The sequence below is a fragment of the Vreelandella sp. V005 genome, from assembly GCF_052645115.1.
This window is the reverse complement of the sequence record NZ_JBQXYA010000001.1, coordinates 804,107-861,568: the sequence shown is the minus strand read 5'-3', so window position 1 is coordinate 861,568 and position 57,462 is coordinate 804,107. Positions and strand designations below refer to the sequence as shown.

Sequence of the window (57,462 nt, the reverse complement as noted above, 5' to 3'; positions counted from 1 at the left end):
TTTTCCGGGTTTAATAGCTTATTCGCCTTTGCTGTACAGATTGGCCGTTGGTGACGCATCTTTCGAGCTATGGATGCTGCTACTAATTCCACTTTTTTTTATTCTTAATTTAGTGCTCTTTCTCATAATGTTGCGGCTAGGTTGGACTGGGGCAATAGTTTGGCGAGAGATAAAAGAGGAGAAGAGCTTTTACGGGTTAGCTTATGTTCTGCTCTTCATGGTTGGTCCCTTGCTTTTCTTATTCTACTACGGGCGTTAAGAGCCAGGTGGCATGATGGTGCCGTGACTGCCAACAGATCGCGAGTTTTTACAGGTAGTTCATGACTGCTATCTGGATAAATTCGGTCAGTTCGAACGTTATAATCCAAACAATGGGAGGTAGTCGAAGATATACGTACCCATCGACTACGCAGCTATTTATTTGAGCAAAATCCATGAATCTACTCTTCCTAGGCACCTCCGCCGGTGTGCCCACTAAAACAAGAAACGTCTCCGGCGTCGCTTTGCGTGAGAGCAAAGGAAAGAGCTGGTACCTAATCGATTGCGGCGAGGGCACCCAACATCAGGTCTTACACACAAAGCTGTCATTCCATTCATTGAAAGCCATCTTGATTACCCACGTGCACGGCGACCACTGCTATGGGCTGCCGGGCATTTTGGCCAGTGCGGCCATGGGCGGGCGCACAGCGCCGCTGACTATTGTGGCGCCGGCGGGTATCCAAACTTGGCTGGAAGCCACGTGTGCGGTAACGCAGCTCAGCTTGCCCTTTGCTCTGGAGTTTATCTGCTCCGATGACCTGCCCAGCGTTGAGTTTGAGAACATGACGGTGGCGACGTTTGAGCTTTCCCATCGGGCTCCGTGCTATGCCTATGCGTTCACTGAGCGCAACGTGGATGCAGCCCTAGACGTAGATAAATTAGATCAGCAAGGGATTCCCAGAGGGCCATTGTGGGGGCAGTTGAAGCAGGGAAGGGATGTGGCGTTTGAAGGCAAGCAGCTGCTCAGCCAGGATTATCTGCTGTTCAAACACGCCCCCAGAAAGGTGGTGATTGCCGGAGACAACGACCAGCCCGAGCTGTTGGCGCAGGCATGCGCCGGGGCGCAGGTGTTGGTGCACGAAGCCACCTACACCGAAGAGATGGCCGAGAAGGCCGGTGAGGTAGGGCATAGCTACGCCAAGCTTGTCGCCGTGTTTGCCGAATCGGTACAGCTTCCCAACCTGGTGCTGACGCACTTCAGCCCTCGTTACCAGCTCAACCCCAATGCGACGCCCTCCATCGAAGATATCCGCAAAGAGGCCGAGAACGTCTATTCAGGCTCGCTTTATTTGGCGCAGGATTTTAGCGAATACACCCTGGATAAAGCGGGCCACTTTGCTGAACTGGCGGTCGAATAAATACTTTCACCCCGCTGCTCCTTGAGTGCTTGCCACGTAGGTCATTCGCGCAGCTCAGTCGCGACAATAGCCTTCGCCTGTTGCGACTACCAGGCAGTCTTCCTTTTCCAATAGCCACTTCATACCGGTAGCTTCGCCGTCGCCCGCGCGAAGCAACTGTGGGCCGTCCTCGCGGTTGAAGCGAATGCCCTCGGCGGTGGCCTGTCCTTCGAAGGTGCCGATTTGGTCGGCATCTAGGCCGTAGCGCATGTGAAGGAGATAATGGCCCGGGCCTGCAGGCTTGTCCTTGCTGATTTCCAGGAATAACCCTTCTACGCCAGTCCATCGGCCGACCCATTGGTCGGTTATCTGATGGTGGGGCTGGTTTTGCTCGGTTGATGTACCTGAGTCCGGCGTGCCTGATGCGGCGGTGTTGCTGTTTTGGGCGCAACCGCTGATAAGTAATAGGGTGCTTAACGCTAACGCTGTTTTTGCCATACCTGTCTCCTAATCACTACTGCCGTTACTCACAATATACACGTACCATGCTTTCTTTAGTTTGATCGAATTTTGGGATATGTCGAAGGAGTAAATAAAATGCAAAAGGTAAGAATTGACCTGGTGTCCGATGTAGCCTGCCCTTGGTGCGCGATTGGCTACCGGCGCTTGGAGCAAGCGTTAAAGACACTCGATGGCGAGATCGACGTTGAGCTGGTCTGGCAGCCTTTTGAGCTGAACCGGGATATGTCGCCCGAGGGCGAGCCGATCCTGGAGCATTTGTGCCGCAAGTACGGCAAGGACGCGGCCAGCATGGAGCAGTCCCAACGCGAGATCATGGCCGCCGCCGAAGAGCTTGGGCTGAATTTCAGTGGTGCCCTGGAGCGCCGGGCGAACAATACTTTCGCTGCCCACCGCGTGCTTGCGTGGGCCGGAACGCAACACCAAGAGACAGCCCTGCAGTTGGCACTCTTCGAGGCCTACTTCGGTGAGGCGAAAAACCCCGCCGATCCAGAGGTTCTGCGGGAAAAGGCCATTGAGGTTGGGCTGGACGGTGATACCGCCGAGGCCATCGCCCGCTCCGATCAGTACGCGGATGAAGTGCGCACGGCCGAGCAGCGCTTTATGGACGCAGGTGTGAGCGCGGTACCAGGTTTCATTCTTGATGGACGTTACCTGATTTCTGGCGCCCAGCCCGCTGAAGTGCTTGTCGATGCGCTTCGTCAGCTGGCCGAGGAAAACGCTAGCCGCTAGTTCTACAGGCGCCTACCTGAAATGAGGTTAGTGCTAGTTGTTCATCACCCAGCCTCGCAACGGGTGCACAATCTTCGCTTCATGCCGGTTTTATAACCGGTGATGGCAGGCGCTATAAATATTTATAGCGCCTGAGGGTGCCAAACTGTAAACGTTTTTTCCTAAAATAGATAAAATCAAAAGTTGCTTAACATGCCAATTAAGTCTCGGTTAAATTGCTGATTAGTGACCACGCCCTGCTCTAAATCAAAGTTGTCGAAAAAGCTAGGTAAGGAAAGCGCACCTATAACGGTTGCTGAAAAATAGGGTGCTGACGCTTGTGCGGAAGCTAAGACACTTTGTGCCCCACCTTGGCCAGGGGAGGTAGATAGCATAAGTACGGGTTTATTTTGAAATACTTTCATATCTATTCGTGATATCCAGTCAAATAGATTTTTATAGGCTGACGTATAAGATCCGTTGTGTTCCGCGAATGACATGACAATGACATCTGCCTCACCGATAGCGTTGTAAAAAGCATGTGCCAATTGAGGGATGCCAGACTCCTTTTCTCTGTCTTCGCTAAATATTGGCATTTCAAAGTCGTTAAGGTCGATTAACGAAATGTCTGCATCGTTGATTTGTTGTGCTGCATAAAATGCCAGCTTTTTGTTGATGGAGCTTTTGCTGTTGCTCGCGCCGAAGGCAAGTACTTTCATTTTAAAATCCTCTGGGTTGATTTTTTAAAGGGCTTTGGTTTGGTTTTAGTTACGCATTTTTAATTAAATGTCATCTCTGGCGATAATTTTGAGTTAGCTTTGGCGTCGGGCTATTCTGAAACCTCAACTTAGGTTGAGGTCAAGAGGAGGGTGAAAAATAATCTTATAGACATTTTATGTGAGCTTGAAGAGCTTCCGAATCATGCCCGTGTCACTCTTGTTGGTTGGGAAAATTGGGTTCTAGGTGGCGAGGTGATCTAAACAGGAAGATAAGGCAGTTAATTGAACTGAGAGGTATGATGACAGACTGTATCGGGTGTGGTTGCCTTTCTCTTGAAAGGTGCGGGCTTCTTAACCTTTACGATAAATTAGGCGAAAAAGGAGCGGGTCCCGAAGCACGACTGAATAAAATGTGCGTCTCGCATACCGAGTTTAATCAGGGCAGTCAATATAGGCGCTATGACTTGTTACGTGTTGCCAACGTCAGCTGGGAGCTTGGATATCGCTAACATCTCTGGGCCTTCGTTACGTCAGTCGATATTGTTTTTTGATTGGCCGCCGCCTTTATCCGATATATTGCTAGTGGCAATGTACCGGAGGCAGACATGGTTGATTTCACACTTCTGTTGATAGTGGCGGGTACGTTCTTGATTGCGGGAAGCGTTAAGGGCGTCATTGGTCTTGGCCTCCCACCGGTTAGCCTAGCGCTGCTTACCGTCGCGCTGGATCTGCCAACCGCCATGGCGTTGATGCTTATTCCCTCATTTGTCACCAACGTTTGGCAGTCAATGGTAGGTGGAAACGCAAGGGCCATCTTGGCTCGCATTTGGCCATTTCTGGCGATGGCGGCCCTTACTGTCTGGATTGGTACAGCCGCACTGACGCGCGTCAATCTCACGTATCTAACGGCGCTCCTGGGCAGTTTGCTGATTATTTACGCTGTCGTGAACCTGGCCGGGATCAAGATGGTTGTACCCAGCCGCCATGAGGTTTGGGCAGGGCCGTTAATCGGCTCTGCGAATGGGGTGCTTACCGGGATGACGGGGTCATTTGCTGTTCCGGGCGTGATGTTTCTTCAGGCTATTGGCCTTCCGAAAAACATGCTGATTCAAGCGATGGGCATGCTATTTATGGTATCCACGGTGGCTCTCGCGGCGGCGCTGCAACAGGCCAATTTTTTGACACTTCAAACTGGCGTAATGTCGGCAGTAGCGGTGCTGCCCGCGCTCGCTGGTATGGTGGTTGGCCAGCGAATTAGAGAGCGTTTATCCGAGCAGGTGTTCCGTAAGGTATTCTTTATGTCACTTTTGTTTCTGGGTGCTTACATTATTATTAATACGCTTCAGAAGCTTTAAGTGCCTTTCAAAAGCAATAGTGGGCGTTAAGACGACATCAGAATCGGGCGCTGGCTCTAACCTAAAGCCAGCGCTGAAGATCAATTAATTCAGAAACGCCCGCAACGTATCACTCGCCTGGTCAATGGATAGCACGCCATCCAAGTGGCCTCGATTACCTTCCAGGGTTTCTAGCGTCACGTCGGTGCCATCAGCTTCCATCAGCTCGGGGTTGCGGCGCACGCCTTGGGGCGCGAAGACGAGGTCGTTTTCGCTATACACCATCAGGGTCGGTGCTTCGATAGGGTAAGTCTCACTTCAAAACTTTGCTTTTATTCCGAGCTTAAATTTTTATTGGTGCTTGATGCGCAACACGCTACAATATTCTTATGATTAAATCATTCCGTCACAAAGGACTGAAACGGTTCTACGCTAATGGCAGCACTGCTGGCATACAGGCAGGTCACGCTAAGAAGTTGCGTCTGCAGCTTGCTGCTCTGGATACGGCTATTTCAGTGGAAGACATGGATATCCCCGGCTTTCGGTTGCATCCGTTGAAGGGGAAAGACAAAGAGCGATGGTCGATTTGGATCAATGGAAATTGGCGCATGACGTTCGAATTCCGGGACGGCAACGCTTACATTCTTGATTATGAGGATTATCATTAATGACGATGCATAACCCACCGCATCCCGGCGAATTTATTCGGGAGGTTTACCTAGCGCCCTTTGGCATCAGCTCCCGCCAGCTTGCTTCCAGTTTGGGTGTTTCACCCTCTACGCTTTCAAGGTTGCTGAAAGGGGGTAGCGGTATTAGCCCCGAAATGTCTTTGCGTTTGTCGAAGGTTCTTGGACGTAGCCCGGAGAGCTGGCTGGCAATGCAGGATACGTATGACTTATGGATGGCTCGCAGCACAATTAATTTGGACGATCTTCACCCTTTGGATTTTGAAGCCGCCTAAATAGCGCTGGCTTTAGTCTAAAAGCCAGCGCTCCCCCTCTTACTGTAAAAACTCACGCAAAGTATCACTCGCCTGGTCAATGGATAGCACACCATCCAAGTGGCCTCGATTACCTTCCAGGGTTTCCAGCGTCACGTCGGTTCCGTCTGCTTCAATCAGTTCGGCGGTGCGGCGCACGCCTTGGGGCGCGAAGACGAGGTCGTTTTCGCTGTAGAGCATCAAAGTGGGCGCTTCGATAGCGGCAAGCCCTTCTTCTAACGAGTCGCCATGGCCTGCCATAAAGGTTTGGTTGGCACGCACCAGATAGAGCAGATGATTGGCATCGGAGGTGGCAGCACGGGCAGCGGCGACGTCATCCAGTGTTTTCTCAATTGCGTAGCGGGCGTTGATATCCTGCGCGGGATCGCGCGCTTCGTCGGCCCAGTCACGATTAAACGTCTCGTTGGCCCACTGCCAGTGGTTGGCGTTGAGCGTCACCAGCTTCAGCGCTTCTTTTAGCCCGTCGGTGGGTGGTTCGCCGTCGTAGTAATCGCCTTCATTCCAGTTGGCATCCAACCGAATCGGCGCGGCCCAGGCGCTCAATGTTGCCAGTAGCCATGGGTCGGCAACGCCGCCACCAATCACTGAGATTAATCGCTCGACGCGATCAGGGTAGGCGCTGGCCCACTCGATGGCCTGTAGCGCGCCCATCGAGGCACCCATCACCGCATGCAGCGATTCAATGCCTTGGCTCTCCAGTAGCTCGCGCTGTACCTCGACAAAATCACGGATGGTGACGACCGGGAAGTCCATACCCCAGGGTTCGCCGGTATCGGGGTTGATGGACGCGGGCCCGGTGGTGGTGACGTTGGGGTCATTGGCGCCTAGATTGACTAGCGTATCCGAAGAGATGATGTAGTACTCATCGGTATCGAGTGGCTTGCCGGGCCCAATGATCGCATCCCAGTAGCCGGTCGCCTGCCCATCTGCCTCATAGCGGCCTGCCGCATGGCTGGTGCCAGAGAAGAAGTGGGTAATCAGAATGACGTTATCGCGGGCGTCGTTAAGCTCGCCGTAGGCTTCCCAGCCCACCGTGACGTTGGGAATCGTATCACCGCCCTGAGTCGTGAAGCTGTCCATTTCAAAGGTCTGTTTCTCAACGACGCCATCCCAGGCCCAAAGGGGAGAAGCCAGAAAAAGGCCAAACGCGGAACATAGCGTTGCCGTAAGCAGCGAGTGTTGTGTAGATGCCATCGGGTTACCTTTAACGAGAGTTTATTGTGATTGTTATAGGCCACCGGTAGTGGCCACCCTCTCAGCGTAGTCGACCTTAGCGCATTTTGAACGGATTCAACCCATTAGCTTGTTGCATCATCATGCGTTTGGCGAACGGGAAGCGCTCGGCAACTTGCAGGCTTAGATCGCCTAGCTGGCGCAGTGGTTTGGCACCGGTAAACAGATGATGAAAACTGTCGGTGGCGGCAATCATCGCTTGGTTGGCCACGCGGCGCTGGCACTCAAAGCGCAGTAGGTTGACGTAGTCACCGGGGTCGCGGCCTTGAATGATGATCTTGGCCAGGGTGTCGGCGTCGTGCAGGCCGATATTCAAGCCCTGGCCTGCCAACGGATGCACCACGTGGGCGGCATCACCAATCAGCGCTAAGCGCTTGCCGATATAGCGCTGGGCGTGTTGGCGCTTGATGGGAAAGCTGGCTCGCGCGACGATGCGGATAAGATTACCCAGGCGTTTGGGGAAGGCCATTTCGATGGCGGCTTTCAGTGTATCGTCGTCCAGCTGCTCGCGGGCTTTGGTGGTCTCGTCTCTGTCGTACCAAACCAAGGAGGCGTTGTGGCCGGGCAGCGGCAGCATGGCCAAGGGGCCGGTGGGGGTAAAGACCTGCCAGCTAACGTCCTGCTGGGGCAGTTCGGTTTCCACATTAATGATCATCGCCCGCTGATGATAGTCATAGTTCGTCACGCTAATGCCGGCCAGCGAACGTAGCGTAGAGCCAGCACCATCGGCGCCGACAATCAGGCTAGCACTTAAGGTTTTACCGTTATCGAGTTCCAGTAGGCGGTTGTTCGTCGCCGACACGGTATTTAACGGTGCGCACTGGGTATAACAAGTAACGCTGGGCAGCTGTTCTATGCGCTGCCATAGCGCATACTGTAGCGTGCGGTTCTCGATAAAAATGCCGAAGTCTTTCATGCCGCTATCTGCAGCGGAAAACAGCGAGTGGCCGGTGCCGTCCTGGTTGGAGACATCGATATGGCGAAACGGGCAGCAGCGCTCTTCCGGCAGGGTGGTGCCGCTTGCCTTGATAAATGCCAGCGAGCGCGCATTGAGTGATGAGATGCGCAGGTCATAATCGCCGCTGGGCGGAGTCGGGGCATCGCCCTGTTCTACTAGCCCGACAGAAAAGCCGGTATGGCCCAAGCGCGCCGCCAGTGCCGCGCCGACCATGCCGCCGCCGACAATGATGACATCATGGTCGTGCTGCCCAGAACGTTGCTCAGACTGTTGCATTATATGCTCCTTAAAATGAGGTGCTTTTGCGCATTGCGCAGGCGTTGCTTGTCATACAGTATCGTTGAGTTTGAGCAATATTGCCTAGAGGTGAACGATTGACGCAGGCCGTGGAAATAGCCAATAGCATGACCCAGGCGGGTGAAGAGCTGGGAGCGTTTATTCAGCAGCACCCCAAGCTATGGGTGATTACCGGTGCGGGCGTAAGTACCGACAGTGGCATTCCGGACTATCGCGATGCGGATGGCCAGTGGAAGCGGCCGCCGCCGGTGCAGCATGGCGACTTTATGAGCTCTCATCACGTTCGCCAGCGCTACTGGGCGCGCGCGCTGATTGGGTTTAGCGCCATGCGCGAAGCCCAGGCCAGCGGGGCGCACCGGGCGCTGGCCGCGCTGGAGTCGCAGGGCTATATCCAGCAGTTGGTCACTCAAAACGTTGACCGTTTGCATCAGCGGGCTGGTTCCCGGCGGGTGATCGACCTGCATGGCCGAGCGGACATGGTGAAGTGCATGGTGTGCGACTACCAAATGATGCGTCACGCCATGCATGCCGAGATGGCGCTAATGAATCCTAGCTTTGCAGGTTTGCAGGCGGGCCACGCTCCGGATGGCGATGCCGATTTAGAGACTGACTTCAGCAGCTTCCGCATTTTCGATTGCCCACGCTGCAGCGGTATCTTAAAGCCTGACGTGGTGTTCTACGGTGACGTGGTGCCCGCAGAGCGAAGGTTGGCAGCCCAGGTAGCGCTGGCCAAGGCCGACGCGGTGTTGGCCGTGGGCACCTCGTTGATGGTGTTTTCCGGCTACCGTTTCTGCCGCGCCGCCCATGAGCGGGGCATGCCGCTGGCGTCGCTCTCGCTCGGCGTTACTAGGGCGGATGCGCTATTGACCCACCAGTGGCGCGCGCCGTTAACACCGGTGCTTGAACACGCCGTTCGCTGTTTGCAGCCCTCTTAAAGACCGCTATTAGCGCGCTTTCGATACCCACGGATTATCTTCCAACCAGAGCCGCCACGGGGCATCGCGGTGCTGGGGTTGGGCGTAGTCGATGCCAACACGTGGGCCGCTCACTATCGAAGCGTCGTGCGCGGCGGCACTAATCCACAGCTTGTCACCCTGGGTCATATCATGGCCATACAGCGCTTTATCGATCGTTAAGGCGCGTGTAAGTTTCCCCGGGCCATTGCTGAGCTGCTTGCCTAGAGCTTGACGGGTAGCGCGCATGGCGGCTTCGTTGGCTATGGGTTCCACGGCACGAATCAACACCGCGCAGGGCGAGTCTTCCGGCTCGGTCACCACGTTCAATAGCCAGTGCATGCCGTAAACCAGATAGACATAGGCGTGGCCGGCAGGGCCGAACATCGCTTCGGTGCGCGGCGAGCGGCGTCGGTGGGCATGGCAGGCGGTATCTTCAGCACCGCAGTAGGCCTCGGTTTCGACGATTCTTGCCGCCATCTGCTCGCCGTTATGTTCACGCACCAGCCTACAGCCCAGTAAGTCTCTCGCCACTTCGAGCGTGTCGCGATTATAAAAGTCGCGGGGGAGGGGCGTTAGCGCGCTGCTTTTAACATTAGGCAAAGTTGGGCACGGTTTTAACATCATCGCCTCGGCGTTTACTTGAGTAGAGTGCTAGGGTATTAGCTAACCACAGCCAATTGAAGCGGAGTGTATCGTGCTGTCATTTGAACATCTTTATGCCACCTTGCCTGAACCCCTCTGGGTCGCTACCCAGGCAACGCCCGTGGCCAGCCCGGAGCTGATCGCATTTAATGCCCCGCTTGCCAGTGAACTGGGAGCGAACGACGTGCAAGAGGCTGCGACGCTTGCTCAGTGGTTTAGCGGCAACCAGCCCATGCCGGGCTCTCAGCCGGGCGCACTAGGTTACGCAGGCCACCAGTTCGGCAACTTTGTGCCGCAATTGGGCGATGGCCGCGCGTTGCTGCTGGGTGAGGTGATCGACCAACACGGCGTGCGCCGCGATGTGCAGCTAAAAGGCAGCGGCCGCACGCCGTTTTCTCGCGGGGGCGATGGCCGCTCACCGCTAGGCCCTGTGCTGCGTGAGTACCTGGTCAGTGAGTTCATGGCGGCGATGGGGATTCCCACCACCCGTGCGCTGGCAGCGGTGACTAGCGGCGAGCGTGTGGTGCGGCAAATGGCCGAGCCCGGCGCTGTCTTTACCCGTGTGGCGAGCAGCCATATTCGCGTGGGCACCTTTCAATTTGCCGCCGCGCAGCGGGATGAAGACTTACTCAAAGCGCTGGCGGACCATGTGATTGCGCGCCACTACCCGGAAGCCGCCAACGCAGAAGACCCTTATATGGCGCTGTTGGAAGCGGTGGTGGCCCGCCAAGCGGTGCTGATCGCCCGCTGGATGAGCGTCGGCTTTATCCATGGCGTGATGAATACCGATAACTGCAGCATTGCCGGTGAAACCATCGATTACGGTCCCTGCGCCTTTATGGAGCAGTTCGATCCGCAGAAAGTGTACAGCTCCATCGATCAAGGCCGCCGCTACGCCTTTGCCAACCAGCCAGCGATTGCCCAGTGGAACCTGGCGCGCTTTGCTGAAACGCTGCTGCCGTTAATGCGTGAAGAGGGCGACGCGCTGGTGCAGCAAGCAACGGACGTCATTCGCCGCTTTGAAGCACGGTTCAGCGCCGAACAGCTTCGCCTGCATGCCGATAAACTCGGCTTGGCGGCGGAAAGCCCCCAAGCCGCACCGTTGATGGAAGGACTGGAAAGCCAGATGCATCAGGGGCGAATGGATATGACCGCCACCTTTGATGCGCTCACTCACTACGCACTTTCGCCGAGTGACGAGCACCGTGAGGCGCTGCTGGCGCTGACGACTCAGCCCAACGAGTTGTCCGCGTGGCTGGAGACTTGGCAGGCCGAGCAAGTCGCCAGCCAAGACAGCCAGCGCTCCGCTGTCATGCGCAGCGCCAACCCGGTAATCATTCCCCGCAACCACCGCGTTCAAGAGGCCATTGATGCCGCTTACGAGGGTGATTTTGCGCCTTTTCATGCCCTACTGACGGTGGTCACACAGCCCTTCGATGAATCCGTTGAAGCGCGCCGTTTAGCAGCGCCCGCCACGAAAAATGAACAGGTACTGAGAACGTTCTGCGGCACCTGAGGCTGTGATAAACTGTGGTTTTTTACAGGTAGAAGGGTAGCCGGTGCGCAAAATCATTCACTGCGACTGTGACTGCTTTTATGCAGCAGTGGAAATGCGCGATAACCCCGCGCTGCGGGATATCCCGATTGCCATTGGTGGCAGCGTCGAGCAGCGTGGGGTGGTGGCGACCTGTAACTATCCCGCCCGTGAGTTTGGCATTCACTCGGCCATGCCGATGTCGCAAGCGCTCAAGCGCTGCCCGCATCTCACCGTGATCCGCGGTGAGATGGCCAAATATAAAGAGGTCGCCCGCCAAGTCTTCGCCATTTACCGCGATGTGACTGAACTGATCGAACCGCTCTCGCTGGATGAGGCCTTTCTGGATGTCTCGGAGGTCACGCTGCACCACGGCAGCGCGACGCTCATGGCTGAAGCGATCCGCGAACGGGTCAGCCGCGAAGTAGGGATCACCGTTTCAGCAGGCGTAGCGCCCAATAAGTTTCTGGCCAAGATCGCCAGTGATTGGAACAAACCCGACGGCCTATGTGTGATTACGCCGGATAAGGTTGATAGCTTCGTGCAGCAGCTACCGGTCAAAAAAATTCATGGCGTCGGCCCTCGCACGGCCGAGAAACTGGCGGGGCTGGATATCCACACCTGCGCTGACCTGCGTATCCGCACGCTTACCGATCTAGTGGAACACTTTGGCCGCTTTGGGCGGCGGCTGCACGAGCTGAGTTGGGGGCGGGACGAGCGCCCGGTAAAGACCCATCGAGAGCGTAAATCGGTCAGCACCGAGCAGACCTACGCCCAGGATTTGCCTAACCTCGACGCCTGTCGCCGTGAGCTACCGGCGCTGATCGAAGATCTGGAGCGCCGTTACGCACGGCTTGATCCGCCACTGGCGGTGCGCGGGCTGATCGTCAAAGTGAAATTCAGCGACTTTACCCAAACCACCGTTGAACACGCCGACCCAGCGCCTAACCTGGAGCAGTTCGAGACGCTACTTAACGTTGGCTGGGCCAGAGGCGAGCGCCCTGTGCGCCTGCTGGGCGTGGGCTATCGGCTGGCGGAAAACAGCCAAGAGCATCAGCTGTCGCTGTTTTAATTAGCCTGTTAATCCTTTTATGAATTGACGCTCCTTCAGGTCCGCGTTAAAACAGACGTATGATAGCCTGATTTATTTATCTCACGTTTGATTGCCCACGAGCCCGCCATGCCTGCTAATGCTGCCCAACGCCCCCGTTTAGTGTTTGCCCATGCCAATGGTTTTCCAGGGTTAAGCTACCGCAGCCTGCTCAATCCGCTGGCAGAGATGTTTGACCTGCACCCGCTGGATCGACTGGGTCATCATCCGGATTACCCGGTGAATCACAACTGGGGCAACCTGGTAGATGAGTTGCTGAGTTATTTGCCTCAAAGCGATACGCCGCTTTTAGGCGTGGGGCATTCGCTGGGGGGCACGTTGATGGCCATGGCCGCCGATAAACAGCCCGAGCGCTTCTGCGGCGTGATCATGCTGGACCCGCCGTTGATGCTGGGAACGGATGCGTGGGCGATGAAAGCTGCCAAGCGGTTCGGATTTGTGGACCGGGTAACGCCCGCAGGAAAAACCTTGGGGCGGCGCTCCGTGTGGCCAAGCCGCGAGGCGATGGCCAACTCGCTGGGCCGCCGGGGCTTGTTTCGCCGCTTTACCCCAGAAGCACTCAACGACTACATTGAAGCAGGAACACGCTTATTGGATGACGGCAGGGCGGAGCTGACGTTTGACCCGCGTATCGAAGTGGAAATTTTCCGCCATCTGCCGGATCACCTTTCGCGCCTGCCGCAGCGGCTGGGCGTGCCGATTGAGCTGGTGGCCGGTAACGAGTCGCACCTGCTGACGGCGTCTCGTATCAAACGCTTGAGGCGCAAGGGGTTATCGGTGAGCGAGGTTCCCGGCACGCATATGTTCCCGATGGAGCATCCGGATGAAACGCGTGCCTCCATACTGGCTGCCTGGCAGCGTATCGCCAGCGCCAGCCAGTCTTCTCATACAGCGTAAGGAGGCGTTATGTATCTTTCCGTACAGCTTAGCTATTACCCGCTGGCCGATGACTTCAAGCCGGTAGTCAAAGAGGTGGTAAAACGACTGGAAGCGACGGGGCTGGAAGTGCACACGAACCGCATGAGTACCCAGGTATTTGGCGAGTTCGATGAGGTAATGGCAGCATTAAGCGATGTGATGAAGTGGTCGTTCGATACCCATGGCAAGGCCGTTTTTACAGCGAACTTCCTAGAAGGCGACCGGCGACCGCGTTAATTCGCCATCTTGGCCATGCGGGGCTGAATCAATTCGTAGCACTCACTAAAACGCCGCCCAATTGGGCGGCGTCTGTTTGTGCAGCGTCAATGCCTAGGTCAACGATTCCAGGCAGGACTCAATGATATCCAGGCCTTCGTTGAGCACGTCATCTTGAATGGTGACGGGCATCAGAAAGCGGATAGTGTTGCCGTACATGCCGCAGGACAGCAGGATCAAGCCCTCTTCACGGGCTTTCTTGCACAGCGCGGCTGCCAGTTCTGGGTTAGGCGTGTGATCGGCTTTGCTCGAGACCAGCTCGAACGCGGCCATCGAGCCCATGTTGCGCACGTGATCGATACAATCAAACTTGCCCGCCCACTCATTGAAGCGCTTCGCCAGCTTGTCGCCCAGGGCTTGGCTCTTCTCGAGAATGTTCTCTTCTTCAAACACTTCCATAACCGCTAATGCAGCCGCACAGGCGGTGGGGCTGCCGGTGTAAGTGCCGCCCAAGGAGTTAGGGCCTGAGGCGTCCATCACCTTGTCAGTGCCCACAATCGCGGAGATGGGCATGCCGTCGGCCATGCTCTTGGCCATGGTCATGATGTCCGGCTCAACGCCGCTGTGTTCGATGGCAAACATTTTCCCGGTACGGCCAAAGCCTGACTGCACTTCGTCGATGATCATCAGGATGCCGTGCTCATCGCAGATTTCGCGGATCTTGGTCAGGAAGCTGGTAGAGGCAGGGTAGAAACCGCCTTCACCCAGTACCGGTTCCAGTACGATGGCGGCGGTGTCTTTGGGGTTGGCATCGGTTTTTAGCGTCATCTTCAGGCCGCGGATGGCTTCATCTTCGCTCACGCCGTGGTAAGGCACGGGGTAAGGGGCGCGGAAAACCGTGCCGGGCATTGGGCCGAAGTCGCTCTGGTAAGGCGCTACCTTGCCGTTCATCGCCATGGTGAAGAAGGTACGGCCGTGGTAGCCGCCATCAAAGCAGATCACGTTGGAACGACCGGTTGCGGCGCGCGCGATCTTGACCGCGTTCTCCAGCGCTTCGGCACCCGAGTTCGCCAACATCACCTTGGCATGGCCGCGCACTGGCACGACATGGCTGAGCTTCTCGGCGACTTTCACGTAGCCTTCGTAGGGCATGACCGTCTGGCAGGTGTGCATGAGCTTATCAAGCTGGGCTTTTACCGCTGCGACCACTTTCGGGTGACGATGACCTACGTTGAGTACGCCAATACCGCCCGCAAAATCGATAAAGCGGTTGCCATCAGCGTCCCAGATTTCAGCGTTTTCAGCACGGTCGGCGAACGCAGTCGCGGGGCTGGCAGCGCCCGCAGCGACATATTTGTGTTTCAGCTCGTTCAGTTCGGCATTGCTGCTCATGGCTTACTTCCTATTGATGAGGGATGATCTTTCAGCATAGCGCGTGTCTATCAACATAGTTCGTGTCTATCAACATAGTGCGTGTCTGTCAGCATCGTATGTATCTATCAGCATAGTGCTTAATAGCGTTGCTTACATGGATGACGATGCAATGACAACACGATTACGCCCGGCCTGTTTAGCTTGATACATAGCTTTGTCGGCACGATCAAGTAACCGTGTGCCGGAAGGTTCAATGTAACAGGCAATCCCGAATGAGAGGGTCACCATCAATTGGTGCTCAGTAAAGGGAGTTTGCGCCACGCTTTCGCGGACGCGTTCCATTGCCTGTTGGGCCTCTTCGGCGTTAACGCCAGGCATAATGATCAAAAACTCTTCGCCACCGAGACGCACATGCAGGTCGGTACCACGCAGTACGTCGCTAACCAAGGCCGTCATTTGCTGAAGCACCGCATCGCCAGTGCCGTGCCCATAGGTATCGTTGATCGCTTTGAAGTCGTCCAGATCATAAATCGCGATGCTAAAGATGGTGCCGTATCGCTCACAGCGTTTTATTTCTTCATCCAGGCGTTGCAGCCCCGCACGGCGATTAAACAGCTCCGTTAGTTCATCGTGGTAGGCAAGGTGATCCAGGCGCTCATTGGCTTGCTTCAAGCGCACTTCCAGCTGTTTGCGCTGGTTATATCGATAATAAAGGTGACTTTCCGCGACTGACCATCTTCACCTTCGATACGTGCCGCTTCGGCAATAATCGTGCGCAGTTCACCGTTTTTCGTCACTACATCCCACTCTTGGCGCAGCTCGAACGTTTCGTTGCCCTGCATGAAATCGTCGTGAAGGGCCGAAAGCCGGGCACGGTAAACATCGGGCACTACCAGGGTAAAGTGCAGGCCCAAGAGCTCTTCTTGGCGGTAGCCGTAAAAATCACAGTAAGCCGGATTGACCATCTCGAAGTGGCCAGTGGGGTTGGTGATGCAGATCCCTATAGGGGCGGCTTTGATAACGTTTTCGGTATTGCGCTTTGAACGGTTAAAAAGTCGGTAAAGCTGATCAGGACTAACTTCTTTCATTCACCGCTCCTAGCCCTGCTTGTGCTTCGGTTTTCAACTCGGCGAGCAGTAGGTCAATGTCATCGCCGAGCGAATTCACTGCGGGCCTGGCAAAATAGAAACCCTGCTGGCGGACAATGCCGGCACGCGCCAGCCAAAGCACTTCGGCGCGGGTTTCTACGCCTTCGGCAATCAGCGTCGTGTTGAGTTCGTGGGCGAGTAGGATAATGGCGTTAAGAATGGCTTGACGACGTAAATCACTGTCACAATTCATGACCAGTTCACGATCGATTTTGAGCTTGTCAGGCGTTAAATCGGTAAGCAAGTCTAAATTAGCGTAGCCATTGCCAAAGTCATCCAGCGCGGTTTTAAAGCCCATCGACCGGTAGGCATCGATAATATTGCACAGGTGTTGGCGGTCGCGGACGCGCTCGGTCTCAGTGATTTCAAAAATCAGCCTGCTCGCTGGCCAACCAACTCGCCTGGAAACATCTAACGTTGCCTGAATACAGGCTTCGGGTTCATAAACGGCGTTGGGCAGAAAGTTAATCGAAAGGTCTGTTTGCATGCCCAGGGCGCTGGCCATTTCGATCGCTTTCACGCGGCAGGCTTGATCGAAGCGATAGAGCAAATCATCAGTGACTTGCGAAATGACACTCCAGGCGGATTCGCCTTGCACACCACGTACCAAGGCTTCGTAAGCGACGATTTGAGCCAGTGAAAGATCCACAATCGGCTGAAAGGCCATGGTGAACTTAAAAGGCAACTCACCTTCACAGCGTTTACAGCTGCCATTAACGCGTGCGCATTGGCTCATTACAGCTCCTGAAAGATCAATCGTGGCTAGCGCAAAACATGCAAAAAAATCTACCTATACGCTATATAGGCGCGGGGTGCGATAGTTATTTTAACCATTATCACACTTTCCGTATAGGTTTTGTATAGCAATTGTGCGCGTACTCACTCTTTGCTAATCAGGCACTATGCCCAGGTGGACAAAAAAGTGTGTAAAAAAGTGGGTATAAAAAAAGCGCCTAGTAAGGCGCTTAAGTAGAGGAAGGTGCCCACGCTATGTATTTCTAAATTAGGTACGGCTAGATAATGCCTGCTTGGCGTAAAGCCTTGCGCTGTTCAAGGGTAATGCCAAGCTCTTCCATCACGCTTTCAGTATGTTGGCCCAGATGGGGCGGCGCGGTGGTGGCACTCAGTGGGGCGCCGTTAAAGCGGATCGGGTTGGCCACTAAATTGACACTGCCCGCTTGGTCGTGGGGCAGGGTTTGTTTAAGCCCGCGGGCTTTGACATGGGGATCCTCGAAAACGCGATCAAGCGTATTGATGGGCCCGCTGGGTACGCCCACGGCTTCAAAGGCGGCCAGCCATTCATCGGTGGTGCGTTGGGCCAGCGCCGCTTCCAACTGCGGTACCAGCAGTTCACGGTGGTTCACCCTGGCGCCGTTAGTAGCAAAGCGGGGATCTTCCGCTAGGCCGGGTAACGAAAGTACGGCACAGAAACGCTTGAACTGCTCGTCGTTGCCGACCGCCATGATCATATGGCCATCCTGGGTGGCGAACGCTTGGTAAGGCACGATATTAGGGTGAGCGTTACCCAGCCGCTGGGGCACATTGCCTGAGGTCAGGTAGTTCAACGCCTGATTGGCGAGCACCCCCACCTGAACATCCATCAGCGCCATATCGATATGGCAGCCTTCGCCGCTATCGCGACGCTGATACAACGCGGCCAGTACCGCATTGGCCGCATACAGCCCGGTAAAAATATCGGTAAACGCGACACCGCTTTTTACCGGGCCACCGCCAGGTTCACTATCCGGCTTGCCGGTCAGGCTCATGATGCCGCCCATGGCCTGGATCATAAAGTCGTAACCGGCGCGGTGCGCGTAAGGGCTCTCCTGACCAAAGCCGGTAATCGAGCAGTAAATCAGCTTGGGGTTTAGTGCTTTCAGGCTGGTGTAATCCAGCCCATAGCGCTTAAGACCGCCGACTTTAAAGTTCTCGATCAGCACATCCGATTGCGCGACTAACTGCTTGATGACGGCCTGCCCTTCGGGCTTGGCCATATCCACGGTTACCGATCGCTTGCCGCGGTTAGCACACAGGTAGTATGCCGACTCTTCCGTGCCCGCCAGCCAAGGAGGGCCCCAGTGGCGAGTGTCATCGCCGCTGCCGGGGCGTTCTACCTTGATGACATCTGCGCCCATATCCGCAAGCATTTGACCGCACCAGGGGCCGGCTAGCACACGGGAAATATCGAGTACTTTTATACCGGCCAGTGGCTTGGTGGGCTCACTCATAAGGGGCTTGCTCATAAAGGCTGTTTCCTTGGCTGATGATCTACAACGGCTAATTCTTTAGGCGTGTTTAAAAGAACGCCTGAATGCCCGTTTGTGCGCGACCCAAAATCAAGGCGTGCACATCGTGAGTGCCTTCGTAGGTATTCACCGACTCAAGATTGACCATATGGCGGATCACGCCGTATTCGTCGGAAACGCCGTTACCGCCGTGCATGTCGCGCGACTGGCGGGCGATATCCAGCGCTTTGCCGCAGTTATTGCGTTTGATCAGCGAGACCATTTCCGGTGTCCAGTTACCGCTATCCATTAAGCGACCCACCTGCAGCGCTGCCTGTAAGCCCAAGGTGATCTCGGTTTGCATGTCGGCGAGTTTTTTCTGGATCAACTGGTTCGCTGCCAGCGGGCGACCGAACTGCTTGCGGTCGAGGGTGTATTGACGACCCGCGTGCCAGCAGAACTCCGCCGTGCCCATCACGCCCCAGGCAATGCCATAACGGGCCTTGTTTAGGCAACCGAACGGGCCTTTCAGGCCGCTGACGTTAGGCAGCAGGTTCTCTTCGGGAACGAAGGCGTTGTCCAGCACGATCTCGCCGGTAATCGAGGCGCGCAGCGAGACTTTGCCTTCGATTTTTGGCGTCGTGAAGCCTTCGGTGCCGCGCTCGACAATAAAGCCTTTAATCTGATTGTCGTGAGCCGCTGACTTCGCCCACACCACTGCGAGATCGGCAATCGGACTGTTGGTGATCCACATTTTGGCGCCGGTCAGGCGGTAGCCTCCATCGACTTTTTCCGCCCGGGTAATCATATTGCCGGGGTCGGAGCCGTGGTCGGGCTCGGTCAAACCAAAGCAGCCCACCATTTCACCGCTGGCAAGCTTGGGCAGGAATTTTTGCTTCTGCTCTTCAGAGCCGTAGGTCTCGATGGGGTACATCACCAGCGAGGACTGCACGCTCATCGCGGAACGGTAACCTGAGTCTACGCGCTCGACTTCACGGGCAATCAGACCGTAAGCGACGTGATTAACACCCGCGCCGCCGTACTCGGGGGAAACGGTCGCGCCCAGCAGGCCAAGCTCGCCCATTTCGGTCATGATCTCGCGGTCAAAACGCTCTTCGCGGAAGGCGGTCAGTACGCGGGGCTGTAGATTTTCCTGGCAGTAATCATAGGCGGCGTCGCGAATCTGGCGCTCTTCGTCGGTGAGCTGTTGTTCCAGTAGTAGCGGGTCGTCCCAGTTGAAATGTGTCATGGCGTGAATTCCTCGATTCGTCCTGTCGGTATTTTATGACGCCGACAGCAATGGATGGGTTGCATAACTGAATGTGTCCAATGTATCGCCGTTATTTTAAAATATCTACATTTTTTTAAAACGTAGAATATGAGTGTGCGCTTAACGAATGCCTCGCGCTTCCAGAACGCGGGTAATAATCGGTACCGGGGTCATTAAGTGGTCCCGCATTAAGCTGTCGGCCTGGGCAGTGGCACGGGCCAGAATTACCTCCACCAGTGCCGTGTGCTCTTGACGTTTCAGCTCTAACGCCTGGGGCGACATCACGGTTTCTTGTAACCACAGGTGGCGATAGCGCTCCACTTGATCAAATAGCGTGTTGCGCATTTGCAGCAGGTGAGGGGAGTTGCAGCCGCTGGCGATGGCGGTATGAAAAGCCTTATGCCGTTGGTCCCAAATATCCAACAGGTCATCGGGGGTACTAACATCGGTGACTTTCGCTAACCGGTGGGCAGTGGCCAGTACCGTGGCTTCCCAGTCATCGTCGCCGCGCTCAATGGCTAGGCGCAGAATCAGGCCTTCCAGTTGGGCTCGGGCATCATAAATATCGTTGAGTTCGGCCAGCGACATCGGCGCCACCCGGTAGCCGCGCTGGCTAATCGCCACTACCAAGCGGTCGGCCACCAGTTGTGACAGCGCTTCCCGCAACGGCCCGGTGCTGGCGCCGTAATGCGCTTTCAAATGACTCATTAACAGCTTCTGCTCAGGCGCGTAACGGCCACGAATAATGTCGTGCTTGAGTTGGCGATAAGCGCTGATGGCAAGGTTCTGACGCGGAGCGTTGGGCTCGCTAACACCCTGCTCATTAATCGCTAGCTGGTTAGCATTTGGCTCCATAGCTGAGTGGCTCCTGATCAAAAAGTAAGCGGCAGTCAATTAACGGCCATTATCATGAAATATTAACAATTTGGCATAGGGTAAGACATTCGTAGCAGATTTCACCATTATTAACTGTCTGATTGGCCCGGTTGGCCTGATCGATAGTGACCAATGCGGAGGGCAACCTTTGTTAAACGCGTAGCAAGGCTGCTGTACTGATAGCCGCCTATTAGCATCCAACGCATAAGCCGTGCTAACTTCTCCTCCACCGCTTCTGGTTGCCCATGGTGAGCAAGCAGAAGTTGGGGCTTCAACACCTCCTTTTTCGTCAACCATACCTATAAGTCCAAGCAGGACGGAGGAAATGCTCATGCGAACTCTACGCTCTCTACCCTACGCAGTTGCTGCCGCTTCTATGCTAGCAGTCGCGCTTCCCGCCAGTGCCCAACAACTTTCAATCGCTACCGGCGGCACGGGCGGCGTTTATTATCCGATCGGCGGTGGTTTTGCCGAAATGATCAACAACCACATCGAAGGCGCCCAGGCGACCGCTGAAGTGACAGGGGCTTCCGTTGAAAACATGGGCCTGATCATGCGTGGCGATGCAGACCTAGCGCTGGCACTCGCCGACACGGTTTACCAGGCGTACAACGGCTCGGGTGACTTCGAAGGTCGTCAGATTGAAAATATCCGTGCGTTGGCCTCGGTTTACCCCAACGCCGTTCAATTGGTCACCCTGGCGGAATCCGACATCGAGTCGATTGCCGACTTGGCAGGCAAGCGGGTTTCTGTTGGCGCGCCGGGTAGCGGTACCGAGCTGAACGCTCGCGCGCTGCTCGAAGCTAATGGCGTCAGCTATGAAGACTTCACGCCGCAACGTCTGAACTTCAACGAAACCGCTGATGCTATTCGTGACGGCGATATCGACGCTGGCTTCTGGAGCGTTGGCCCCCCGACCAGCTCGATTCTTAACCTGGCAGCCACACGCGACATTCGCCTAATCGGTCTTTCCGATGAAGAAGTGGCCAATGCTCAGGCGGAAGAAGAAGTCTTTGCCCCCTACGAGCTTGCCGCCGGTATGTATGACGGTATGGATGAAGCCGTGCAGACCCTTGGTATCCCCAACGTGCTCGTCGTTAACTCTGATATGGACGAAGAGCTGGCTTACCAGTTGACCCAACTGCTGTTTGAAAACACCGATGAGCTGATTGCCGTTCACCCGGCAGCGAACGACACGACGGTGAAGTTCACGATGGACTCTACCCCAGTGCCGTTACACCCAGGCGCGCTGCGTTACTTCGAAGAAACCGGTGCTGAGATTCCGGATCGCCTGCGTCCGTAACTGCTAACGTGTCTTGAAGGATATTGCCATGCAGTGGCAGCAACGCTTGGTGGCGCTACTGATTGTATGTTCTCCGTTCGCCGAAGTGGGGGCCTCCCCCGCTTCGGCGTCGGCGTTTATGCGCCTAGCCGTGGTAACCGAGCAAGGTGACACTCTGGTGGATGAAGCGGTGCCTGCGGGTGGACGCTGGTGTATTAAGTGGCAGCACTCCGTTGAGCATTTTACGGTGTTGGATTGCTATCGTAATGCGGCCGGTGTCATGCAGCTAGAGCGTAGCCATCAACCTGATTTTGCCGCCGGGCTCGGGCATATCTTTGGTCGCGGCGAGCAGGTGTCCGACGGCGAAGGCGGTTACTGGATTAATGGTATTAACGAGCCAGTCGCCAATAACCGGTACGTGTTAAGAGTCGGCTCTCCTGCCGTCAATCATCGCGTCGTGTGGCCCGGTGGTGAACATGCGCCGGTGAGCCTAAGTGATCATGCGGCTGGGCAACGCGTGACCATTCAGCTAATAGCCCCTCACGCATCCCCGCGTGAATAAAAACGACATTAGTTAACGCTTCCGAGGACTTCATGAACGAATCCAAGCAACCGCCGAGCGTGATGCCGGGCGGTAATGCGATTCAACCCCGCATGGTGCTGTGGTCAATAACCATTGTGGCGGTGGGTCTCTCCCTATTTCAGCTCTATTCTGCGGGTATTCAGCCGTTAGGGCTTTTTTATCAGCGCAGTATTCACCTGGCATTGATCATGATGCTGGCGTTTTTGATGTTTCCCGCCTTTGGCCCGACCCGCAAACGGGGCGTGTTAGGTTGGGGGCTGGACGTGGTGTTTTTAGCCGGTGCAGTGCTGACCGGCGGCTACCTAGTGTTCAATTTAGACGAGATTTTTGCGCGCGCCGGGTTTTGGAACAGCACGGATATTCTGGTTGCCTGTATCGCCACGGTGACGGTGCTGGAAGCCAGCCGTCGCGCGGTAGGCTTCGGTATGACGGTGATTGGCCTGCTAGCGATTGTCTATGCCTTTGCCGGGCCGCGGGGTGAGCTGCCGTGGTTGGGCGAGTGGATGCCGGGCATTCTGGAACACCGCGGCTACACCTTTGATCGGGTCGCCGGTCAGCTATACCTGGGGCAAGAAGGCATCTTTGGTCTGCCGCTGGGCGTTGCGGCGACCTATATCTTTATTTTTGTGCTGTTTGGTGCTTTTTTGGAGTGTACCGGGGCAGGCAAGTTCTTTATTGATATGGCCTATGCGGCCACGGGCCGCCAGCGTGGTGGGCCAGCCAAAGCAGCGGTGCTGGCCTCCGCTGGGATGGGGTCTATTTCCGGCAGTGCGATAGCTAACGTGGTCACCACCGGCGCCTTTACCATCCCGCTAATGAAGCGCTTGGGCTACAAGGCCAAGCAGGCGGGCGGTATTGAAGCGGCGGCCTCGACCGGTGGGCAGATCATGCCACCGCTAATGGGCGCTGGGGCGTTCCTGATTGCGGAATACACCAATACGCCGTATCTGGATATCGTCAAAGTCAGTATCCTGCCAGCGATTATGTATTTCGCGACGGTTTACCTGTTTGTCCACATCATTGCGCTTAAGCAAGGTATGCAGGGATTACCCAAGGACGAACTACCGCAGATGCGCCAGGTAATGAAAGAGGGCTGGCACTTCCTGCTACCGCTAGCGGTGCTGGTCTGGCTGCTGGCGATGAGCATGTCGCCGATGCGGGTAGGCTACTACGCGGTGGTCACCATGGTGGCCGTGGCGGTGATTCGCTATGCGCTGTGGTTCTTCTTTGTAGCGCCTCGCCAAGGGCAGCCGGTGACCGCCACTGCGGTTAAAGATGTCATTCGCGCCGGTGTTGCCAAATTGATCGAAGGTCTGGAATTGGGCGCGCGTAACGCGGTCGCGGTGTCGATGGCCTGTGCGGTGGCCGGTATCATCGTCGGGATCGTTGGCTTGACCGGTCTTGGGTTGAAGTTCTCTTCCATGATGTTGGCTTTCTCCGGCGGCAATATCTTACTGGCACTATTAATGGTGCTGCTGGCTAGCCTAGTGCTGGGGATGGGGCTGCCGGTCACCGCCAGCTACATCGTTCTGATCGTGCTGGTGGGCCCTGCGCTTACCCAAGAGTTTGGTATTCCGCTGTTGGTCGCTCACTTGGTGGTGTTCTGGTACTCCCAGGACTCCAACGTGACGCCGCCCATCGCCTTGGCAGGCTTTGCCGGGGCGGCCATTGCGGGCAGCAAGCCGATGGAAACCAGTTTCCAAGCGTGGAAGTTTGCCAAGGGCCTCTATCTGATCCCGCTGTTTATGGTCTTCAACCCGGAGATCATTATGGGTGGTCCGGTACCGGTAGTGGTCTGGAACGGAGTCATCGCCATTCTGGCACTGGGTGCGTTTGCGGCGGCCCTGGAAGGGTATCTGTTTACCCGGATGTCCTGGTTACCTCGCCTTGCGATTACCGCTGCCATTATTGCCGTGTTCTACCCTAATCTGCTCAGCGAGATTGCTGGTGTGGCGGTCATGGTGATTGCTATTGGTGCTAACTGGTTGGCCAGCAAGCGCGAAGCGCCTGCAGCACCCGTTAGCGGCTAATAGTTAACGCCAGGCACCAAGCAAGAAATGCTAAGTAAGAACGGTAAGTAAGAACGGTAAGTAAGGAAAGTAAGTAAGGAAAGTAAGTAAGAAACATAAGTAAGCAACGAAAAGGCCCGGAGCGCTAAGCTCCGGGCCTTTTGTTTGGTGGGGGAAAGGTTGGCTGGGTTAGAAGATCGACTCAGCGGTGCCTGAACCCTGTGAGCCGCTGGCTTCTTCCAACTCGCGGCTGATACGGCGCTGTTGGTAATCCGGCAAGTGATCCTGATGGAAAAGCTCTGCAATACCGCCAGTCTGCCCGTCGGCTAAGCGCTGGCCCGTCTCTGGATCAACTTGTGCGGTTACAATGGTCGCAGGGCGTTCGGGCACAGCACTCGGCGTATCTTCTAGGGCATCGCCCATAAAGGCTATCCAAATGGGTAGCGCGGCCTGAGCCCCATATTCAGAAATGGTTTCGTTACTGTCCTTACCCACCCATACAGTGGTTACCAGGTTGCTGTTGAAGCCGGCAAACCAGGCATCACGCTGGCTATTGGTAGTGCCGGTCTTACCCACGATATCGTCACGGTTAAGGCTTAGCGCGCCACGGCCAGTGCCTGAAGTGATAACGTCACGCAGCATATCGCGAAGAATATAAACCGCCGCCGGGTCCGCTACGCGTTTGGCGATGGGGTATTCACGCCCATCAATTTCAACCGTCTCTTGGTCATCGGCACAGCTTGGGCAGGCCACCTGCGGGGTGGCTTCATCGATAACTTCTTCATCACGTGTTATGCGTTCAATAAACCAAGGCGTTACCTGGAAGCCGCCGTTGGCCAGTACCGAATAGGCGTTGGTCATTTCTAGAGGCGTTAAACTTGCACTGCCCAGGGCTAGCGATAGGCCATTAGGTAGCTGGTCGGGAGAGAAGCCAAAGCCCTCTAAAAAGTTAATCGTGTAATCCAACCCCATGGTTTGCAATACGCGGATGGTCACCAAGTTGCGTGAGCGGGCCAGCGCCGGTCGTAAGCGCATGGGACCCTGGAAATCACGACTAGAGTTGACCGGCCGCCACAACGAGTTGCTGCCATCGTCGAGCACCACGGGGGCGTCATTAACCACGCTAGCGGCATTCATCTCGCCATCTTCAAGGGCTGCCAAGTAAATAAATGGTTTGAAGATTGAGCCCGATTGACGCCGCGCTTGTACCGCGCGGTTGAACTTACTGGCGTTAAAATCAAAGCCGCCTTGGAGAGCCAAAATAGCGCCTGTCCGCGGATCCTGAGCAACCAGCGAGCCTTCTGCGTCGGGGCGTTGCGAGAGGCGTAGCGAGCCGTCTTCATTTTCAACCACGCGAATCATGTCGCCGCGCACTGCAATATCTTCCGCCGAGCTGGGTTCAGCACCTCGACTGCGGGGGCTAAGGTAAGGGCGAGCCCAGCTCAAACCTTCCCAGGCAATGGTCTCGAGACCATCACTACGGGTAAGCACTTGCATTTCGCGGCCGCTGCTTTCCACCACGATAGCAGGCTGCAGAATGCCGTAATTGGGCGTGCGCTCAAGCACCTGCACCCAGTTACTCACGTCACCTTCGATCCCCTCGACCTCTGTTTGGCTGCGTTGGGCGGCCTGGCGGGCGGTTTGACGAATTTCGGGAGATTCGGAAAGCTCCTCTTCAAGGCCTTGGGTCGCGGTTTGCTCCTGTGCTTCAACGAGACTGGCGGCAATGTCGCTCTGTTCCGGCCCGCGCCAACCGTGGCGCAGGTCATAGTCCGTTAACCCATTGGCTAGCGCTTGGCGTGCAAAAGGCTGCAGCTCACTGTCGATGGTAGTGTAGATACGATAGCCTCCCGTGTAAGCGTCGTCGCCAAAACGCTCAATGGCATACTGGCGCGCCATTTCAGAGACATAGGCCGCTTCTACCTCAGCCTGAGTAAAGTGACGCCGCGCGGTGACAGGGTCCTGAACCGACACTTGGTAAGTCTCGTCGTCGATGTATCCCAGCTCGCGCATGCGGAACAGGATCCAGTTGCGGCGAATCAGCGAACGTTCGGAGTTAGCCAGCGGATTGAAGGCTGAAGGCGCCTTGGGCAGGCCGGCAATCATGGCCGTTTGCGCCAGGTTCAGTTCCGCAAGCGGCTTGTCATAATAGGTTTCAGCAGCGGCGGCGATGCCGTAAGCGCGGTTGCCCAAGAAAATCTTATTGACGTAAAGCTCGAAGATTTCCTCTTTATCGAGCACCTGCTCCATTTGCAGGGCCAGCAGAATTTCGCGGATTTTACGCGTAAAGGTCTGGTCCAGCGTCAGCATGTAGTTACGTGCGACCTGCATGGTGATGGTCGAACCACCGGATTGGATCGTGCCGCCACTCTGCACAAGCTCCACGGCGGCCCTGGCCAAGCCGCGTGGGTCGACGCCTGCGTGGTCGAAATAGCTGGCATCTTCGGCGGCGATTAAGGCATTGATCATATCCTGCGGGATTTCATCAAAGTTGATCGCCTTACGACGCTCTTCACCAAACTCGCCGATCAATTTACCGTCCTGGGTAAAAATGCGCAGCGGCGTATGCAGTTCGAAGTCCTGCAGTTGGCGAACGTCGGGCAGCCCCGGGGCAAAGTAAATGGCGGCACCTACCACGGCTAACGCGGTGGCCCCGACCAGCGATACCATCAGGAAGAAGAGCGACACGATAAGGGTTCGAAGAAACGTCATGTACAAAGAGCACCCTGGGAGAGTAAAAAGATCGGCATCTAAACGGCCGTATCATGCAATTGGCAGCCATTATAGGAACCTGAGGCGGCGGCCACCAGTGTTGATATGCCGTAAGTTGGTTCAGGTGTGACTTAGCTAAAAATCATGTAACCTCAAACGACATTCGAAAAACGGGCGACAAGCAGGTGGAGCCAGACCCAACATGCGCTTTCTAAAATCTGGTAAGGGGTTGATTGGCGTCGATATTACATCGGCGACCGTCAAGCTGCTTGAGCTAAAACAGTGCCACGATAATTACCAAGTGGAAAGCTACGCGGTAAGGCCGTTACGCGAAGGCGCCGTGGTCGAACGTCGTATCCGTGACATCGATGATGTCGCCAGTGTTCTCAGCCGCGCCGTAGAGCATGCCAAACCCTCCACCCGCAAAGCCGCGGTAGCCGTGCCTGCCAGCGCTGCGATCACCAAAACGCTGACGTTTCCTATCGGGCTGAGTGAAGAGGAAATTGAAGAGCGCATCGTGGCCGAATCTGACCGCCATATTCCTTTTCCGTTCAACGAGGTGGCATTCGACTTCGAGTGCCTTGGCCCCGCCCCCTTTGACGACGGTCAGCAGCAGGTAATGCTGGTGGCCTGTCGCCAGCAGGACATTACCCAGCTCACCGAGACGTTAGAGCGCGCTGGCTTGGAACCAGCAGCGGTGGACGTGGAAACCTTTGCCATGGAGCGTTCGCTGGCCGAATTGCGCCGCCAGTTGAAGGTGGACAATGACCCGACCGCCTGCGTTGGCTTGGTGGACATTGGCGCCAATATGAACGCTTTTCACGTCGTCAGGGGTGGTCATATCGTTTACACCCGCGATACCGTCTTTGGGGGGCGCCAGCTTACCGACGCGATTCGCGAACGTTACGAATTGAGCATGGAAGAGGCGGGCTTTGCTAAAAAGCGTGGCGGTCTTCCTGACGATTATAATGAGCGAGTGCTTAATCCCTTCCTGGAAACCGTGGTGCAACAGGTAGGGCGCTCGTTGCAGCTTTACTACACGGCCGGTCGGCAGCAGGAGGTACAGCACATTGTGCTGGCGGGCGGGTCGAGCGTGATTCCTGGGCTCGCCGAACGAATTGCGGAAGATAGCGGTATGTCGGTGAGTATTGCCAATCCCTTTCAGCGCATGCGGGTCAACAAGCGTTTGAACCTTCAGGCATTGACCAATGATGCACCGGCGATGCTCACCGCAGGTGGCCTGGCGATGCGGGTGAGCCAATGAACATCAACCTACTCCCCTGGCGGGAAGCGCAGCGTGAGCGCAGAACCCGAAAGTTCTATGTCGCCGTGGCCGGTATGCTGGTCGTTGGCGTAGCACTGGGTCTGCTGATCTCTCATTATTACCAGCTCAAGTTGGCAGCTCAGCAGCAGCGCAATGCCTATGTGAGTAATCATATCGAGCGTCTGAATAGCGAAATCGAAGGCGTGTCTCGCTATACCCGCGATGCCGAACGCTTAGGCGAACAGATTGCCGTGTTTCAAGCGTTACAGAGCGAGCAGGCGGACACCGTGCAACTGTTGAATGATATCGCCAACAGCGTGGCGAATGGGGTGATTTACCAACGCTTATCGAAAAACGGTGAGCGTGTCAGCGTCACCGCGGTAGCCGGTAGCGAGCGTCAGGTCTCTGAGCAGTTGCGCCGAATTGCCGCGCTGCCTGGGTTAGGGGTTCCTTCTTTGTCGGCGGTGGAGAGCGAACAGGACGGAACAGGGCGCGTATTTCGTTTTGACGTTGAACAGACCACGCCAGCGCCAGCGCAAGACAATGCCCAAGAGATGCCGTCGCCAGAGCTGCAAGCACAAAATGGGCAAGAGGGGAGAGCGCCATGAGCCTGAATCGCGAGCAGTGGGCCATCGAATGGCAGCGCCTGCGTGAGGTTGATTGGCGCGATTTAGACGTCAAGGAAGCCGGTAGATGGCCATTGCTGTTAAAAGCGTTGAGCGGTTGCTTGGCACTGCTGGCCGCCCTGGGCATCATGCTGTGGTTTGTCGTGAGCGAACAGCGGGACGCTTTGATGTCGGCTCAGCGCGAAGAAGTCAGGCTGTTGAGTGAATACCGCAGCAAAGCATCTGAAGCCGCCTTCTTGCCGGAAATGCGTGAGCAGTTAGCCATCCTCGAGGGGCAAATGGCGCGTTTGCGCATGATGCTACCCACCGATGCGGAAATCCCGTCATTGCTCGATAGCATTAGCGATGCCGCCGTCGATAACCGTCTCTCTATTGAAACGATTCGGCTGCGGCCAACGCTTACACAGACCCATTACGTCGAACAGCCGCTGGATATCCTGGTGCGCGGCGACTATCACCAGTTAGCTCGCTTCAGCGCCGATATCGCCTCGCTGCCGCGGATGGTGACGCAGCACGACTTCACATTGGAGCCTGTAGAAGGGCGCGGAGACACGCTGCGCCTTTCGTTATTGGCGCGCACGTACCGTTACCTAACGCTAGGCGAACAGCCCCTCTCTGACGAGGCGGAGCCGCTATGATTTTTAGGACTGTGATCCGCAGAGCGATGACCTACGCGGCAAAACGCTTAGGGGCGCCAGCCAGTGTGGCGCTGCTGGCAGGGTGTGCCGATGCAGATTTAGCGCAGCTTGAAGACACGCTAGCCGACATTCGTCGTTCGCCAGGTGGCCAACCGCCGGTAGTCACGGTGACGCTACCCGAGAACCGCCGCTTGGCCTATTTATACAGCGAGGAGCGCAGCCCCTTTTTACCCCCCGACGAAGTGGTTCAGGGGAGCGCTAGTCGCAGCGAAGGCGCTCTCGCACCCGACCAGCAGCGTACGCGAGAACCGTTGGAACGTTTTTCTCTGCAGGAACTGCGTTTGGTCGGTACGATGCGTATGGCGGGTCGGCAAGTAGCGATGATTGCCTCCCCGGATGGCAATGTGACCAGTGTGAAAGAGGGGAACTATATGGGCACGGACTATGGACGCGTTGCCCAGATAAGCGCTCAAGAAATTCGTGTTACCGAGCGTGTCTTCACCCAGCGGGAAGGTTGGCAAGAGCGGCAGGTGTCGCTTGCTATCAATGAAAACAACGAGTAAGCGGATATTAGCTCATGGCAGTAACAGCTTGGCGAATCACTTTTTTCATGGCCATGGCCGCCCTACTTTCACTGTTGCCTTCATTGGCAGCAGCGTCGGTATTGACTGATATTGACGTTCAGCCCGCCGACAGCGGTGGTGTTAACGTTGATCTTCGCTTTACCGGCGGTGTGCCCGAACTGCGCAGCTACCGCTTGGATACCCCGCCGCGGGTCTCGCTGGATTTGGTCGGCGCCCAAAGTGGGCTTTCCAGTCGGCGTATGAACATTGGCCGCCACGGCATCGAACAAATCACCGCTCTGGAAGGCAATGGCCGCACACGCTTGGTCGTCAGTCTCGCTGAACCTCAGACATTTACATCGCGCGTGATGGAAGATCGCCTACGCCTTACCTTTGTATCAGACGCAGCGCCTGCCTTAGCAGCGACGCCAGCCCCTTCGACGGCCTCTACTGCCAGCGTCTCGTCCGCGGGGCTTGAAACCGATGAAGGGCCGCAGGTTGAAAATATTGATTTCCGTCGCGGTGCCGAAGGCGCCGGTCGTTTAATGGTCACCTTTGATCGTGAAGGGGTCGAAGCAAATGTCCGAGAAGGCGGCCCCGATCAGGTGCTGGTTGATCTGAGTGATGTGGTGATCCCTGATTCGCTTAACCAAGTCTACGATGTCACCGATTTTGCGACGCCTATCACACGAATTACGCCCCGCGCTAATCAGGGGAGCACTCAGCTGGCGATTGCCACCCAGGGTGCTTATGCCATGATTTCCTCGCAAAATGGCCGCACACTAACGGTCGAAGTGCAGCCTGCCAGCCAGGAGTCGACGCTTTCACAAGCGACGGGTGAGCGATTTAACGGCGAGCGCTTGAGCCTTAATTTTCAAGACATCGAAGTGCGTTCGGTGCTGTCGACCCTGGCCGAATTTACTGGGTTGAACCTCGTCGCTAGCGATAGCGTAACGGGGCGCGTGACGCTCAATTTGAACGATGTCCCTTGGGACCAAGCGCTTGAATTGATACTGCAAAGCCAGGGGCTGTCGAGCCGAGAGCAGGGCAATGTGATTGTGGTGGCCCCTGCCAGCGAACTGGCCGATTTAGAGCGTCAGGAGCTGGAGGCGCGCAATCAGCGTGAAACCCTTTCCCCGCTGGTGACCGAGTTCATCGAGATCAAGTACGCCCGAGCTGAGGATCTGGCCCAGCTGCTGCGTGGCGGTGAAGGCGATGGCTTTGGCCTGCTGACCGAGCGTGGGCGTGTCAGCATTGATAACCGTACCAATACGTTGCTTGTGCAGGATACGGCTGATCAGGTGCGCGATATCGTGCGCACCATCGACCGCTTGGATGTCGCTGTTCGCCAGGTACAGATAGAAGCGCGCATTGTCATCGCCCGCGACACTGCTTCACGTGAGCTGGGCATCAACTGGGGGGTGTCGAGCACGCGGGGCTTTCAAGAGGGCGATAATGGCGTCTTCACTCGACGCGATATCAATCCCAATGGCATCAACCGTGCCCAAGGCGGCTTGGCCGTGGATTTAGGCGCCGCGACCGGGCCGGGTACCGGCTTTAGCTTCGGCTATTTGTCCGGTGATATTTTACTAGACCTGGAGCTACGCGCGCTGGAAAGCGAGGGTAAGAGCCAGACCATCTCCCAGCCGCGTATTATTACTGCCAACCAGCGCACCGCTCGCATTAGCCAGGGCGAAGAGCGCGCTTTCCAGAGTGTGGATGGCAACGATAATCCGGATACGGAGTTCAAAGAAGCCGAACTTTCATTGGAAGTTACCCCGCAGATTACCCCGGACAACCGCATTATCATGGATTTGGTGATCAAGAATGACAGCTTCCGTGAATCAGAATTTGGTGGCGAGCCACCGATCGATACCAACCAGATCGAGACTCAAGTATTGGTAGATAACGGCCAAACGGTAGTGTTAGGCGGTATTTTAACCACCGAAGAGCTGCGGCAAATCGCCAAAACCCCCTTGCTTGGCGATATTCCTTTGCTGGGTCGACTGTTTCGCTATACCGAAGAGAGCAATGAGAAGGTAGAGTTGTTAGTCTTCATTACTCCACGACTTCTAGACGATGGCTTAACGGTTCGCTGATGCAGGATTTACCCAACTTATTTCTCATAGGCCCTATGGGAGCTGGCAAAAGCACCATTGGCCGCCTGCTGGCGGCGGAGCTTTCGCGTCAATTTTATGACAGTGACCACGCCATTCAAAATCGCTGCGGGGCGGATATCCCGTGGATCTTCGATGTGGAAGGCGAGCAAGGCTTTCGGCTGCGCGAAATCCATATGATCGATGAGTTGACCCGGCTCTCCTCGGTGGTGGTTGCCACTGGCGGCGGGGCGGTGCTGCGCGAAGAGAACCGCCGCGCCCTGCGAGAGCGCGGCACGGTGGTGTATCTGCTAACTACCGTTGACCAGCAGCTAAAGCGCACCGCGAAAGACCGCAATCGGCCACTGCTGCAGTGCGCTAACCGCGAACAGGTACTCAACGACATGTTTGCGCAGCGTGACCCGCTCTATCGAGCGACATCGGACATTGCCGTGCGTACCGACCGGCGCAGCCCACGGGCCGTGGTCAATGAAATTCTGCGGCGGGTGCATCGGTTAGTGGACCCACTGGAGCCCGCATCGCCGCCGCATTCGTCGGGAACGTTTAATCATAAGGTATCGCAATGACCTCGCCAGCCAGCGCGCAACGCACCCTTAACGTTGCTTTAGACGAGCGTAGTTACCCAATTCATATTGGTACCGGGCTGATTGGAAAAGCCGATATGTTGACGCCTTACCTGGCGGGCCAGCAGGTAATGGTGGTCACTAACGAGACTATCGCGCCGCTCTATCTGGAAAAGCTCTGCGCTAGCCTGCCGGCGCATTTAGAAGTGCGCACGGTCGTGCTCCCCGATGGCGAGCAGTACAAAACCATCGAACAGGTCAGCCGGATTTGGGATGCGCTGCTCGAGGCTGGTTTTAACCGCCGCTGCACGCTGATCGCTTTAGGCGGCGGTGTCATCGGCGATATGGTCGGTTATGCCGCTGCTTCTTATCAGCGCGGGGTGGCGTTTATCCAAGTGCCGACCACGCTGCTTTCCCAGGTGGATTCGTCGGTAGGCGGCAAAACTGGCGTTAACCATCCGCTGGGTAAAAACATGATTGGCGCTTTCTGGCAGCCCAAAGCCGTGCTGGTGGATATCGATACGCTGAAGAGCCTGCCTCGCCGAGAGCTGTCTGCGGGGCTAGCTGAAGTGGTTAAGTATGGCTTTATCCGTGACGAAGCGTTTTTAAGCTGGCTGGAAGTCAACATGACCGCACTGCTGAATGTGGCGCCTGAGGTAGTCGCCGAAGCCATTGCGCGCAGTTGCCAAATCAAAGCCGACATTGTCGCCGAAGATGAAACCGAGCAGGGCGTGCGTGCGCTGCTCAACCTGGGCCACACCTTTGGCCACGCCATTGAAGCACATCAGGGCTACGGCAATTGGCTGCACGGTGAAGCCGTAGGCGCGGGCATGGCCATGGCGGCCACGCTCTCAAACCGGCTGGGTTGGATCAATGACGCAGCGCTAACACGCAGTCTGACCGTCATTGAAAGCGCTGGGCTGCCGTTAGCGGCACCTGCCAATATGTCCAGCGATGACTTTTTAGCCCGCATGCGCCTGGATAAGAAAAATATCGATACCCGGCTACGTTTGGTGCTGCTTAATGCCTTAGGGGATGCCTGCGTTAGCGATGCCACCCCCGGTGAGGTTCTCCGCACGCTGCTGGATAGCTATCCACGCCGCTGAATGGTCAAAACAAGCCTGCCCGTAAACGCATTTCCCCCGCTCAGATAGTGAAAGCCTGCGATGAGTGCCGCTCCACCAGAAGGAGTGGCTTTCTCGGGTGGGGTTAATCGTCATGGCCCTCTTTTTTAGCCTACATACAGAACGCTGTTTTTTTATAATCCGTATGCCTTATGCGCTATCGGCATGGGTAATTTACCATCCATTAGACTAAAGTCTAATGGAAAATAAAGCGCCTGATTGTTTTGTTTCGTTTCGTTACAAGTGTTTGAAGTGTATGTGTTTTTTTCTTGAATGGTAAGGCAAATACAGGATTTGAAAAGAGTTTCTCTAACGTTATAAGCGCTAGGCGATTGCGCAAGGTGGGCGCCAATCGCTATGCTGACCGGCCATTTTCTTGCGGCAGCGACGTTGGGAAATACCCATTCTGGTCAGGTTATAAGCACTATAAAAAAAGCGAAACCGGCCTTTATATCATAAGAACGCTGCTAAAAAAATACGCTGACTAGTAGAGGCACGCCCATGAATAGAGGTCTTCACCAGCCTGGCGAGTTTCGCGATAACTGTGGTTTTGGCCTGATTGCCCATATGGAAGGTCAGGCTAGCCACGATTTGCTGAAAACTGCCATTGAATCCCTGACCTGCATGACCCACCGGGGCGGTATTGCTGCCGACGGAAAAACCGGCGACGGCTGTGGTTTGCTACTCAAAATGCCGACCCCCTTTATGCAGGCGCTGGCCAAAGAGGCATTTGATGCCGACTTGGGCGACCGCTTTGCCGTGGGCGTCGTGTTCTTACCCAACGATGATGCGCGTGAAGCTAAGGCTCGCGATACCTTGGCCCACGAGCTTGAAGCACGCGGCCTCAATGTGGTGGGCTGGCGCGATGTGCCTACTGATTCCAGCGTTTGTGGCCCCATGGCCCTCGATTGCCTGCCGCGCATCCGCCAGCTGTTTGTGAAGCCGGGCTTGGGTGAGCACTTTGATGTTGATCTGTTTATGGCCCGTCGCCGTGCCGAACAGGCGCTGCGCAACGAAGAAGACTTCTACGTTGCTTCACTCTCGTCAGAAGTCATCTCCTACAAAGGCTTGATGATGCCGGAAGATTTACCGGCGTTTTACAAAGACCTGAATGATCCGCGTCTGGAAACCGCCATTTGCGTTTTTCACCAGCGCTTTTCAACCAACACGGCGCCGCGCTGGCCGCTGGCGCAGCCGTTCCGCTTGCTGGCCCACAATGGTGAGATCAACACCATTGAGGCCAACCGCGGTTGGGCGAACTCGCGTAAAGCCAACTTCGTTAACGAACGCCTGCCGGATATCGCCGAGCTGGATGAAATTGTTAACACCACCGGCTCTGACTCCTCAAGCATGGATAACATGCTTGAAGTGCTGTTGACCGGCGGCATGGAGTTACACCGCGCGGTGCGCATGATGGTGCCGCCAGCGTGGCAGAACGTTGAAACCATGGACGCCGAACTGCGCGCGTTCTACGAGTACAACTCCATGCACATGGAGCCGTGGGATGGCCCGGCGGGCGTGGTGATGACCGACGGCCGCCAAGCGGTGTGTATGTTGGACCGAAACGGCCTGCGCCCGGCGCGCTGGGTGATCACCAAAAACGGCTACATTACCCTGGCTTCCGAAACGGGCACCTACGGCTACAAGCCGGAGGATGTCGTGGCGAAAGGCCGGGTTGGCCCTGGTCAAATGCTGGCCGTGGACACCCAGACCGGCGAAGTGCTGCACACCGATGATATCGATCAGCGGTTAAAGTCCGCCTACCCTTATAAGCGTTGGTTGAAGCAGGAAGCCAGCTATTTAGAGTCGGCGCTGACCGAGCTTGCGCGTTTCCAAACCATGGATACCGATGCACTCAACGTGCAACAGAAACTGTTCCAGGTGAGCTTCGAAGAGCGTGACCAGGTGCTGCGCCCGCTGGCAGAAAGTGGCCAGGAAGCGGTGGGCTCCATGGGTGACGATACGCCGATGGCGGTGCTCTCGAGCCGTCCACGCCTGCTCACGGATTTCTTCCGTCAGAAGTTTGCCCAGGTCACCAACCCGCCGATCGACCCGCTGCGCGAGGCGATCGTCATGTCGTTGGAAACCTGCTGTGGCGCCGAGTTGAACGTGTTTAAAGCCACGCCGGAGCACGCGCATCGCTTGATTTTGACCACTCCGGTGCTGTCGCCGCGCAAGTTTACCGCGCTGGTGAGTCAGGACGACCCGGCGTTTGCCAGCTATACGCTGTCGCTGGGCTACGACCCTGAGCAGCAGAGCCTGCACCAGGCGCTCAAGGCGCTTTGTGAAGAGGCCGAAGCTCAAGTGCGCGCCGGTAAAGTCATTTTGGTGCTCACCGACGCGGAGCTGACGAAAGGGCTGATCCCCATTCAGGCCGCCTTGGCCGTGGGTGCCGTGCACTCTCACTTAGGCCGTTTGGCACTACGCCCCAATGCCAACATTGTGGTGGAAACCGGCTATGCCCGTGATGCCCACCAGATGGCCGTGCTGTTTGGCGTGGGTGCGACGGCGGTTTACCCGTGGCTTGCCTATCAGGTGATGGCGGACATGCACCGCACGGGCGAACTGACCGGCAACCCGGCCGATGGCCGTGAGAATTACCGCAAAGGTCTGCAAAAAGGCTTGTTCAAGATCCTGTCGAAAATGGGTATTTCCACCTTGGCCTCCTACCGCGGCTCGATGCTGTTCGAAGCGGTGGGCTTGGCAGACGAAGTGATGAATCTGTGCTTTGTCGGTATGGCTTCGCGCATTCAGGGCGCCGGCTTTGCCGAGCTTCAGATGCAGCAGGCGCTGTTGGCGAAAGATGCCTGGATTCCCCGTAAAGGGATTTCCCAAGGTGGCATGTTCAAGTATGTCCACGGCCACGAGTACCACGCTTACAACCCTGATGTAGTGATGACCCTGCAGGCGGCCGTGCAAGAAGGCAGCTACGTCAAGTGGAAGAAATTTGCGCAGCTGGTCAACGAGCGTCCGGTCGCTACCATTCGCGACTTGCTCAAGCTCAAGCCTGCGGAAACGCCGATTGCGCTTGAAGACGTGGAGCCGGTCGAAGATTTGCTGCCGCGCTTTGACAGCGCGGGTATGTCGCTAGGCGCGCTCTCGCCTGAAGCCCACGAAGCGCTGGCCCAGGCCATGAACGAAGCGGGTGGGCGTTCCAACTCAGGCGAAGGCGGCGAAGACCCGGAACGCTACGGCACGATCCGTAGCTCTAAGATCAAGCAGATTGCCTCTGGCCGCTTTGGCGTCACCCCGGCGTACTTGGTCAATGCCGAAGTACTGCAGATCAAGGTGGCTCAAGGTGCGAAGCCCGGCGAGGGTGGTCAGTTGCCAGGCGGTAAAGTAAACCAGTTGATTGCCCGGCTGCGCTATGCCGTGCCCGGCGTCACGCTGATTTCACCGCCGCCGCACCACGATATTTACTCTATCGAGGATTTGGCCCAGCTGATTTTTGACCTCAAGCAGGTTAATCCAGACGCACAGGTGTCGGTGAAGCTGGTTTCCGAGCCCGGCATCGGCACGATCGCCACTGGGGTGGCCAAGGCCTATGCGGATTTGATTACCGTCTCTGGTTATGACGGTGGTACAGCGGCCAGCCCGCTGACCTCGATCAAACACGCTGGCTCCCCTTGGGAATTGGGCTTGCCCGAAGTGCACCAAGCGCTGCGTATCAACGGCCTGCGCGACAAGATTCGCCTGCAGACCGATGGCGGTTTGAAAACGGGCCTAGACGTGGTGAAAGCCGCGATTCTGGGCGCTGAGAGCTTCGGCTTCGGTACCGCGCCCATGGTGGCGCTGGGCTGTAAGTACCTGCGCATCTGCCACCTGAACAACTGTGCCACCGGTGTCGCCACTCAGGACGACTTCCTACGCGGTGAGCACTTCCGCGGCACGGTGGATATGGTCAAAAACTACTTCCGCTTTATCGCCGAAGAAGTGCGTGAGCTGATGGCCATGCTGGGTGTTCGTCAACTGACCGACTTGATCGGCCGCACCGACCTGCTCGAAGTGTTGGAAGGCAGCACAGCGTCCCAGCGCAAGCTTGATTTAATGCCGCTACTGGCCAACGATTTTGTGCCTGCCGATGCGCCGCAGTTCTGTAAGGTTAGCCGTAACGTGCCACACGATCCCGGTGCTAAAAACCAGGAAGTGTTGGCAGCGCTGAAAGACGCCATTGAAAACCGCTCGGGTGGTGAATTTGATTTCACCATTACCAACTGCGACCGCAGTGTGGCTGCGTTAACGTCCGGCGCGATCGCCAAGCGCTATGGTGAAGAAGGCCTGGAAGATGCGCCGATCACTGCCCGCTTTACTGGCGTAGCGGGCCAGAGCTTTGGGGTGTGGAATGCCTGCGGCCTAAACCTCTACCTGGAAGGAGACGCCAACGATTACGTCGGTAAAGGCATGAACGGCGGCAGTATCGTGATTGTGCCGCCCAAGGTTAGTCAGTTTGAGAGCCACAAAACGGCCATTATTGGCAATACCTGCCTTTACGGTGCGACGGGCGGCACTTTGTTCGCCGCCGGTACCGCGGGCGAGCGTTTCGGGGTGCGTAACTCCGGTGCTTCAGCGGTCATCGAAGGTGCAGGTGACCACTGCTGCGAATACATGACCGGCGGTTTGGTCTGTGTACTCGGCGAAACCGGCGTTAACTTCGGCGCAGGTATGACCGGTGGGTTTGCCTATGTGTTGGATGAAGAGCGCACCTTCGTAGATAAATACAACCACGAGCTGGTTGAGATTCATCGCGTCAACACAGAGGCCATGGAGGCGTATCGTCGTCACCTGCGTGAAATGATCGAAGCCTATGTGGCCGCGACGGGTTCCGCGCGTGGAGCGGCTATTTTGGAAGACTTCAGCGACTATGCGCGCCACTTCTGGTTAGTAAAACCAAAAGCGGCAAGCTTAGGTAGTTTGCTGGATCAGTCTCGGCGTCAGCCGCAATAACCCGCTTATGCCCCTCACGCTGACAGGAGAGAGATCATGGCTAACCGTTTAAATAACGATTTTCAGTTTGTCGATGTGGGTCGTAAGGACCCACAGAAGAAAGATGCCCGTGCCCGTGCCAAAGAGTTCGCGGAAATTTACGAGCCGTTCAAGCCTACTGATGCGGCGAGCCAGGCGCACCGCTGCCTGCATTGCGGTAATCCGTACTGCGAGTGGAAGTGCCCGGTGCATAACTACATCCCCAACTGGCTTCAGTTGGTGGTGGAAGGCAACATCATCGAAGCTGCAGAGCTTTCGCACAAGACCAACTCGCTGCCCGAAGTATGTGGCCGCGTGTGCCCGCAGGATCGACTGTGTGAAGGCGACTGCACGCTGAACGACGGCTTTGGCGCGGTGACCATCGGTTCGGTGGAGAAGTACATCACCGATACCGCGTTCGCCATGGGTTGGCGCCCGGATATGTCTCACGTGACCTGGACCGACAAGAAGGTCGCTATTATCGGTGCAGGCCCAGCGGGCCTGGGCTGTGCGGATATTCTGGCCCGCAACGGCGTGAAACCGGTGGTGTTCGATAAGTACCCTGAAATCGGTGGTTTGCTGACCTTTGGCATCCCCGAGTTCAAGCTTGAAAAGAGCGTGATGGAGCGCCGCCGCGCGGTGTTCGAAGAGATGGGCGTCGAGTTTCGCCTGAATACTGAAATCGGCACCGATATCGAGTTCGAAACCTTGATGCAGGAGTACGACGCGGTATTCTTGGGCATGGGCACTTATAAATACATGGAAGGCGGTTTCCCTGGCGAAGATCTGCCGGGTGTCTATAAAGCCCTCGATTTCCTGATTGCCAACGTCAATCGTTGCCTGGGCTTTGAAAAAGACCCCAATGATTATATCTCGATGGAAGGCAAGCGCGTGGTCGTGCTGGGCGGCGGTGATACCGCGATGGACTGTAACCGTACGTCCATTCGCCAGAACGCGACCAGCGTGACCTGTGCGTACCGTCGTGACGAAGGCAACATGCCGGGTTCGCGCCGTGAAGTGGCCAATGCCCGTGAAGAGGGCGTTGAGTTTCTGTTCAACCGTCAGCCGGTGGCGGTCGTCGGTGAAGAGAAAGTCGAAGGCGTGAAGGTGGTGCGCACACGCTTGGGTGAGCCGGACGAAAATGGCCGTCAACGCCCTGAAGTGGTGCCCGGCTCTGAAGAGATCATTGCGGCAGATGCCGTGGTCATCGCCTTCGGTTTCCAGGCCAGCCCCGCGCCGTGGTTCGACAGTTCTAATATCCAAGTCGACGAACGCGATCGCGTTACCGCACCGGAGCACGGTCAGTACGCCTTCCAAACCAGCAACGAAAAAATCTTTGCCGGTGGCGATATGGTGCGTGGTTCTGACTTGGTGGTTACGGCGATTTACGAAGGCCGTCAAGCGGCGGAAGGTATTCTGGACTACCTAGGCGTGTAATTCGTCTTTACCCCGGCTGAGTGGGGCCGAATTGGCCCCGCGACTACCCCGGCATCAGGCCAACGCGAGGGCGCTGTGAACCCATCCATGGGCGCTACTTTCGCCATCCCTGGCGAAAGACCCTCGCTTAGGCCTGATCCCGGCGTCGCTAGGTGCATCGATCCATTGACTATCTTCGGCAGTTCAAATTGAGCCTTAGGTCGTAATCTGCTAGTCTGTCGACCCATCCTGGCGTGGCTTTCTGCCGTGCCTTCTGATCACGTTTCGACAGGTTATCCATGACACGATATATCTTCGTGACCGGCGGCGTTGTGTCCTCTCTTGGCAAGGGCATCGCCTCCGCCTCGCTGGCGGCGATTTTAGAGGCCCGCGGCCTTAAGGTCACCATGCTCAAGCTCGACCCGTACATCAACGTGGACCCGGGCACCATGAGCCCCTTCCAGCACGGTGAGGTGTTCGTCACAGAAGATGGCGCCGAAACCGACCTTGATCTCGGGCATTATGAGCGCTTTATTCGCACCAAAATGACCCAGCGCAATAACTTCACCACCGGCCGCGTTTACGAGCACGTACTGCGTAAAGAGCGTCGTGGCGATTACCTTGGCGGCACCGTTCAGGTCATCCCGCACATCACCGACGAAATTAAGCAGCGCGTTTACGCGGGCGGCGAAGGGTTCGATGTGGCGCTGGTCGAAATCGGCGGCACGGTCGGCGATATCGAATCACTGCCTTTCCTTGAATCGATTCGTCAGATTCGCAGTGAGCAGGGCGCCAACCGTGCACTGTTTATGCACCTCACGCTGGTGCCCTACATCAAGACGGCGGGTGAAACCAAAACCAAGCCAACTCAGCACAGCGTCAAAGAGCTTCGCTCAATCGGTATCCAGCCGGATATATTGATTTGCCGCAGTGAAGTGGAGCTGGAAGAGAGCGAGCGTCGTAAAATCGCCCTGTTTACCAACGTCGAAGAGCGTGCCGTGGTTCCTCTGCAGGATGCCGATACGATCTATCGCATTCCGCTTATGCTGCACGAGCACGGCCTGGACGAGATCGTTTGCGACAAGCTGCGTTTGGAAGCCCCCGAGGCCGATCTCTCTGAGTGGGTCAAGGTGCTAGATTCCAAACTCAACCCGCTCAAATCCGTTAGCATCGCCATGGTAGGTAAATACATGGAGCTGCTGGATGCCTATAAGTCGCTCAATGAAGCGCTGATACACGCTGGCATTCAGGGGCGTATCAAGGTCAATGTCGACTATATCGATTCCGAAGACATCGAGCGCCACGGCACCGAGCGTTTGGCGGGTAAAGACGCCATCCTCGTGCCAGGCGGCTTTGGCGAGCGAGGCGTAGAAGGCAAAATTCTTACCGCCCAGTTTGCCCGTGAGAACAATGTGCCGTATCTGGGCATTTGCCTGGGCATGCAGGTGGCCGTGATTGAGTTTGCTCGCAACGTGGCTGGCTGGAATGACGCCAACTCCACTGAGTTCACCCACGATACCCAGCATCCGGTGGTAGGCTTGATTACAGAGTGGCTGAACCCGGAAGGCAAGATCGAACTCCGCGACGCTGCGTCTGATTTGGGCGGCACCATGCGTTTGGGCGGCCAGGTTTGCCATCTCACGTCTGGCACCAAAGCGCGCGAAGCCTACGGATCAGACGAGATTGTCGAGCGCCATCGTCATCGTTTCGAGGTCAATAACCAGTTCATCGACGAGCTTGAAAAGGCCGGGTTGGTGATTTCGGGTAAGAGCGTTGACCAATCTCTGGTCGAGGTTATCGAGCTGGCGGATCATCCTTGGTATGTGGCGTGTCAGTTCCACCCGGAGTTCACTTCCACCCCGCGTGATGGTCACCCACTCTTCTCGGGGTTTGTGAACGCTGCGTTGGAGCATAAAACAGCGCGTAATCGCGCCCATGCGCATTCGCAGGAATAAGAGGGCAATAGCATGGCTTCTCAAGAGGTTTCTCAAGAGCGTCATATCAACGTTGCCGGCTTAACCGCCGGCAATTCGTTACCGCTGATGCTGCTAGGTGGCATGAACGTGCTGGAGTCGGCTGAGCTTGCTGACGAAGTTGCTCAAGCCTACGTCACGGTAACGAAAAAACTGGGTATGCCGTACGTATTCAAAGCCAGCTTTGATAAAGCCAACCGTAGCTCGATCCACTCCTATCGCGGCCCTGGTATAGAAAAGGGACTGCAGATATTGGCCGATATCAAAGCCCGCCACAACGTGCCGATCATCACCGATGTGCACGAACCCTGGCAGGCCGAGGCGGCGGCGGAAGTGGCCGATATTATCCAACTACCGGCCTTCCTGGCCCGCCAAACCGACTTAGTGGTCGCCATGGCCAAAACTGGTGCGGTCATCAATATCAAGAAACCGCAGTTTTTGGCACCCCACGAAATGCGTCATATCCTGAGCAAGTTCCAGGAAGCGGGTAACGATCAGCTCATGCTCTGCGAGCGAGGATCAAGCTTTGGCTATAACAATCTAATTGTTGATATGCTGGGCTTTGGCGACATGAAGCAAACCGGCTATCCGGTATTTTTCGATGTCACGCACGCGCTTCAGCGCCCTGGCGGCCGTGCTGACAGCGCGGATGGGCGTCGTGCCCAGGTAGCTGAGTTAGCGCGTGCAGGCGTGGCCGTTGGCCTTGCGGGGCTGTTTTTAGAGGCTCATCCTGACCCTGATAACGCCAAATGCGATGGCCCTTGTGCGCTACCACTGGACCAGTTAGAGCCGTTTCTAACGCAGCTTGCCCAGTTGGATGCACTGGTAAAAGGGTTTGAGCCGCTGACCATTCGTTAAAGGATGGCGTTCGCTGTCGTGGATGACTGATTAGGGCGTTATATTAATAATTTTATCTGACTTACCGTTAAGGAAACTGCCATGACCAAAATTGTTGCTATCAGTGCGTTGGAAGTGCTGGATTCACGTGGTAACCCGACCGTGCAGGCAAACGTTCGCCTGGCCAGTGGTGCTGTCGGTGAAGCCTGTGCGCCAAGCGGTGCCTCTACCGGCTCACGTGAAGCGCTAGAGCTTCGCGACGGTGATAAGTCGCGTTACTTGGGTAAAGGCGTGCTGAAAGCAGTCGAGGCGGTCAATGGCAAAATCCGCGATGCATTGTTGGGTATGGATGCGCGTGATCAGCGCGGTTTAGACGATGCCATGCTGGCGCTGGACGGCACGGACAATAAAGCCAACCTGGGCGCCAATGCTATTCTGGCGGTTTCCCTGGCAGCGGCTAAAGCCGCTGCCAATGCTAAAGGCGTGCCGCTGTATGCGCACATTGCCGAACTCTACGGCCAGCCGGGCCAGTACAGCATGCCAGTACCGATGATGAACATCATCAACGGCGGCGAGCATGCCGACAACAATGTCGATATCCAAGAGTTTATGGTGCAGCCAGTGGGCGCGCCTAATTTCCGCGAAGGGCTACGCATGGGCGCGGAGATTTTCCACGCGCTGAAGAAAGTTCTTTCCGCGAAAGGTCTTTCAACCTCGGTTGGCGACGAAGGCGGCTTTGCGCCTAACCTGGCGTCTAACGCTGATGCGCTAGCGGTTATTAAGCAAGCCGTTGCCGATGCTGGGTATACCCTGGGTAAAGACGTCACGCTGGCGCTGGATTGTGCTTCTTCCGAATTCTACCAAGACGGCCAATACAATCTTTCTGGCGAAGGCAAAAGCTTTGATGCTGCCGGTTTTACCGATTACTTGGCGGGCTTGTGCGCCGATTACCCCATTGTGTCCATTGAAGACGGGATGGATGAATCTGACTGGGCGGGCTGGAAAGCGCTAACCGATAAGCTGGGCGATAAAGTCCAGCTGGTGGGTGACGATCTCTTCGTGACCAATACCAAGATTCTCAAGCGCGGTATCGATGAGCAGATCGGTAACTCTATCCTGATCAAGTTTAACCAGATCGGCTCGCTTTCTGAGACGCTGGACGCGATTAAGATGGCGCAAGATGCAGGCTTCACCGCGGTGATTTCTCACCGCTCAGGTGAAACCGAAGACACCACCATTGCCGATTTGGCGGTGGGCACCTGTGCCGGGCAGATTAAAACGGGTTCACTGTGCCGTTCTGATCGCGTTGCTAAGTACAACCGTTTATTGGTGATTGAAGCCGAGCTAGAAAACGTCACTTATCCTGGCTTAAAAGCCATCAAAGGTCAGTGAATGCCCAACGTTGAATTAGTTTTGTAAGAGATGTCTCAAGATTTTGTAAGAGATCTCTTACAAATGCCGACGACAATCGCTAGGTTTGAGGTAAGAAAAAACGAAATTTTTCACTAATTTAAATTCAAGTTATTGTTTTTAAATAGAATGGTGGGAGTAAGGCGAGTCGCTAAGACTCGCCTTTTTGCATTTGGGCATTGTTGAGAAGCTGCCGTGTTCTGCGACAATGAACTCAGGACAAGGGGAGGCAAGGACGCTTCAGACAGGATGCAACGGGATGAAGGACGAATGCGCCGGGTGATACAGTGAGGTGAGCCCCGGCAGGGAAGTCATTTGAGGAGGTTGAACCAGGGAGTGGTCAGAGGAAGTGCTTGGAGCGGGCGGCCTACGGGCCGCCTTTTTTTGTCTAAAATTTGCCACCGCCGTTTTTTGCAGCCATAAAAAACCAGCGCTCGCTGTTTCACTCAGAAGCGCTGGTTTTTAAGCGAAGCACTGATCAGCGCTTAGCGCTCTAGCTTTTCCAGCTTGTCTGGTTTGCCATCCCACTCTTCGGCGTCAGGCAGCGGGTCCTTCCTTTCGGCAATATTGGGCCACACTTCCGACATCTCAGCGTTGATCTCAATAAAGGCCTCTTGCCCATCCGGCAACTCATCCTCTGAGAAGATCGCTTCGGCCGGACACTCGGGCTCACATAGCGCGCAATCAATGCACTCGTCAGGGTGAATGACCAGGAAGTTTGGGCCCTCATAGAAACAGTCGACCGGGCACACTTCCACACAGTCGGTGTATTTGCACTGGATGCAGTTCTCGGTAACGACAAACGTCATCTTGCTATCCCTCTTTCAGGGCCGGGTAACTCCCGGCCATGGTCAATCGTGAATGGTTATAAATCAGCCGTTTTTTATAAGCTAAAAGTTTGAGCGACATTCTAGTGGTGCGCCTACCTCGCGGCAAGCGCCTTATGGCCGCAGGGTGGTCACAGATAGAGGGCTGGCTGCCCTAATGCCTCACTTATAGGGCTATTAGATCAGGTCTCGCCACTGATACAACAGCGTTAGCGCTTCCCGCGGTGTTAAATCATCCATGTCGACATTTTCCAATGCTTCAACCACTGGGTGCGGCGCCGCGGCAAATAGATCGTTTTGCAGCGGCGTGGTGCGTGGCAATTGTTGTGTGCTATCTACATCACGCTGCTCAAGGCTCATTAGCTTCTCGCGGGCGCGCTTAATGACATGGCCCGGCACGCCCGCTAACTGCGCAACCTGTAAACCGTAGCTCTGGCTGGCGGGGCCTGCCTCAATGCGATGCATGAACACGATAGTGTCGCCATGTTCAGTGGCGGTTAAATGGATGTTAGCCACTCCTTCCATATGATCAGGCAGGGCCGTCATCTCAAAATAATGAGTGGCAAACAGGGTGAGCGCGCGCCCCTTGGCAAGATGTTCCGCACTCGCCCAAGCCAGCGACAAGCCATCGAACGTGCTGGTGCCGCGGCCTATTTCATCCATTAAGATCAAGCTTTGCTGGGTGGCATTGTGAAGAATATTAGCGGTTTCGGTCATCTCGACCATAAACGTCGAGCGCCCGCCCGCCAAATCATCTGAAGAGCCTATGCGGGTGAAGATCCGGTCCAGCGGGCCAATCTCGGCGGCATCGGCGGGCACAAAGCTGCCACAGTGCGCCAATAAAGCGATTAACGCTGTCTGGCGCATATAGGTCGATTTACCGCCCATGTTAGGCCCGGTAATGATCAACATGTGCTGGTCAGGGTTGAGCGTCACGTCGTTGGGCACAAAGGGCGTTTCGCTTACCTGTTCAACGACCGGGTGACGACCCGCTTCAATATGAATGCCGGTGGTCGCGCTGAGCGTTGGGCGCACCCAGCCGAGTGCTTCGGCCCGCTCGGCAAAGGCGCACAGTACATCCAGCTCCGCCAATGCTTGCGAGGTGCTTTGCAGCGCGTGAAGGCTGTTATTGAGTTCACCCAGCAGGCGGTCATACAGCCACTTTTCACGGGTCAGCGCGCGGGACTTGGCCGACAGCGCCTTATCTTCAAACTCCTTGAGTTCGGGAATGATGAAACGCTCGGCGTTTTTAAGCGTTTGACGGCGAATATAATCAGCGGGCGCCTGCTGTGCTTGGGAGCGGGGTAGCTCGATAAAGTAGCCGTGCACTCGGTTGTAGCCCACTTTGAGATTGGCAAGCCCGGTGCGCTCGCGTTCACGAATCTCTAGCTTAATCAGATAGTCGCCGGCGTTCTCGGCCATGCCGCGGTGTTCGTCGAGCTCGGTATCAAATCCATCTGCGATCACCCCGCCATCGCGGATTACCACGGGCGGGTTCTCAACCAGAGCACGATTTAGCGTGTCAGCAATTTCTGGATAAGGGCGAATATGCGGGCGCAGGTTGTCCAGTGCGCTGCCACTCTCCACTTCACTCAGTTGCTGCTCAAGGGTGGGCAGCGTCACCAAGGCGTCACGCAGGCGGGCTAGGTCCCGCGGGCGAGCGCTATAGAGCGCCACTCGGGCCAGAATGCGCTCCACATCGCCCACATCGCTTAAGGTGTCGCGCAGCGACATGTAAGCGGCATCCAGGCTTAACAGCGCCACGCCCGCATGGCGGTTTTGAACGAGTTCTTGCTGGCGCAACGGGCGATTGAGCCAGCGCTTGAGTAGTCGTGAGCCCATGGCGGTGGTGCAGGTGTCCAGCACGCTTGCCAACGTATTGTCAGAACTGCCGCCGAGGTTGATATCGATTTCCAGGTTGCGCCGGCTGGCCGCATCGATGACCACCGCATCGTCACGATTTTCCACGCTGATGGCGGTCACGTGAGGCAACCGCGAGCGCTGGGTGTCGCGGGCGTAATCGATCAGTACGCCGGCGGCTACCAGTGCGCTGGTAAGATGCGCACAGCCAAAGCCGCGTAAGTCCTGGACTTCAAACTGGTCGCATAGGCTGCGGGTGGCGCTTTCTAAATCGAATAGCCATTCGCCCTGGCGGCGCAGGCTGCGCTTTTGCGACCACGCATCCGGCAGCGTCAGGCTTTCGGGCACCAGTAATTCGGCAGGGGAGAGGCGGGTAAGCTCTGCCAACATCTCCGCTTCGCTCTCCACTTCCAGTACGTTGAAGCGGCCACTGGAGAGTTCCAGCCAGGCAAGGCCCCAGCTATCGTTACCGGGAGAGACAGACACCAGCACATTGTCACGGCGCGCATCCAACAGCGCTTCATCGTGCAGCGTGCCGGGGGTGACGATGCGCACGACCTGGCGGTCGACGGGGCCTTTACTGGTAGCGGGATCGCCAATTTGTTCGCAGATCGCTACCGATTCGCCACCGGCGACCAGGCGCGCTAGATAACCTTCAGCGCTATGGTAAGGTACGCCCGCCATCGGGATGGGTTTACCACCCGACTGTCCGCGCTGGGTAAGGGTAATGTCTAGCAGTGCCGCGGCGCGCTTGGCGTCATCAAAAAATAGCTCGTAAAAATCCCCCATTCGGTAAAACAGCAGTACCTCGGGGTGTTCGCGTTTGATCTTTAAATACTGTGTGATCATTGGCGTGTTAGGGGGAATGGCCTGTGACATGGGCGTCCTGATTGAGCGTGGCGCAAGCCATCGCGGCTTACAGCCTGTTCGTTGAAGATACTCTTTATGTATGTTCTTTATATAAGTGCTTTACGACATTTCTTTGAGAAAACTAAACACAGTATTCTACGCTGAACAGACGACTCACTTGAAGGAGCGACAACGGTGCCCAGTGTTTCTAGCCTGACAAATCTTGATTTAACCCTGTTAGCACAGCGCCTGGGTCGGCTTTGTCAGCAGTTAAACGTGGAAGTAACAGCTGCCGAGTCATGTACGGGCGGTGGAATCGCCAGCGTTATTACCGGAGTGGCGGGTAGCTCGGCCTACTTTACAACGGGTTATGTCACCTATGCGAATGCGGCGAAGTCGCGTTTGCTGGGGGTGCCCGAAGCGATGCTGAACGAACATGGTGCAGTGAGTGAGGCAGTCGTCAAAGCGATGGCTGCGGGGGCTTGTCGTGAAAGTGGAGCCGGTATAGGCGTAGCGGTTAGCGGCATCGCCGGGCCCGAGGGTGGCAGTGCTGAAAAACCGGTAGGTACCGTTTGGCTAGCCTGGGGGGACACCTCTCAACAAGAGGCTGAGTGCTTTCACTTACCTGGCGATCGCCAAGCGGTGCGCGAACAGGCCGTACGTTTGGCGTTGGCTGGGCTAGTGGCGCGCCTGGATACCCGCGTAAAGGCGGGCAAGAAAGCATAGAGGTGGCAAAATAGTTATTAGAAAGCGTGAACAAGGATTTGTTTACGGCGCAATCTTTGGCATACTACTGGGTAATTATACAGCTTGTTATGAGGAATCTCTGAATGGCTCAGGATGACAACCGCACTAAAGCGCTAAACGCTGCACTCACCCAGATCGACCGTCAGTTCGGCAAGGGCACCGTCATGCGCCTAGGCGATGCACCGCGTGTGGTCATGCCGTCGGTTTCTACGGGTTCGTTGGGGCTGGATATCGCACTCGGCATCGGCGGCCTGCCGTTTGGTCGTGTTTGCGAAATCTTTGGCCCAGAATCGTCGGGTAAAACGACGCTGACGCTTTCGGTGATTGCTCAGGCGCAAAAGCAGGGCAAAGTGTGCGCTTTCGTTGATGCCGAGCACGCCCTTGATCCAAGTTACGCAGAAAAATTGGGCGTTAACCTGGATGATCTGCTGGTTTCCCAACCGGATACCGGCGAACAAGCGCTGGAAATCACCGACATGCTGGTTCGTTCCGGCGGTGTTGACGTGATCGTTATCGACTCGGTCGCGGCATTGACCCCGCGCGCTGAGATCGAAGGCGAAATGGGCGACTCCCACGTGGGTCTGCAGGCGCGTTTGATGTCACAAGCGCTACGTAAGATCACCGGTAATATCAAGAACGCCAACTGTTTAGTGATCTTCATTAACCAGATCCGTATGAAGATCGGTGTTATGTTTGGTAGCCCGGAAACCACGACCGGGGGTAACGCACTTAAGTTCTATGCCAGCGTGCGTCTGGATATCCGCCGCACCGGCTCGGTGAAAGTAGGCGATGAAGTCACTGGTAACGAAACCCGCGTGAAAGTGGTCAAAAACAAAGTGGCGCCGCCGTTCCGTCAGGCCGAATTCCAGATTCTTTACGGCAAGGGTATTTACCATGCCGGCGAGGTGATTGATCTGGGTGTGCAATGTAACTTGGTCGACAAAGCCGGTGCCTGGTACAGCTATAAAGGCAAGAAAATAGGCCAAGGCAAGGCGAATGCTGCTCAGTACCTTGAGGAGCATCCGGACATTATGGTCGAGATTGAAACGCAGATTCGTGAGCAGCTGCTGGCCAAGCCCGACCCCAAAAAAGAAGAAGCTCCTGCTGAAGCATCCGCTGACGTAGAAGCGGGTGACGATGATCTGCTGTAAGCCGGTCTTCGCTAAGGCAAGCTGATGGCATTTGGCTCACAACGCGATGCGACGCCGCGTGACATCGCCATTGGCTTACTGGCTCGGCGCGAGTACTCTCGCGCCGAGTTAGTCCAGCGCTTGAAGAAAAAAGCGTTTGATGATGCGGCTATTGATGAGTGCTTAGCCGCCCTGGTTGAGCAGGGGCTTCAATCTGATGCACGGTTTGCGGCTAGTTTCGTGCGGTCACGCCTGTTGCGTGGCCAAGGGGTGATTCGTATTAAAGGCGAGTTGCGTCAACGCGGTGTTGATCAGGAGACGCTGAATGTCGCTTTCACAGAAGTGGAGGAGAGCGAGCAGGTCGATTGGTTTGAGTTAGCGCGTGAGACGCTGGCAAGACGTTTTGATACACCCGGTGAGAACCCCAAAGAGCGCGCTAGGCGTGAACGTTTTCTCGCCAATCGTGGCTTCGATTTTGAACAAATCCGTTATGCTCTCTCCTGTCTGTAATACGTTTTTCCTCGCCCTTTATGCTTTTCTTTCTGTCTGTTAAAACGACGCTGATGACGTTTCTGGTAGCGCTTTAATAGACAACTTTCCCCGATTGTTTGCCTTTGTGCCACTAAGTGCGGCTTTAGTCGTTTGACAACTGCGCTATAATGGCCCCTTTGCGACCCCTGAGGGTAGCGTCGACAGCGCCCTGGGACATCACGCTTTATTGTTACGGATACCCTATGAAAAGCGCAGAGATTAGACAGGCCTTTCTCACTTTCTTTGAAGAGCAGGAGCATACGATAGTACCTACCAGCTCTTTGGTGCCGGGTAACGACCCTACGCTGCTGTTTACCAATGCTGGCATGGTGCCGTTCAAAGATGTGTTTCTAGGTCGTGACCCTCGCCCTTACGTACGCGCAACCTCTGCGCAACGCTGCGTGCGTGCAGGTGGCAAGCACAACGACTTGGATAACGTCGGCTATACCGCCCGCCACCACACCTTCTTTGAAATGTTAGGTAACTTCAGCTTTGGGGATTACTTCAAGCGCGATGCCATTCGTTTTGCCTGGGTGTTTTTAACCGAAACCCTGGGTTTGCCCAAAGAGAAGCTGTGGGTAACGGTGCATATCAGCGATGATAAGGCCGAACGGATCTGGAAAGATGAGATTGGTATCGATCCCGAGCGCTTTTCCAAGCTGGACGAGGATAACTTCTGGCAGATGGGTGATACCGGGCCTTGTGGCCCCAGCTCGGAAATTTTCTTTGATCACGGCCCTGACGTATGGGGTGGGCCGCCAGGCAGCCCGGAAGAGGATGGCGATCGTTACATCGAAATCTGGAACTTGGTGTTTATGCAGTTTGATCGCGATGCGCAAGGCACGCTCAATCCGCTGCCCAAGCCCTCTATCGATACCGGCATGGGGCTAGAGCGTGTTGCCGCCGTGATGCAGGGCGTTCACTCTAACTACGAAATCGACCTGTTTCAGAACTTGCTGGCCGCTGCCGCTAAAGCCACTGGCCACCCGGACACCGCCACGCCATCACTGCGCGTGATTGCCGACCATATCCGTTCCTGTGCCTTCCTGATTGCCGACGGTGTGCTGCCTTCCAATGAAGGGCGCGGCTACGTGCTGCGGCGGATCATTCGCCGGGCGATTCGCCACGGCCATAAGCTAGGCGCAGTAGAGCCATTCTTCCACAAGCTGGTGGACGCGCTGGATGCGGAGATGGGCGGTGCCTATCCGGAGCTGCGTGAGGCGCATGCTCAAATAGCGCGAGTGCTATTGAAGGAAGAAGAGCAATTTGCACGTACTCTGGATCATGGCATGGGGTTGTTGAATGCAGCGCTAGCTGAGCTCGATGGCAAGGTCCTGCCAGGCGAAACGGTCTTCAAGCTGTACGATACCTACGGATTTCCGTTTGATCTCACCGCCGATGTATGCCGTGAGCGCGGTGTTACGCTCGACGAAGCAGGCTTTGAACAGGCGTTAGAGGCCCAGCGCGAGCGTGCTCGGGCAGCGAGCCAGTTTGGTGCCGACTATAGCGCTTCTATTGAGCTCGAGGGTGAGACCGCTTTCACTGGTTATGATCGACTGGAAGAGCAGTCCAAGGTCACGGCACTGGTCGATAGCGAAGGCAACCCACTGGCTGCTCTTGAAGTAGGGCAGAAGGGCGTTGTGGTGCTCGATCGTACGCCGTTTTATGGCGAGTCAGGCGGTCAGGTCGGTGATACCGGCTATCTCTATGTCGACGCCGGACGCTTCCAGGTAACCGATACCCAAAAGCAGAGCGGTCATCACCTTCACCAAGGCGTCATGGTGGAAGGCTCACTCAGCGTGGGTGCTAGCGTGCGTGGCGAAGTGGATGCCAGTCTGCGTACTGCCACCATCCGTAATCACTCAGCCACGCACCTGTTGCACAAAGCGCTGCGTATGGTGCTGGGCGACCACGTGCAGCAGAAAGGCTCGCTGGTCAATGCTGAGCGTCTGCGCTTTGACTTCAGTCACTTCGAACCAATGACAGCCGAGCAGTTAACGGAAGTCGAGCGGCTGGTTAATGAGCAGATTCTGGCTAATGCGCCGACGAAAACCGAGCAGATGAGCCTTGATCAAGCCAAAGCAAAAGGCGCAGCCGCGCTATTTGAGGCCAAATACGCTGAGAACGTGCGTGTACTGACCATTGGGGCCGACGACTTCTCTATCGAGCTTTGCGGCGGCACCCATGTGTCGCGCAGTGGTGACATTGGTTGCTGTCATATCATCAGTGAAGTCGGCATTGCGTCCGGTGTGCGTCGTATTGAAGCAATTACCGGTGAAAACGCGCTTAACTACTTCCGCGAGCAGGAAGCGAGTCTGGGCCGTTTGGGCGAACGCTTGAAAACCAAGCCTGAACAAGTAGAGGCGCGTGTAGAGTCCCTGGTTGAACGTAACCGGGGTCTGGAAAAAGAGCTAGAGCAGTTGAAAGCCAAGCTCGCCAGCGCAGCGGGTAGCGACATGCTTAGCCAAGCGCAAGACATCCAGGGGGTTAAGCTGTTAGCGACCCAGCTGGAAGGTGTCTCTGGTAAAGATCTGCGCGGGGTGCTTGATCAGCTTAAGAATAAGCTCGGTTCCGGGGTGATCATCCTTGGCGTCGCCGACGCTGCGACTGGCAAAGTAAGCTTGATTGCTGGGGTAACCCAAGATCTAACCGATAGAGTGAAAGCGGGCGATCTGGTTAATCATGTTGCTTCCCAGGTGGGCGGTAAGGGTGGTGGCCGCGCAGATATGGCCCAGGCTGGCGGCAGTCAACCCGACGCTTTGCCGGATGCGTTGAACAGCGTGCCGGCATGGTTGGAGAACGTACTTAGCTAAACCTTTGGGCCGGTGGCATGATTGTCACCGGCCTTATTTATTTAAAACTGATAACAATTTCACCCTCCATTCCCGAACGCATAGGAAAAACGGCATATGGCACTATACGTACAGAAGTTCGGCGGCACTTCGGTGGGCTCTGTCGAGCGTATCAAGGCCGTAGCGGAAAAGGTCAAGGGCTTCCGCGATCAAGGCCATCAGGTAGTGGTCGTGGTCTCCGCGATGAGCGGCGAAACGAATCGCCTCACGGACATGGCGCAGGCACTCAATGAAGACCCCGCACCGCGCGAGATGGATATGCTGCTGTCGACTGGCGAGCAGGTAACGATTTCGCTACTCGCCATGGCATTGCAGCAAATTGGCGTGCCAGCTACTTCCCACACTGGTGCCCAGGTCGGTATTCATACTGACAGCGCCTACACCAAGGCGCGTATTCAGCGCATCGAAACCGATGACCTGAAAGCTGACCTGGAAGCAGGCCAAGTGGTGGTCGTGGCCGGTTTCCAAGGGGTCGATGAAGACGGCAACATTACTACCCTGGGCCGTGGTGGCTCTGACACCACTGGGGTGGCGCTTGCCGCTGCACTGGGTGCCGATGAGTGCCAGATCTACACCGATGTGGACGGCGTATACACCACTGACCCACGGGTATGTACCAAAGCGCAGCGTCTTGAGCGCATTACCGTAGAAGAGATGCTGGAGCTTGCCAGCCTAGGCTCTAAAGTGCTGCAGATCCGCGCGGTAGAATTTGCCGGTAAATACAACGTGCCCCTGCGGGTGCTGTCGAGCTTTGAAGATGGCCCCGGTACCCTAATTGTTGCAGAAGCAGACCAAGACGAGGACGCTATGGAAGAACCACTGATCTCCGGTATTGCCTTTACCAAGAACGAAGCCAAACTGACCCTGCTCAATACGCCAGATGTGCCAGGCGTTGCTTCACGCATTCTTGGCCCGATTGCCGACGCCAATATCGAAGTCGATATGATCGTGCAAAACGTTGCTCCGGCCGGTGACTATACCGATTTCACCTTCACGGTGGCCAAAGGCGATTACAAGGCAACTAAAAAGCTGCTGGAAGAGACGGTAATTCCAGATCTTGGCGGCGGAGAGCTGCGTGGTGACGACAATATTGCTAAGGTATCCTTAGTCGGTGTCGGTATGCGCTCGCACGCGGGTGTGGCGTCCAAGATGTTTCGCGTTTTGGCCGATGAAAACGTCAATATTCGTATGGTCTCGACCTCTGAGATTAAAATCTCGGTCGTCATCGATGAGAAACATATGGAGCTTGCCGTTAATGCATTACATAAGGCTTTTGGTTTAGATCAAGCAGATATCGAATCTGAATAACATATATGCCTTAAACCTTCTACGCTGAAGGGGTACTTGCTGCCGTGTGGTGGTGAGCTTTCTTTCAACGGGAGGTTGAAGGTGTCATGGAGCCGGAGTCGTTGGTGACAGGCAACACTATGGCGCATAATGGCCTAGTGTTGCCTCCGGCTGACATATCCCGTTGCATAAACGTCTGAAAAGGAGATCAGCCATGCTCATCCTAACTCGCCGTGTTGGCGAAACCCTGATGATCGGTGATGAAATCACCGTCACCGTACTAGGTGTAAAAGGCAATCAAGTGCGTATTGGTGTAAATGCGCCGAAAGATGTCGCAGTGCACCGCGAAGAGATTTATCAGCGCATTCAGCGTGAAAGAAATAGCGAAAACGAAGTGGAATGAGACTTGCGGGCTTGCATGATGACACGATGCCTAAGACGTAAGCTTGACTGTAAGATATGGCCGGTGCGAAAAAAATCTGTGGAGGGCTAGACAAAAGACCCCCAAATCGGTAATATTCGCGCCGTGTCGTTAAGGAGAGGTGGCCGAGTGGCTGAAGGCGCTCCCCTGCTAAGGGAGTATAGGGTTTATAGCCCTATCGAGGGTTCGAATCCCTCTCTCTCCGCCAACCGCACGGCCAGGTAGTACTTTGTTAATGAGAATTTTTATTAATAAAAGTTTTGTTAAAAAGTACATGGTCACAAGGTATGCGCCCGTAGCTCAGCTGGATAGAGTACCTGACTACGAATCAGGGGGTCGGAGGTTCGAATCCTCCCGGGCGCGCCACCTTCTCAATGAATTGTTAGTTGTATGAGTAAACGTTAGTTGCAACATTACGCGCCCGTAGCTCAGCTGGATAGAGTACCTGACTACGAATCAGGGGGTCGGAGGTTCGAATCCTCCCGGGCGCGCCAGATTTCTAAACCCGCTCTCTAAACGAGAGCGGGTTTTCTGTTTCCAGCCTGATTTTTCTTTACCTAGCCTGAAGGTTCATATCTAGCCTGACTGCCTCTTTTCCAGCCTGACCGGTATATGCTCGCGCTCCGGTCTTGCGATCGTGTGTAGCGCCCCCGCTTTGCGGTAGGGCGCTTTTTTTTGGCTATAAACAGATAAGGCGTTGCGGAAAGGGGCGCTAGTCACTTTTCAGACAGAGCCTAAGCCAGGGTGGCGAGCTGCTCGTCAACCACAAGGCTATCGAGCAAAAGGTCCAATTCGGTAATGCGCTTCACCCGCTGAAAGTTCTGCTCGGCTTCAGAACTGCCTTGGCGCATTTGGGCAAGCCACTGCTTTACCAAAGAGACCACCACGCGATCAGGCAGCTGTTGGCGCTGAAGCGCGGCGTACTCTTTGAGCACATTGGCGCGCATCGCCCAACTGCTCTCAGGCAATCGTTCGCCGGTCTTGAGCCAGTGGCGGATACGCGGGGCAAGCCAGGGGTCTGCCAAGGCACTGCGCCCTAGCATCACGTCTTGACACCCAGAGAGCGTGCGAGCTTTCCAATAATCCTCTAACGTCCAAATATCGCCATTGGCGACCACGGGGATGTTCACTTGGCGGCGAATCTTGCCAATCCATTCCCAGTGCGCCGGTGGGCGGTAGCCCTCATCGCGGGTGCGCGCATGCACCACTAGCTGCGCTGCACCGCCCGCTTCGGTGGCTTGGCCGCAGGCAACCGCTAAGCGGCGATTGGCGAAACCGAGACGAATCTTTGCGGTCACCGGGATTTCGCCTTCCAGGGCGTCGTGAACCGCCTTGACCGCTTTGTACACGCGGTCTGGCTGGCGGAGTAGTGAAGCGCCGCCATCATGGCGGTTAACCAGTTTGGCCGGACAGCCAAAATTGAGATCAATGCTGACGGCGCCGAGTTTGAGCGCCTGCCGCGCATTGGCTGCCAGGGCGTCAGGGTCGGAGCCAAGCAGCTGTAAATGCACGGGAATGCCGCTTGGGGTCGCTACGGGCGGTTGCATAAGCTCCGGGCAATGCTTATAAAACACTCTTGGTGGCAGGCGCGCGTCGACGACGCGGACAAATTCGGTCACCGTCCAATCGAAGCCCGCGTGGCGTGTCAATAAGTCCCGCGTCAGGGCATCGATCACGCCTTCCATTGGGGCTAGGCCGATTCTGCCGTTATGTAGTAAATTAACAACCATGACTTCCACTATCGCGCCATTGCATTCTATTCTGGGTGTGGCAGGTTAGTGCATTCCCCTTACTGCGCCAAGCGCCTTTCATCGTATTGGCGCCGTTAGATGCGCAAAAATGGTACTTGAACTGTGCTTCAAGACACCAAGCCGCAAGGAGACCGCTTTATGCAGGATCAGGCACTGTTGCAAGATGGGCTGGCGTTGATGGCGCTCGGCATGGGTGTAGTGTTTGTTTTTCTTACGATTTTGGTCATTAGCGTTACGCTGATGTCGAAGCTTATTGGGCGTTATCAGCCCGCTCCTGTAGCGGTTGAAACGGGCAAAAAAGCGTCGCCATCTTCGGTTTCCTCCGCTCATGATGACGAGGTCATGGCCGTCATTAGCGCTGCCGTGCATCGCTACCGTTCAGCTCGGCGTCGCTAACTTTCTCAATTTTTTTCATTTCATCCCTCTTTTGGTTATTTTTTTGTTATTTTTACTACAAACCTAACAACTCTCTACGGTGAGCCAAGACTATGAATGAAACAAAACGCCCTTTAGGCATCACGGATGTCGTGCTACGCGATGCCCATCAATCGCTTTTTGCCACCCGAATGCGCCTGGACGATATGTTGCCCATCGCTGAAAAGCTGGATCGGGTTGGCTACTGGTCGTTGGAAACATGGGGCGGAGCGACCTATGACGCCTGTATCCGTTATTTGGGCGAAGACCCGTGGGAGCGCATTCGTGCCCTGAAAG

Annotated in this window: 50 protein-coding genes and 3 tRNA genes (1 of these 53 running past the window's edge); 36 read left to right on the top strand and 17 right to left on the bottom strand. The window is 55.9% G+C overall.

Annotation, left to right across the window (positions count from 1 at the left end):
* The first annotated feature begins 434 nt into the window (after positions 1-434).
* A complete protein-coding gene (locus ACUN8H_RS03940) occupies positions 435-1,397 on the top strand; it encodes a ribonuclease Z (protein ID WP_445530849.1) in 963 nt (320 codons plus the stop codon).
* A gap of 54 nt (positions 1,398-1,451) precedes the next feature.
* On the opposite strand, the gene ACUN8H_RS03935 is transcribed toward ACUN8H_RS03940, so the two are convergent.
* The gene (locus tag ACUN8H_RS03935) at positions 1,452-1,874 is read right to left on the bottom strand and encodes a hypothetical protein (protein ID WP_445530848.1); all 423 of its coding nucleotides are present in this window, start codon (positions 1,872-1,874) and stop codon (positions 1,452-1,454) included.
* A gap of 99 nt (positions 1,875-1,973) precedes the next feature.
* Here ACUN8H_RS03935 and ACUN8H_RS03930 point away from each other — a divergent pair, with 99 nt between their 5' ends.
* Positions 1,974-2,627, top strand: a complete 654-nt coding sequence (locus ACUN8H_RS03930) for a DsbA family oxidoreductase (protein ID WP_445530847.1) — start codon at positions 1,974-1,976, stop codon at positions 2,625-2,627.
* A 176-nt stretch (positions 2,628-2,803) separates the two neighbouring features.
* On the opposite strand, the gene ACUN8H_RS03925 is transcribed toward ACUN8H_RS03930, so the two are convergent.
* Positions 2,804-3,325, bottom strand: a complete 522-nt coding sequence (locus tag ACUN8H_RS03925) for an NADPH-dependent FMN reductase (protein WP_445530846.1) — start codon at positions 3,323-3,325, stop codon at positions 2,804-2,806.
* 605 nt (positions 3,326-3,930) lie between these two features.
* On the opposite strand from ACUN8H_RS03925, the gene ACUN8H_RS03920 reads away from it, so the two are divergent.
* Positions 3,931-4,680 carry a sulfite exporter TauE/SafE family protein gene (locus tag ACUN8H_RS03920; protein WP_445530845.1) on the top strand — a complete coding sequence of 250 codons (750 nt, stop codon included), beginning with the start codon at positions 3,931-3,933 and terminating at the stop codon, positions 4,678-4,680.
* 84 nt (positions 4,681-4,764) lie between these two features.
* On the opposite strand, the gene ACUN8H_RS03915 is transcribed toward ACUN8H_RS03920, so the two are convergent.
* A complete protein-coding gene (locus tag ACUN8H_RS03915) occupies positions 4,765-4,944 on the bottom strand; it encodes a hypothetical protein (RefSeq protein ID WP_445530844.1) in 180 nt (59 codons plus the stop codon).
* Between the two features lie 104 nt (positions 4,945-5,048).
* On the opposite strand from ACUN8H_RS03915, the gene ACUN8H_RS03910 reads away from it, so the two are divergent.
* Positions 5,049-5,327: a type II toxin-antitoxin system RelE/ParE family toxin gene (locus ACUN8H_RS03910; protein WP_445530843.1), complete on the top strand. Its 279-nt coding sequence runs from the start codon at positions 5,049-5,051 to the stop codon at positions 5,325-5,327.
* Positions 5,327-5,620, top strand: coding sequence for a HigA family addiction module antitoxin (locus ACUN8H_RS03905; protein WP_386038120.1), 294 nt, complete (start codon positions 5,327-5,329; stop codon positions 5,618-5,620). Before ACUN8H_RS03910 ends, ACUN8H_RS03905 begins: the two co-directional genes overlap by 1 nt.
* A gap of 39 nt (positions 5,621-5,659) precedes the next feature.
* Here ACUN8H_RS03905 and ACUN8H_RS03900 read toward each other — a convergent pair whose 3' ends face one another.
* The gene (locus tag ACUN8H_RS03900; protein ID WP_445530842.1) at positions 5,660-6,853 is read right to left on the bottom strand and encodes an E22 family MetX-like putative esterase; all 1,194 of its coding nucleotides are present in this window, start codon (positions 6,851-6,853) and stop codon (positions 5,660-5,662) included.
* Positions 6,854-6,929: 76 nt separating this feature from the next.
* Positions 6,930-8,126, bottom strand: coding sequence for a UbiH/UbiF/VisC/COQ6 family ubiquinone biosynthesis hydroxylase (locus ACUN8H_RS03895; RefSeq protein ID WP_445530841.1), 1,197 nt, complete (start codon positions 8,124-8,126; stop codon positions 6,930-6,932).
* 98 nt (positions 8,127-8,224) lie between these two features.
* Here ACUN8H_RS03895 and ACUN8H_RS03890 point away from each other — a divergent pair, with 98 nt between their 5' ends.
* Positions 8,225-9,082, top strand: coding sequence for an NAD-dependent protein deacetylase (locus ACUN8H_RS03890; protein ID WP_445530840.1), 858 nt, complete (start codon positions 8,225-8,227; stop codon positions 9,080-9,082).
* A gap of 9 nt (positions 9,083-9,091) precedes the next feature.
* Here ACUN8H_RS03890 and ACUN8H_RS03885 read toward each other — a convergent pair whose 3' ends face one another.
* Complete coding sequence (locus ACUN8H_RS03885; RefSeq protein ID WP_445530839.1) at positions 9,092-9,703, bottom strand: DNA-3-methyladenine glycosylase; 612 nt, start codon at positions 9,701-9,703, stop codon at positions 9,092-9,094.
* Between the two features lie 94 nt (positions 9,704-9,797).
* Here ACUN8H_RS03885 and ACUN8H_RS03880 point away from each other — a divergent pair, with 94 nt between their 5' ends.
* From ACUN8H_RS03880 to ACUN8H_RS03865, 4 genes are all read left to right on the top strand, one after another.
* Positions 9,798-11,261 carry a protein adenylyltransferase SelO gene (locus tag ACUN8H_RS03880; RefSeq protein WP_445530838.1) on the top strand — a complete coding sequence of 488 codons (1,464 nt, stop codon included), beginning with the start codon at positions 9,798-9,800 and terminating at the stop codon, positions 11,259-11,261.
* 43 nt (positions 11,262-11,304) lie between these two features.
* On the top strand, positions 11,305-12,351 hold the full coding sequence (gene dinB / locus ACUN8H_RS03875) for a DNA polymerase IV (protein ID WP_445530837.1): 1,047 nt from the start codon (positions 11,305-11,307) through the stop codon (positions 12,349-12,351).
* 108 nt (positions 12,352-12,459) lie between these two features.
* Complete coding sequence (locus ACUN8H_RS03870) at positions 12,460-13,287, top strand: alpha/beta fold hydrolase (protein WP_445530836.1); 828 nt, start codon at positions 12,460-12,462, stop codon at positions 13,285-13,287.
* Between the two features lie 9 nt (positions 13,288-13,296).
* On the top strand, positions 13,297-13,545 hold the full coding sequence (locus ACUN8H_RS03865; RefSeq protein WP_445530835.1) for a YkoF family thiamine/hydroxymethylpyrimidine-binding protein: 249 nt from the start codon (positions 13,297-13,299) through the stop codon (positions 13,543-13,545).
* A 93-nt stretch (positions 13,546-13,638) separates the two neighbouring features.
* On the opposite strand, the gene gabT is transcribed toward ACUN8H_RS03865, so the two are convergent.
* The 7 genes from gabT to csiR all read right to left on the bottom strand — a co-directional run bounded on the left by gabT (position 13,639) and on the right by csiR (position 20,396).
* A complete protein-coding gene (gene gabT, locus ACUN8H_RS03860) occupies positions 13,639-14,916 on the bottom strand; it encodes a 4-aminobutyrate--2-oxoglutarate transaminase (RefSeq protein WP_445530834.1) in 1,278 nt (425 codons plus the stop codon).
* Positions 14,917-15,048: 132 nt separating this feature from the next.
* Positions 15,049-15,570 (bottom strand): GGDEF domain-containing protein, encoded by a 522-nt coding sequence (locus ACUN8H_RS03855; protein ID WP_445530833.1) that lies wholly within the window; start codon positions 15,568-15,570, stop codon positions 15,049-15,051.
* On the bottom strand, positions 15,567-15,986 hold the full coding sequence (locus ACUN8H_RS03850; RefSeq protein WP_445530832.1) for a PAS domain-containing protein: 420 nt from the start codon (positions 15,984-15,986) through the stop codon (positions 15,567-15,569). Before ACUN8H_RS03850 ends, ACUN8H_RS03855 begins: the two co-directional genes overlap by 4 nt.
* The gene (locus tag ACUN8H_RS03845) at positions 15,973-16,782 is read right to left on the bottom strand and encodes an EAL domain-containing protein (RefSeq protein ID WP_445530831.1); all 810 of its coding nucleotides are present in this window, start codon (positions 16,780-16,782) and stop codon (positions 15,973-15,975) included. Before ACUN8H_RS03845 ends, ACUN8H_RS03850 begins: the two co-directional genes overlap by 14 nt.
* 277 nt (positions 16,783-17,059) lie before the next feature.
* Positions 17,060-18,274 carry a CaiB/BaiF CoA transferase family protein gene (locus ACUN8H_RS03840; RefSeq protein ID WP_445531077.1) on the bottom strand — a complete coding sequence of 405 codons (1,215 nt, stop codon included), beginning with the start codon at positions 18,272-18,274 and terminating at the stop codon, positions 17,060-17,062.
* 67 nt (positions 18,275-18,341) lie between these two features.
* Positions 18,342-19,520, bottom strand: coding sequence for an acyl-CoA dehydrogenase (locus tag ACUN8H_RS03835; RefSeq protein WP_445530830.1), 1,179 nt, complete (start codon positions 19,518-19,520; stop codon positions 18,342-18,344).
* A gap of 141 nt (positions 19,521-19,661) precedes the next feature.
* Positions 19,662-20,396, bottom strand: coding sequence for a DNA-binding transcriptional regulator CsiR (csiR, locus tag ACUN8H_RS03830; protein WP_445530829.1), 735 nt, complete (start codon positions 20,394-20,396; stop codon positions 19,662-19,664).
* Between the two features lie 352 nt (positions 20,397-20,748).
* Here csiR and ACUN8H_RS03825 point away from each other — a divergent pair, with 352 nt between their 5' ends.
* The 3 genes from ACUN8H_RS03825 to ACUN8H_RS03815 are packed head-to-tail and all read left to right on the top strand — an operon-like array spanning position 20,749 to position 24,312.
* Entirely contained in the window at positions 20,749-21,720 is a 972-nt protein-coding gene (locus tag ACUN8H_RS03825) for a TAXI family TRAP transporter solute-binding subunit (RefSeq protein ID WP_445530828.1), read from the top strand.
* Between the two features lie 28 nt (positions 21,721-21,748).
* Positions 21,749-22,261, top strand: a complete 513-nt coding sequence (locus ACUN8H_RS03820; protein WP_445530827.1) for a DUF1850 domain-containing protein — start codon at positions 21,749-21,751, stop codon at positions 22,259-22,261.
* Between the two features lie 32 nt (positions 22,262-22,293).
* Positions 22,294-24,312 (top strand): TRAP transporter permease, encoded by a 2,019-nt coding sequence (locus ACUN8H_RS03815; protein WP_445530826.1) that lies wholly within the window; start codon positions 22,294-22,296, stop codon positions 24,310-24,312.
* Positions 24,313-24,480: 168 nt separating this feature from the next.
* Here ACUN8H_RS03815 and ACUN8H_RS03810 read toward each other — a convergent pair whose 3' ends face one another.
* Positions 24,481-27,003 carry a penicillin-binding protein 1A gene (locus tag ACUN8H_RS03810; protein WP_445530825.1) on the bottom strand — a complete coding sequence of 841 codons (2,523 nt, stop codon included), beginning with the start codon at positions 27,001-27,003 and terminating at the stop codon, positions 24,481-24,483.
* 202 nt (positions 27,004-27,205) lie between these two features.
* Between ACUN8H_RS03810 and pilM the strand changes: the two genes are divergently transcribed.
* The 12 genes from pilM to eno all read left to right on the top strand — a co-directional run bounded on the left by pilM (position 27,206) and on the right by eno (position 44,478).
* On the top strand, positions 27,206-28,267 hold the full coding sequence (gene pilM / locus ACUN8H_RS03805) for a type IV pilus assembly protein PilM (RefSeq protein ID WP_445530824.1): 1,062 nt from the start codon (positions 27,206-27,208) through the stop codon (positions 28,265-28,267).
* On the top strand, positions 28,264-28,875 hold the full coding sequence (locus tag ACUN8H_RS03800) for a PilN domain-containing protein (RefSeq protein WP_445530823.1): 612 nt from the start codon (positions 28,264-28,266) through the stop codon (positions 28,873-28,875). Before pilM ends, ACUN8H_RS03800 begins: the two co-directional genes overlap by 4 nt.
* Positions 28,872-29,531, top strand: a complete 660-nt coding sequence (locus tag ACUN8H_RS03795) for a type 4a pilus biogenesis protein PilO (RefSeq protein ID WP_445530822.1) — start codon at positions 28,872-28,874, stop codon at positions 29,529-29,531. The genes ACUN8H_RS03800 and ACUN8H_RS03795 overlap by 4 nt, the downstream gene beginning before the upstream one ends.
* Complete coding sequence (locus ACUN8H_RS03790; RefSeq protein WP_445530821.1) at positions 29,528-30,094, top strand: pilus assembly protein PilP; 567 nt, start codon at positions 29,528-29,530, stop codon at positions 30,092-30,094. The genes ACUN8H_RS03795 and ACUN8H_RS03790 overlap by 4 nt, the downstream gene beginning before the upstream one ends.
* A 14-nt stretch (positions 30,095-30,108) precedes the next feature.
* Positions 30,109-32,193 (top strand): type IV pilus secretin PilQ, encoded by a 2,085-nt coding sequence (pilQ, locus tag ACUN8H_RS03785; RefSeq protein WP_445530820.1) that lies wholly within the window; start codon positions 30,109-30,111, stop codon positions 32,191-32,193.
* The gene (gene aroK, locus ACUN8H_RS03780; protein ID WP_445530819.1) at positions 32,193-32,777 is read left to right on the top strand and encodes a shikimate kinase AroK; all 585 of its coding nucleotides are present in this window, start codon (positions 32,193-32,195) and stop codon (positions 32,775-32,777) included. Before pilQ ends, aroK begins: the two co-directional genes overlap by 1 nt.
* Positions 32,774-33,880, top strand: a complete 1,107-nt coding sequence (gene aroB, locus ACUN8H_RS03775; RefSeq protein WP_445530818.1) for a 3-dehydroquinate synthase — start codon at positions 32,774-32,776, stop codon at positions 33,878-33,880. The genes aroK and aroB overlap by 4 nt, the downstream gene beginning before the upstream one ends.
* A 519-nt stretch (positions 33,881-34,399) precedes the next feature.
* A complete protein-coding gene (gene gltB, locus ACUN8H_RS03770; RefSeq protein ID WP_445530817.1) occupies positions 34,400-38,842 on the top strand; it encodes a glutamate synthase large subunit in 4,443 nt (1,480 codons plus the stop codon).
* Positions 38,843-38,878: 36 nt separating this feature from the next.
* Complete coding sequence (locus ACUN8H_RS03765; RefSeq protein WP_445530816.1) at positions 38,879-40,297, top strand: FAD-dependent oxidoreductase; 1,419 nt, start codon at positions 38,879-38,881, stop codon at positions 40,295-40,297.
* A gap of 278 nt (positions 40,298-40,575) precedes the next feature.
* Entirely contained in the window at positions 40,576-42,231 is a 1,656-nt protein-coding gene (locus tag ACUN8H_RS03760) for a CTP synthase (protein WP_445530815.1), read from the top strand.
* A gap of 12 nt (positions 42,232-42,243) precedes the next feature.
* A complete protein-coding gene (kdsA, locus tag ACUN8H_RS03755) occupies positions 42,244-43,107 on the top strand; it encodes a 3-deoxy-8-phosphooctulonate synthase (protein WP_445530814.1) in 864 nt (287 codons plus the stop codon).
* A gap of 81 nt (positions 43,108-43,188) precedes the next feature.
* Positions 43,189-44,478, top strand: a complete 1,290-nt coding sequence (gene eno, locus ACUN8H_RS03750) for a phosphopyruvate hydratase (protein ID WP_295714405.1) — start codon at positions 43,189-43,191, stop codon at positions 44,476-44,478.
* A 503-nt stretch (positions 44,479-44,981) separates the two neighbouring features.
* Here the strand turns inward: eno and fdxA are convergent.
* Entirely contained in the window at positions 44,982-45,305 is a 324-nt protein-coding gene (gene fdxA, locus ACUN8H_RS03745; protein WP_445530813.1) for a ferredoxin FdxA, read from the bottom strand.
* A 195-nt stretch (positions 45,306-45,500) separates the two neighbouring features.
* Positions 45,501-48,062, bottom strand: a complete 2,562-nt coding sequence (gene mutS / locus ACUN8H_RS03740; RefSeq protein ID WP_445530812.1) for a DNA mismatch repair protein MutS — start codon at positions 48,060-48,062, stop codon at positions 45,501-45,503.
* 165 nt (positions 48,063-48,227) lie between these two features.
* On the opposite strand from mutS, the gene ACUN8H_RS03735 reads away from it, so the two are divergent.
* The 9 genes from ACUN8H_RS03735 to ACUN8H_RS03695 all read left to right on the top strand — a co-directional run bounded on the left by ACUN8H_RS03735 (position 48,228) and on the right by ACUN8H_RS03695 (position 55,494).
* On the top strand, positions 48,228-48,758 hold the full coding sequence (locus tag ACUN8H_RS03735) for a CinA family protein (protein ID WP_445530811.1): 531 nt from the start codon (positions 48,228-48,230) through the stop codon (positions 48,756-48,758).
* 104 nt (positions 48,759-48,862) lie between these two features.
* Complete coding sequence (gene recA, locus ACUN8H_RS03730) at positions 48,863-49,930, top strand: recombinase RecA (RefSeq protein WP_445530810.1); 1,068 nt, start codon at positions 48,863-48,865, stop codon at positions 49,928-49,930.
* A 24-nt stretch (positions 49,931-49,954) separates the two neighbouring features.
* Entirely contained in the window at positions 49,955-50,419 is a 465-nt protein-coding gene (locus ACUN8H_RS03725; RefSeq protein WP_445530809.1) for a regulatory protein RecX, read from the top strand.
* 224 nt (positions 50,420-50,643) lie between these two features.
* On the top strand, positions 50,644-53,253 hold the full coding sequence (gene alaS, locus ACUN8H_RS03720; RefSeq protein ID WP_445530808.1) for an alanine--tRNA ligase: 2,610 nt from the start codon (positions 50,644-50,646) through the stop codon (positions 53,251-53,253).
* A gap of 96 nt (positions 53,254-53,349) precedes the next feature.
* Positions 53,350-54,600, top strand: a complete 1,251-nt coding sequence (locus ACUN8H_RS03715; protein WP_445530807.1) for an aspartate kinase — start codon at positions 53,350-53,352, stop codon at positions 54,598-54,600.
* A gap of 193 nt (positions 54,601-54,793) precedes the next feature.
* Positions 54,794-54,982: a carbon storage regulator CsrA gene (gene csrA, locus ACUN8H_RS03710; RefSeq protein WP_007111501.1), complete on the top strand. Its 189-nt coding sequence runs from the start codon at positions 54,794-54,796 to the stop codon at positions 54,980-54,982.
* Positions 54,983-55,115: 133 nt separating this feature from the next.
* Positions 55,116-55,208, top strand: a tRNA-Ser gene (locus tag ACUN8H_RS03705).
* 81 nt (positions 55,209-55,289) lie between these two features.
* A tRNA-Arg gene (locus ACUN8H_RS03700) sits at positions 55,290-55,366 on the top strand.
* Positions 55,367-55,417: 51 nt separating this feature from the next.
* Positions 55,418-55,494: transfer RNA gene (locus ACUN8H_RS03695), tRNA-Arg, on the top strand.
* A 240-nt stretch (positions 55,495-55,734) separates the two neighbouring features.
* On the opposite strand, the gene ACUN8H_RS03690 is transcribed toward ACUN8H_RS03695, so the two are convergent.
* Positions 55,735-56,730 (bottom strand): tRNA dihydrouridine synthase, encoded by a 996-nt coding sequence (locus ACUN8H_RS03690; RefSeq protein WP_445530806.1) that lies wholly within the window; start codon positions 56,728-56,730, stop codon positions 55,735-55,737.
* A 159-nt stretch (positions 56,731-56,889) separates the two neighbouring features.
* Here ACUN8H_RS03690 and ACUN8H_RS03685 point away from each other — a divergent pair, with 159 nt between their 5' ends.
* Both ACUN8H_RS03685 and oadA read left to right on the top strand, forming a co-directional pair.
* Entirely contained in the window at positions 56,890-57,147 is a 258-nt protein-coding gene (locus ACUN8H_RS03685) for an OadG family protein (RefSeq protein WP_445530805.1), read from the top strand.
* A 92-nt stretch (positions 57,148-57,239) separates the two neighbouring features.
* A protein-coding gene (gene oadA / locus ACUN8H_RS03680; RefSeq protein ID WP_445530804.1) for a sodium-extruding oxaloacetate decarboxylase subunit alpha crosses the window boundary here: on the top strand, positions 57,240-57,462 show its start. 1,592 nt of this gene lie beyond the right edge of the window; 223 of the gene's 1,815 nt are visible here — the first part of the coding sequence; it begins with the start codon at positions 57,240-57,242; its stop codon lies off the right edge, out of view.

Excerpts from the sequence above, each read along its gene's own strand:
- ACUN8H_RS03940 (WP_445530849.1), top strand. The coding sequence starts at position 435 with ATGAATCTACTCTTCCTAGGCACCTCCGCCGGTGTGCCCACTAAAACA.
- ACUN8H_RS03935 (WP_445530848.1), bottom strand. The coding sequence starts at position 1,874 with ATGGCAAAAACAGCGTTAGCGTTAAGCACCCTATTACTTATCAGCGGT.
- ACUN8H_RS03930 (WP_445530847.1), top strand. The coding sequence starts at position 1,974 with ATGCAAAAGGTAAGAATTGACCTGGTGTCCGATGTAGCCTGCCCTTGG.
- ACUN8H_RS03925 (WP_445530846.1), bottom strand. The coding sequence starts at position 3,325 with ATGAAAGTACTTGCCTTCGGCGCGAGCAACAGCAAAAGCTCCATCAAC.
- ACUN8H_RS03920 (WP_445530845.1), top strand. The coding sequence starts at position 3,931 with ATGGTTGATTTCACACTTCTGTTGATAGTGGCGGGTACGTTCTTGATT.
- ACUN8H_RS03915 (WP_445530844.1), bottom strand. The coding sequence starts at position 4,944 with ATGGTGTATAGCGAAAACGACCTCGTCTTCGCGCCCCAAGGCGTGCGC.
- ACUN8H_RS03910 (WP_445530843.1), top strand. The coding sequence starts at position 5,049 with ATGATTAAATCATTCCGTCACAAAGGACTGAAACGGTTCTACGCTAAT.
- ACUN8H_RS03905 (WP_386038120.1), top strand. The coding sequence starts at position 5,327 with ATGACGATGCATAACCCACCGCATCCCGGCGAATTTATTCGGGAGGTT.
- ACUN8H_RS03900 (WP_445530842.1), bottom strand. The coding sequence starts at position 6,853 with ATGGCATCTACACAACACTCGCTGCTTACGGCAACGCTATGTTCCGCG.
- ACUN8H_RS03895 (WP_445530841.1), bottom strand. The coding sequence starts at position 8,126 with ATGCAACAGTCTGAGCAACGTTCTGGGCAGCACGACCATGATGTCATC.
- ACUN8H_RS03870 (WP_445530836.1), top strand. The coding sequence starts at position 12,460 with ATGCCTGCTAATGCTGCCCAACGCCCCCGTTTAGTGTTTGCCCATGCC.
- ACUN8H_RS03865 (WP_445530835.1), top strand. The coding sequence starts at position 13,297 with ATGTATCTTTCCGTACAGCTTAGCTATTACCCGCTGGCCGATGACTTC.
- gabT (WP_445530834.1), bottom strand. The coding sequence starts at position 14,916 with ATGAGCAGCAATGCCGAACTGAACGAGCTGAAACACAAATATGTCGCT.
- ACUN8H_RS03850 (WP_445530832.1), bottom strand. The coding sequence starts at position 15,986 with ATGAAAGAAGTTAGTCCTGATCAGCTTTACCGACTTTTTAACCGTTCA.
- ACUN8H_RS03845 (WP_445530831.1), bottom strand. The coding sequence starts at position 16,782 with ATGAGCCAATGCGCACGCGTTAATGGCAGCTGTAAACGCTGTGAAGGT.
- ACUN8H_RS03840 (WP_445531077.1), bottom strand. The coding sequence starts at position 18,274 with ATGAGTGAGCCCACCAAGCCACTGGCCGGTATAAAAGTACTCGATATT.
- ACUN8H_RS03835 (WP_445530830.1), bottom strand. The coding sequence starts at position 19,520 with ATGACACATTTCAACTGGGACGACCCGCTACTACTGGAACAACAGCTC.
- csiR (WP_445530829.1), bottom strand. The coding sequence starts at position 20,396 with ATGGAGCCAAATGCTAACCAGCTAGCGATTAATGAGCAGGGTGTTAGC.
- ACUN8H_RS03825 (WP_445530828.1), top strand. The coding sequence starts at position 20,749 with ATGCGAACTCTACGCTCTCTACCCTACGCAGTTGCTGCCGCTTCTATG.
- ACUN8H_RS03820 (WP_445530827.1), top strand. The coding sequence starts at position 21,749 with ATGCAGTGGCAGCAACGCTTGGTGGCGCTACTGATTGTATGTTCTCCG.
- ACUN8H_RS03815 (WP_445530826.1), top strand. The coding sequence starts at position 22,294 with ATGAACGAATCCAAGCAACCGCCGAGCGTGATGCCGGGCGGTAATGCG.
- ACUN8H_RS03810 (WP_445530825.1), bottom strand. The coding sequence starts at position 27,003 with ATGACGTTTCTTCGAACCCTTATCGTGTCGCTCTTCTTCCTGATGGTA.
- pilM (WP_445530824.1), top strand. The coding sequence starts at position 27,206 with ATGCGCTTTCTAAAATCTGGTAAGGGGTTGATTGGCGTCGATATTACA.
- ACUN8H_RS03800 (WP_445530823.1), top strand. The coding sequence starts at position 28,264 with ATGAACATCAACCTACTCCCCTGGCGGGAAGCGCAGCGTGAGCGCAGA.
- ACUN8H_RS03795 (WP_445530822.1), top strand. The coding sequence starts at position 28,872 with ATGAGCCTGAATCGCGAGCAGTGGGCCATCGAATGGCAGCGCCTGCGT.
- ACUN8H_RS03790 (WP_445530821.1), top strand. The coding sequence starts at position 29,528 with ATGATTTTTAGGACTGTGATCCGCAGAGCGATGACCTACGCGGCAAAA.
- pilQ (WP_445530820.1), top strand. The coding sequence starts at position 30,109 with ATGGCAGTAACAGCTTGGCGAATCACTTTTTTCATGGCCATGGCCGCC.
- aroK (WP_445530819.1), top strand. The coding sequence starts at position 32,193 with ATGCAGGATTTACCCAACTTATTTCTCATAGGCCCTATGGGAGCTGGC.
- aroB (WP_445530818.1), top strand. The coding sequence starts at position 32,774 with ATGACCTCGCCAGCCAGCGCGCAACGCACCCTTAACGTTGCTTTAGAC.
- gltB (WP_445530817.1), top strand. The coding sequence starts at position 34,400 with ATGAATAGAGGTCTTCACCAGCCTGGCGAGTTTCGCGATAACTGTGGT.
- ACUN8H_RS03765 (WP_445530816.1), top strand. The coding sequence starts at position 38,879 with ATGGCTAACCGTTTAAATAACGATTTTCAGTTTGTCGATGTGGGTCGT.
- ACUN8H_RS03760 (WP_445530815.1), top strand. The coding sequence starts at position 40,576 with ATGACACGATATATCTTCGTGACCGGCGGCGTTGTGTCCTCTCTTGGC.
- kdsA (WP_445530814.1), top strand. The coding sequence starts at position 42,244 with ATGGCTTCTCAAGAGGTTTCTCAAGAGCGTCATATCAACGTTGCCGGC.
- eno (WP_295714405.1), top strand. The coding sequence starts at position 43,189 with ATGACCAAAATTGTTGCTATCAGTGCGTTGGAAGTGCTGGATTCACGT.
- fdxA (WP_445530813.1), bottom strand. The coding sequence starts at position 45,305 with ATGACGTTTGTCGTTACCGAGAACTGCATCCAGTGCAAATACACCGAC.
- mutS (WP_445530812.1), bottom strand. The coding sequence starts at position 48,062 with ATGTCACAGGCCATTCCCCCTAACACGCCAATGATCACACAGTATTTA.
- recA (WP_445530810.1), top strand. The coding sequence starts at position 48,863 with ATGGCTCAGGATGACAACCGCACTAAAGCGCTAAACGCTGCACTCACC.
- ACUN8H_RS03725 (WP_445530809.1), top strand. The coding sequence starts at position 49,955 with ATGGCATTTGGCTCACAACGCGATGCGACGCCGCGTGACATCGCCATT.
- alaS (WP_445530808.1), top strand. The coding sequence starts at position 50,644 with ATGAAAAGCGCAGAGATTAGACAGGCCTTTCTCACTTTCTTTGAAGAG.
- ACUN8H_RS03715 (WP_445530807.1), top strand. The coding sequence starts at position 53,350 with ATGGCACTATACGTACAGAAGTTCGGCGGCACTTCGGTGGGCTCTGTC.
- csrA (WP_007111501.1), top strand. The coding sequence starts at position 54,794 with ATGCTCATCCTAACTCGCCGTGTTGGCGAAACCCTGATGATCGGTGAT.
- ACUN8H_RS03690 (WP_445530806.1), bottom strand. The coding sequence starts at position 56,730 with ATGGTTGTTAATTTACTACATAACGGCAGAATCGGCCTAGCCCCAATG.
- ACUN8H_RS03685 (WP_445530805.1), top strand. The coding sequence starts at position 56,890 with ATGCAGGATCAGGCACTGTTGCAAGATGGGCTGGCGTTGATGGCGCTC.